The following is a 55587-nucleotide window of genomic DNA, read 5'->3' on the forward strand; positions in this document are numbered from 1 at the left end:
CCCTTCCGGACATATTGAGCTGCCCGTTTCCAAGCATCTTTCTTTCTTCTTCCGCCGCATAAAGCGGAATCTTATATTTTTCTCTTAGAGCGGGAACGGCAAGAATATGATCAAAATGCCCATGGGTAAGAAGGATAGCCTGCGGATGCAGTTCCTCTTCTTCCAGGAAGGAGAGAATCCGTTCCGCTTCCGCTCCGGGATCAATTATGACCGCATCCCTGCTCTTCTTATCATAGACGATATAGCAATTGGTTCCGACAATGCCTACCACTATGCTTTTTACCTGCAGCATTATCCCTTCCCCCTTTCTATCTCGTAAACGCCCTGGATTTTCCTTAATTTTCCGATGATCCCGTTTAAAACCTCCTTGTTCGGTACCTCGAAAGAAAGAAGAATCGTTACCTTCCCGTTCTTTGAGGAGTGCGTGTTCATTCCTTGAATCGCAATGTTATCGTCTGATAAAACCTTGGAAATATCCACAATCAGGCCCACACGGTTATTGGTGAAAATCTGCAACTCCGTAGCATAACTCTCTCCGTTTCCGGGATTGCTTTCCCACTCTACCTCGATTCGTCTTGCCTTCTCATCTTCCGACAAATCCATGATGTTAATGCAATCGGTTCGATGTACCGTAATACCGCGACCTCTCGTCACAAAACCGACCACCTCATCCCCCGGCACCGGATTACAACATCTGGCATAGCGCACCGCAAGGTCGTGGATTCCTTTCACAATAATACCGGACTTGGACTTCCGAATGACTTCCGGCTTCCTCGTCAAATCTTCAATATTCTTTAATACGGTCTTATCATCAATATTCTTGTCTTCCGCCTTGTGCTTCGCATCCAGAAGTTTAGCAATGACTTGGGACTCTTTGATTCCCCCTCTTCCTACCGCGGCAAGAACACTGTCCCAATCTCTATAGCTATAGCGACGGAGAACCGCCTCAATATATTCCGGCTTCGTAAGCTCGGGAAGGGAAATCCCTTTGGCCTTCACATACTTATCAAGAAGATCCTTCCCCCTGTCCAGATTCTCATCCTTCTGCTCATGACGGAACCACTGGTTAATCTTATTCTTGGCCTGCGTGGACTTGACAATCTTCAGCCAGTCCCGAGAAGGTCCCCTGGAGTTTTGGCTCGTAATGATGTCTACACGATCTCCATTTTGTAATTGATACTCTATCGGAACGAGCTTATCGTTGACCTTCGCCCCGACCATCTTATTTCCCACGGCAGAGTGAATCGAGTAGGCAAAGTCAATCGGCGTGGAACCCTGCGGAAGGTTTTTAACATCTCCTGTAGGGGTAAAGCAATATACATTGACATTAAAGAGAGAGAGGTCGGACTTGACCATATTCATAAATTCCTTGGAATCCGACTCATCCTTCTGCCATTCCAGAATTTCATGCAGCCACTTCATTTTGGACATCTCCGTCTCCGTGGCCTTCTTGTCGGAGCCTCCCTGCTCCTTATACTTCCAGTGTGCGGCAATACCGAATTCTGCCGTTCTGTGCATCTCAAAGGTTCGAATCTGAATCTCAAAAGGCACGCCGTCTCTTCCGATAACCGTAGTGTGCAGTGACTGGTACATATTGGGCTTCGGCATCGCAATATAGTCTTTAAAACGCCCCGGAATCGGTCTGTACATCTTGTGAATGACGCCCAACACCGCATAGCAATCCCGCACGGACTCTACAATAATCCGAATGGCAAAGAGATCGTAAATCTGGTCAATGGTCTTATTCTGGTTGACCATCTTTTTATAGATGGAGAAAAAGTGCTTAATCCTCCCCTTGATATTTGCCTCGATTCCGCTTTCCTCGATATGCTCCCGCACCTCTTCCACGATAGCATTGATACGGTCTTCTCTCGCCTCTCTCTTAAAATGGACCTTATCCGCAAGATCGTAGTAAACCTCCGGCTCCAAATACTTTAAAGAGAGATCATCCATTTCAATCTTAATTTTGCTGATACCGAGACGGTCCGCAAGAGGAGAATAAATCTCTAAAGACTCTCTGGCTTTCTCCTTCCGTTTTTCCGGGCTTTGGTATTCCAGAGTCCTTAAGTTATGCAGTCGATCGGCAAGCTTTATAATAATAACTCGAATATCCTTGGCCATGGAGACAAACATTTTTCGGAGGTTCTCCGCCTGCATCTCCACCTTATCCGAATTCAGATTCAATTTTGTCAGTTTGGTTACGCCGTCTACCAGGGTAGCCACATCCGGATTAAACTCCTTCTCTACCTCCTCCAGGGTCATGCCCGTATCTTCCACCACATCATGAAGAAGCCCTGCCGCAATGGTTTCTTTGTCCATCTCCAAATCGGCAAGAATAATCGCAACGCAAAGCGGATGTATAATATAGGGTTCCCCTGACTTTCTCTTCTGCTCCTTATGTTGCTCCTTCGCCACTTCGTAAGCCTTCGTAATCATGGAAAGGTCTTCCGAAGGATGATAGGAACGCACATCTTTAAGAAGCATCTCTAACAGCTCTTCAGGAGGCGTATTGTCTTTCGGTCTCTCCAGAGCCCTGTCTTCCTTCTTATCTATCAGCATAATGACTCCCATTCCTACAATATACGGCTATTTTACCCTGTTCCTTAAGCCTTGTCAAAATGCCTCTCTATTCTCTATTCTGATTACTCTATTCTCTATTCTTTATCAACTGACAAAATCTTTACTCTATTCTCTATTCTGCTGAAAAAAAAATTTTTTTCAGCGAGATGCTCTCGTATATTTCTATTTTTATTAAGGACAAAGACACAATTCCGTCATATCTTTCCGCTAAAATTTCCTTCAGGAAGCCGGAGTGAGAACGTGCCTTATCGAGAAACCGAGTGAATCGTGAAAAAGCAATGATTTCCTTGTATTGCTTCAATTTTTTTAGAAAAACAGTCGATATAGTAAAGGCAAACAAGAAAGTGAGAGGTTGTGCTTTTATGAATATTTTATTTTTCATGACCCCGAAGTGTGATGTAGCTTATGTGGAAGAAGAAGATAGCTTGCGAAACACCTTGGAAAAGATGGAATTTCATCGTTATTCTTCTATCCCGGTACTGACAAAGGATGGAAAATTTGCAGGGACCCTGACCGAAGGGGACCTCTTATGGGAAATCAAAAATCAATTGAAACTGGACTTACGGGAATCCGAAAAAGTTCTGGTAAAGGACATCCCTATGCGAAAGCATTTTGAGGCGGTTGGCATCAACAGCTCTATGGAGAGCCTGGTGCACAAGGCCGTTACACAGAATTTTGTGCCGGTCGTTGATGATGTAGGGCACTTTATCGGGATTGTAAAGCGCAGAGAGATTATGAATTATCTCTACCGCCATGCCGACTTCCATCATCTGGACGCGGAGGCCCTTAATGCTATTCCTTTAGACAGAGTCAGTTCGGGCTAAAAAAAGAGAGCATCTAAAACTTTCGGATGCTCTCTTCTTCTTTTTCTCCCGTTTTTTCTATTTTTCGAATCTCCACGGAATACGAAATCCCGTTTTCCGGTAGAACTTCAACTCTCTGGCCGAGTTTCTTTCCGATAATCGCCTTCCCCAAAGGGGAGATGTTGGAGATTTTCCCTTCCAGGGACTGTCCGCGGATGGAAGTCACGATGCGGTAGACCTCCTCTTCTTCCTCTTCCGGAAAATAGAGGGTCACCGTATCATTCATTCCCACCTCATCCGCCTTGCTTTCTGTGGAAATCACTTTGGCAAACTTCAAAATTCTTTCCAGATAACGGATACGGGACTCATTCTGATTTTTCTCTCTCTTTGCGGCATAGTACTCAAAGTTTTCCGACAAGTCTCCCTGCGCTCTGGCTTCCTTCACCGCTTCAATCAGATTCGGACGAAGCTCCAGCTTTCTTTTCAGAATCTCCGCCTCAATCTTTCGGACATCCTCTTTCGTTAATTCTTCAGACATGACAGATTATTTTCCTTCATAACAAATAAGCGATTCCAGTTCGTAACCGGCAAGCTTCTTTCTTCCTTCCAGTCCGGCAAGCTCCATGACCACGGAAATCTTGACTACTTCTCCCCCCAGCTTTTCCACGAGCTTACAAGCCGCTTCCAAGGTCCCTCCGGTGGCAATCAAATCATCCACAATCACTACCTTCATCCCTTTTTGAATGGCATCTTTATGAATTTCCACCTCCGCCTTACCGTATTCCAGATCATAGGCTACGGAAACCGTTTCTCTGGGGAGTTTCCCCTTCTTTCTCACCGGCACAAATCCTTTATGCATCTCATAGGCAATTGCCGTTCCGAAAATAAAGCCTCGGCTTTCCAAACCGATTACCAAATCAAAGTCAATTCCCTTAAGAGAATGAATGAGTCCGTCTACGGAATCCTTCAGTCCGTCCGGGTCTTGAATCAAAGAAGTAATATCTCTGAAGATGATACCTTTCTCGGGAAAATCCGGAATGGATAAAACATAATCTGCCAAATGCTCTTTTTTCATACTCTCCTCATTTCTTTACTCGCCTTTCCTCAATCGGCGAATAAATCCCCCTAAAACTTGATACCGCACGCTTTACGCACGTTACTTGTTATGAACGGAATATTGCGCTTATGCACTATTCTCGTCCTCCATAACTACTGCTTCTCTTTTTGCAGCTTTACCGCATAACTCTGTATCGCCGCCACGGTTTTCCCGTCCGTCAGCTTCCCGGCAAAAATCAACTCCTGCAGGTCGGAAAGTTCCCATTCCTCCAGGAAAATCTCCTCATCCACGTCAAAATGCTGCTCTCCCTTTTGCAAGTCTTTTGCCACATAGATGCCTATTTTTTCATCTAAAAAGGCCACCGTAGTATTCACAAAGAGTAAGAACTCCCAGTTTGCACTGCTGAAGCCCGTTTCCTCCTGCAATTCCCGCTTCGCGCAAAGAAGAAAATCCTCGTCCTCGCTGTCTCTCTTCCCGGCAGGAATTTCCAAGGTATAACGGTTCAGCGCATGACGAAACTGTTTCACCATCAGAATCTTTCCATTGGCAAGCACCGGAAGTACGGCAGCCGCCCCCATGTGGTGAATAAAGTCCCAGTGGGTCTTATGCCCTCCCACATCGACATAGTCATCATAGACCTCTAAAACGGAACCCTTGTACTTTAAAGTTCTTTCCAGAAGCGTTACCGGTTTTTTTACCTCCGCATCTTCCTTCTGAAAGTCTTTCGTCTCTTCTTTCATTTTTATTACTCCATATCCACATGAGAAACGCCATAGCCCGCCTTATTCACCCACTCTCGAATTTCCAGCTCACTATGTGCTTCCTTCATGCGAACTTCCGCGGTGTTCTTCTTCAGGTCTACGATTCCCCAGACTCCATCAACGGAATTCAGGGCATTTTCCACCTTATTCTTACAGTTTTCACAGTGCATATCTTCCACATTCAGTACAGCCTTGAACGGATAATGCTGAGGATTGTCGTCTTTCACTCCGACTTTTCGAACGGAACACTCTCCTCCGCCGCAACAACCGCTCTTCCCTCTTTTAATCATACTCCGTACTGCAAAAAACACAATCACTGCAATTAAAGCACCAATCACATAATTTCCCATTTTTCTGCCTCCTTATCTTTGTAGACGAGATATTCTTTCCTCAAAAGTAAACTGAATTAGCTAAATCTAACTCCATTTTTCAGGCTTTTCAAGGGAAAATTTTCTTAAAAAAGAATTCCTGTATCAGTCTTCCTCTTCTTTTTTCTCCTCCGACTCGATTAAGCGCACTACCGTCTTTCCGATTCTGTGCCCCTTAATCTCCGCTACATCAATGCTTAAATTATCCGTATCCAGGTGGAAAGTGCTTCCGTCCTCCGGTACCTTACCGAGAATCCCCATGATGTATCCGCCGAAGGTGTCTGCCGCTTCCGGATCCAGATGAATCTTTAATTCTTCGTTGACGTCTTCCAAATCTGCAGTACCGAGAATGATCCATTCCTTTTCTCCTACCGCCTCAATCGGCTCCGGCTCGGGAATCTCATCTTCTTCCTGCAGGTCTCCCACCAGGGCTTCAATCAGGTCATGCAAGGTAACAATCCCCGTCATCCCTCCATACTCATCGAGCACCACGCCGTAGTATTTTCTCTCCTTCTTCATGGTTTCAAAAAGATCGGACACCTTCATATTCTGTGAAATAAAGAAAGGGCGGTCTACCGCATTTTTCATCACATTCTGACGACTCAGATCATTCAGACGGAAATAGTCCTTGGTGTTCAAAATACCGATGATGTCGTCATCGTCTTTTCCGCAAATCGGATAGCAGGCGAAGCGATGCTCATGAATGGTCTTTCTCCACTGCCTGTCCGTATCTTCAATATAAAGCATTGCCACATCGGTTCTGTGGGTGCAGACATCCTCCACCGTCAAATCATTAAATTCGAAAACATTCTGAATAAACTCATTTTCCGAAGACTCTATGGTTCCCTTTTCCAGGCCTTCATCCACCATCATCAGGATGTCTTCCTCGGAAATGTGAGAAGGGTCTTCATCCGGATCGATGCCGATTAAACGAAGAATGGCATTGGTGGATGCGGAAAGAAGAAAAACGAGAGGCGTTGCCAATACGGAAACAAGGACAAGAATCGAAGCAATATTCAAAGCAATGGCCTCGGTATGCACCTGTGCAAGCCTCTTCGGAACAAGTTCTCCGAAAACAATACTGATGTAGGATAAAATAAGTGTAATCAGCACAATGGAAATGGGATGAATCACCTCTACCCTTAAGCCCGGAATAAAACGCATGACCGAACTGTCCAATAGCCCCGCAAAGCCCTCGGCCGCAAAAGCACTGGAAAGAAAGCCGGCAAGAGTAATCGCTACCTGTATCGTTGACAAAAAGCGAGAAGGTTCCTCCGTGAATTTTAAAAGCTTCTTTGCCTTCTTGTTTCCTTCCTCACTCAATTTCCTTATCTTTGCTTCCCCTACCTGTAAAACGGCGATTTCCGCACAGGAAAAAAATCCGTTTACCAAAATCAATATAAATAAGAGTATAACTCTTCCCACCATAGCGGTCCTTTATTCCTCCTTAAACTTCAACTTACTTCTGAAAACACCCTGAAACAACGTTTTTTTACAAGCAGAAAAAGGCATAGCAGAATTCCACTATACCTTCTTTTCTATCCTTTAAACATGATTGTAATACTTAGAGTAGGGGTTTCTGTATTCCCGTCTCCGTCGTCCATGACTGTTCCTTTCCCAAGTTGTCTTTGATTAATAACGGGATTATACGGAAACTTCTCTGCTTTGTCAAATTTCCCGTCTTATAACTCTTCGGCTTATTCCTTCCGGCTATAAGAAAGGAGGAAATTGTCCCTCCGGGCAGCTCCTTCTTAGCCTATTACATCATTATAGCGGGAAGTCACATCTGAACCGCACTTTATCAAACGCTCCAAGGATCCTTCCGTTGTGCTGAGAGTTAATTTCTCCGCTTCAGAGTACGCTCTCTGCTCATCCACACGGGAAAGTAAGGCCTGCGTCTGTACCTTGAACTCTGTAATGGCATTGTTAAAGAAACTGAGCTGTCCGCTCTTATAGCTTTCAAAGCCTTCCTTTTCCAGCTCCGCTTCATCCTTGAAGTTCACTGCAAATTCGGCAAGTACTGCGGCCATTTCCTCGTATTTCGGACGAATCTCCGTCACATCCAGAGAAAGGACATTTTCATCCGAGATATCCTCCTGCTTGTAAATGGCATTCATGATTTCAGACTTTAACATCGTGAGCTTCAGCATCTGATAGCGAACCGTATAGCCTTCCTTTTCGAAACGCTCCAGGTCTCTCGCCTGCTGTTCCTGTAAAATCGCTCTTAAGCTGTTTAAGTAGGGAAGTCTCTCATCGTCATAAGCATTGACTGCCGGAACAAAACGACTGTGAATTTCCTGTCCCTTGGCATAATTGTCATCCAGATAGCCCTTCTGATTTCCGTAGTTTCCGGCTTCATCCAAAACCTCCATTAAGGCTCTTAAGGTCGGAATCAGGGTAAGCGCATGCTCATCTATTTCCTTATAGCTTGTGCCCAAATCCGCTTGCGATTCCACCTCATCCAGGAATTCATAATCCTGATTGCTGAAGGTTGTCGTGATATAAGATCCCCCCTCAATAGGAGAAAAGTCTCCCGATGCGGCTACACCGTTAAAATATCGATCCAGAGATTCTTCCACATCTCCGGTCATAAAGTTACTTAAATCAACATAGTTGTTATAGGCTTCCAAGTCGCTTGCCGGAGGAAGGTCTTCATAGGAGTCTTTATCTCCCTGAAGGGCTCCCATCAGATTGTTCAGTGCCTCATTCTTTCCGTTATCGGTATTCCCCTTTTCATTCTGAAAGGCATTCTGTGCATCCTTCAATTCTTTGCAGGCGGAAAGACTGCAGATTAATACAAGTACCGTTAGTCCCAGACTGATTTTTTTCACTTTTTCTCTCCCTTTTTTACTAGGCTGTTCTAAACATATTTAATCGACAAAACGAAATTCCTTTAATTTTAAATAAATATAGTTAAAATTAATATCATCGTTTTTCTTCGTACGTTTTGTATTCTACCATCCTTAAAAAGGTCGGTCAAATGGAATCACAGCTCCATTTCAGAAATCTGCCGTCGCATCTCTTCCAGGATGCCGTAAAATTCTCGTGAAGAATAACGGCTGACCCCTTTTCCGGAAAAAGCCTGCACCTGCACCGCCTGATCCGAGGTCACAATGCTGACAGCTCTTCCCTTTTCCGAGAATTCCTTCGCCATTTTGGTCAAGGTAAAATCGGCACTTTCTCCTTCCTTTGTAAAAATCAGCTCCAGATTTTTCCCGAACCGCTGTTTCGTTCCGGGGTTTCCCTTTACATGATACGCATCAAAGATAAGATAAACCTCCGTATCGTAAAATACCGCATATTCGGACAAATACTGAATGACCTTCTCCCGCCCCGCCATAAGATCCTCTTTTGCAAGTTCCTTTAGAGCATCTTTTGCAAACATAAAATTATAGCCGTCCACAAGGAGCAATTTTTTCTTCGAAACCGTGCTCTTCTTTTCATACTGCTCCCTTGCCGCTCTCTGCTTCTCTTCTTTTTCTCTGGATAAAATAAGCTTTTGTTCGGAGAGCAGGGCTTCCTTTCCCCTGTTCCGTACAGGGCCGAAGGTTCTTAAAAAGATTTCCTCGAGTTCGATATCCTGAATATAGGCTCCGGTTTTTTCTTTTTTCTTTTTGCCTTCCTTAGTCTTCGCTTCTCTTGGCACGCTATGCCCTTCCGAAGCCTCCTCTTCCTCCGGGAAGAAGTCCTGTGCGGATTCATCCGCTCCAAAAAGAAGTTTATCCGTTTGTTCCGAATCACCGGTACGTTCCAAAAGGATTTCACTTTCTTTTTCTTCCGTAAGCTTCTCAAAAGAAGAAAAGCGATAGCCGACCTCCGCCTGAAGCCTCTGTAAATCCCCCAGCAGGGAGGGAAGGTTCTCTCCGGACAGCCTCCCCTTAAGAATGACTCTTTCTCCTTCTTGTAAGAGCTCCTCCTGACGTCCCTTTGCTCTTTCTATCGTTTGCATGACTGCCCCAAGTTCAGTCTGCTTCACAGCGACGGAATAGGAAAAGCAGGGCTGAAAAAGGTGAAGTCCGGCACTTTTCTCCGCCATAAAAAGAGCCTCCGAAACCGCCGCTTTCAAATCCGTAAAATAGGAACTGCTCTCCCGATAGTCCGCCTCTATAATTTCAATTCCGTAGTGCGTATACGGCCCGCCGAGGCAAGGCCCCTTTATCTCCACTGCCTGCCACTCCGTCTCTAAACGGCTCATCCAATCCTTTCGCAAGTTCAGATTCTCTGCAAAGCCGATTCTCCCGGGTTTCTCTTCTTCCGCCTTTTCCGTATTTCCGCTACTCTTCTGTCCTTCTTCAGAGGGAAAAAGGCGCAGGCTTAAAGCAAAATAATGCCCCGGACTCTCTATTACCGCTCTTCCGTAAGCTTCCTTCCTCGGCCCCTCCCCGTAAATCAATTCTATGGGAGAAAATACCACAGTCTGTCCTGTCCTCTTCCGGAAAAGATCCTCCAGAAGTTCTCGCTGCAAGGCTCCAAGCGAACGAATACGGACTTTTTTCCCCTCTTCCGCGATATGCATATCCCACTCCGGGAATTCTTCGGAGAGATCTCGAATCTCTTCCGCATAGCGCAAAATATCTCCCTCTTGAATCGAAAGCTCCACTTGAATAAGGCTTCCTTCTTGCATTTCTTTTTCCTTCTCAAACGGGAAGGCACCCGGACTGATTCTTTCCGAAACCGGTGCAGTAAAGAGACTCCCCGCTTGAACCTCACTCAGTTCCGTATATTTTTCACCTTCTTCCAGTCTGATTTCCGTCAGTTTTTCCCCGGGAAGCCACTCTTCCCGTAAAGTTAAGCGTCCCGTGAAAAGTCTGGCCTTCGCCACTCTTCTGCCCTTTTCATCCCGGGTAATTTTATAAATATAGCCTCTCTTCTCCTCTTGCTGGGCTTCCGCTTTCGGATTGATGCAAAGGACGGTAAGCGCCTCTAAAAAGGGACCAATCCCCTCCTGCTTTAAAGCCGATCCGAAAAATACGGGGATAAGAGTCGCTTTTCGTATCAAACTGCGTACACGTTCCGGACTTACATTTCCGCTCTCCAGATATTCCTCCGTACTCTCCAAAGAGGAGAGGGCTATGGATTCCATCAGTTCTCTCTCCTCTTTACTTAACGAATCGCTTTCCGTTTCTTTGTTCGCTGCCCCTCCGTCTCCCTCTTTCATCCGAAGTGCCATACCCGTAAAGGCGGTAAAATCGAGGACATTCTGCTTTGGAAAATGGATTTTAAGCTCCTCTATAATACGCTCCCTTTCCCCTTGAAATAAGTCCATTTTATTCACAAAAATAAAGAGAGGAAGCCTTTCCCTTTCGATAAGGTCCCGCAATTCTTCTTCCCGTTTTCCGATTCCTTCTCTGGCATCCAAAATAAGAACTCCGTAGTCCAGTACCTTTAAGGCTCTTTCCATCTCTCCGGAGAACTCTCTGTGTCCCGGTGTATCCAAAAGAAAAAAGCGCTTATTTTCCCTCGTAAAATAAACACTCTTTGCATAAATCGTTATTCCTTTTTTCCGCTCCAAGTCATCATGGTCCAGCACACTGTCTCCATGATCCACACGGCCTTTTTTCCGAATCTCCCCGCTTTCAAAAATCAAACTTTCCGAAAGACTGGTTTTTCCTCTGTCAACATGGGCCAAAAAGCCCAGAACGATATTTTCCATCTTTTACTGCCTGTTCTCCGTTTCCGACTCTTTTGCATCATGATCCGTAAGGAATATCCGCGTGCTCTCTTATATCGAAAAAAACGCTCTTATTCTGCACTGTCCAGATACTGCATTATCTTCTGCACGCAAGCCCCGGAAGACAGGCCACGCTCTTCCAGTGTATATTCCGCATATTTCCGATAAAGTGCCGTCCTCTCCTCATACAAGTCCTTCAAGGTAAAGCCTTCCGGAATCGCCACGCCGCGTTTTACCGGATCACCGATTCTCTTCAGCATTTCTTCATAGGGAATATCCAGGAAAATCACTCTCGAAATCTTTTGCAGATGTCGCATCGCTTTTTCTCCGTAGCAGATGGAACCGCCCGGTGCAATCACCGTATTCTCCACCGAAAGAGAGGCTCCGGTTTCCTCTTCCAAACGTAGAAACCCCTCCCTGCCTTCTTCTGCAATGATTTCCCGAAGCAGCTTCCCGGTATTTTTTTGAATCAGAGTATCCAAATCCAGGAAAGTCATTTTTCTTCTTTTAGCCAGCATCTTTCCCAGAACGCTCTTTCCGCTGGAAGGCATGCCGATTAGACATATATTCATTCGTATTTCCTCTTTTTGCTTTCCTTTTCCATCTTCCTCCCCGCGGGGGGTATCCTTGCTGTTCCTTACTGAACCGCAGTTCTCCAAGCCATCGTTCCTCCCCGCGGGAGTTATCCGGCTCTCCTTACAGCTGCTCCGCAAAAAGGGAAAGCGGCGGAATCAACTGCTTCTTACGGGATACCATTCCCGGAATCCGCAGGGAATAGCCCTCCACGTTCTCCTTATCCAATTGAAACTGCAGCTTCTCCGGTTCATTGGAAAAGGCCATATGCATCAATTCCCCGGAATGAGATCCCACGGCAAGGAGTACCGTATCCTGCTCCAAGATATTCGTGAGCATGACAAAAACCATGCCGAGATTTTCCACTTCCAAAGCCGTCTTTGCAAAATGCAGCAATCTCTTCTGCAGCGCAGTAAGCTCTTCTTCATTTAAGGAAGTAATCTGGCTCACACCGAAACGAATCTTTCCGGCGGAAAAAATCTTGAAATCCTGATAGAAAATCTCCTTATCAGTCTTTTTCTTTAAATTGGAGGTGGTCGCAAACATTTCCATTGCGTACTTTTCAATGTCTACACCGGCGATTTCCGCAAGTTCCCTTGCCGCCTTCTCATCCACAGGAGTGCAGGTCGGAGAACGGAACAGGAGCGTATCCGAAATGATGGCGGACATCAAAAGTCCCGCTGTCTTCTTATCTACGGAAACCCCATTTTCCTTGTAAATCTGGTAAATAATGGTGCTGCAACAGCCCAGCGGCTGGTTTCTGAAGCTCACCGGAGAGAGTGTTTGTATGGTGCCCAGCCGGTGATGATCAATAATTTCCAGAATTTCGGCATTTTCCATCCCTTCCAGAGCCTGCCCAAGCTCATTGTGATCGACCATGATGACTTGCTTCCCGTGTGCGCCGAGCAAATTTCTGCGGGAAATCATCCCCAGATATTTTCCTTCCTTATTTAAAACAGGAAAATCTCTGTGTCGCTTGTTCGCCATAACCTCTTTAATATCATCGATATAGTCGTCTTCCTCAAAGCTGAGAATTCCTTCCTTGGTCATGAAAAAATCAATCGGAATGGACTGGTTAATGAGGCGTGCTGCCGTATAGGCATCATAGGAGGTCACCATAATAATCATGCCGTTATGTTCCGCAAGGTCCCGAATCGTCGGGGAAACATTGGCACCCTCACAGATGATGATGCAATCCGCCCCGTTATCCAGAGCAGAGAGCTGACTCTCCGCACGATTTCCCAGAATCACGATGTCATGCGGCTCAATATAGTAGTTCATCATTTCGGGATTCGCTGCCGCAATCACAACCTTTCCTTTTTCACAAAAGCGCTCAATATCTCCCGTAACACGGGTCGCTTCCAGTGTTTCCAAAATATTCTTAAATTGTGTTTTGGCTGTAGAGATCACGGCGGAGTCATAGACATTCATATAAGACTTTGCAATATCCGAAATGGTGATGAGTCCCTCCAGAATCCCTTCCTCCGTGACTGCCGGAAGTGTCACGACATGGCTGTCCCGCATAATCTGATATGCCTGCTTTAACGACATATTTTTAGGAACTCCCAGCGTCTTTCGATAAGCCACATCCGAAACCTGCGTTTTTACACTCTCCAGTAAGCGCGGCTTCTCCTCCTTAAAATAGTCTAATACGAAACTTGTCTCTGTATTGGGATTTCCCGCCCGACAGGGAATGTAGCGATTGGTATGGTTGATTATATTTTTTAAACGCGCGTAAGCAATGGCTGCACAGATGGAATCGGTGTCCGGGTTCCGATGTCCGGTCACGAGTATATCTCTTTCCATGTTATGAGAAAGCTGTTCCTCTACTATCGACATATCTTTTTCCTTTCTTTTACTCTATTGGAAAAAATCTTATTGCAAGTACTGTTCCGTGTCAAGGATAGCTTGACATTCCCTTATTCCAGTAAGTATAATTTCCATGTAGTTTTAAGAACTACATTGTATGCAATTTTATTAGAAATCAGATTTCCTGATGCAGAAAGAGGCTACGCTATGTCCTATCAAATCATCGCAGACAGCTGTGGAGACTTTACAGAGGAGATGAAACGAAATCCTGTTTTTAAGACTGTACCGCTCACTCTGGAAATTGGCTCCTATTCCATTTTGGATGATGAGCATTTTGACCAGTTGGATTTTATTCAGAGGGTAAATGCTTCTCCTGTAGGCCCCAAGACCGCCTGTCCTTCCCCGGAAGCTTTCCAAAAAGCCATTGAGGAGTCGGATGCCGACGAAGTCTATATCGTCACGATTTCCGATTCTCTGTCCGGCACTTTTCAGGCTGCCAAAATCGGCCAAAGCTTATATGAAGAGAATGGCAAGAAAGGGGAGAAGAAGATTCACATCTTCAATTCTCTATCCGCAAGTGCAGGAGAATGCAAGCTTTGTCTGGATATTCAGGAATTAAAAGAAGCCGGTAAACCGTTCGAGGAAGTGGTTGATACCATTGAGAAAGCCTGCTCCGATATCAACACCCTCTTTGTTCTGGAAAGTCTGGATACCTTGCGGAAAAACGGACGTCTTACCGGGATAAAATCTTTCTTGGCAAGTGCCTTAAACATTAAGCCCGTCATGGGTGCAGTGGACGGCACCATCGTCCAGCTCGGCCAGCAAAGAGGCATGCAAAAGGCCCTTCGAAAAATGGTGGAGCTCGCAGTAGAAAGAGCCGGCGGACCCGAAGCCACAAAAAGGAAACGACTGGTGATTACCCATGTCAATGCGCCGGAAAGAGCCGAGCAGGTGAAAGCCGACTTCGAGAAGCTGGCAAGTTTTAAAGAAATTATCATCACCAATGCCATGGGTGTCGCAACAATTTATGCCAATGACAAGGGAATTGTAGTTGCCCTGTAAAAAAAAGTGGAGCAAGCTTTATTGCTCCACTTTTACATATTTTAATGGACTTTAGCCAGTATCAGAGCTGACATTTGAAAAATGTTAGCTCTGATACAAAAAACCACCCGCTATGCGGGTGGGAAACACTTGTTATACAAAAATCACCTTTCCTAATACAATAAAGTTGTTCAAGCTATATTGCAGAAAAGGAAGGTGATTTATGGCGAAGAAAGAATATGCATTGGCACATACCAAATGGATGTGTAAATATCATATTGTCTTCACACCGAAGTATAGGCGAAAAATAATATATTATCAATACAAGGCGGATATACGGGATATAATAGCGCAGTTGTGTAGATATAAAGGTGTAGAGATAATAGAGGGACATTTAATGCCTGATCATATACATATTTTGGTTAGTATTCCACCTAAGATTAGTATCTCATCATTTATGGGCTATTTAAAGGGAAAGAGTGCGTTAATGATATTTGATAAACACGCAAACCTTAAATATAAGTTTGGGAACAGGCATTTCTGGGCCGAAGGCTATTATGTCAGTACAGTTGGACTAAATGAAGCCACAATAAAAAAGTATATACAAGATCAAGAAAAACATGATATAGCCATGGATAAACTTAGTGTTAAAGAATATGAAGACCCTTTTAAGGGTTAAAGTGAAGTAGTAACCATACCCCTTTATGGGGTAGCGACGAGTCAAAAGCAATAAGGCTTGAATGGGGCTGTGGGAAGTAGGCGAAAGCAAACTTACCATAGCCAAAAATGAAAGCCAGCGCCTTTAGACGCTGGCCCAGTAACAGGGGCTTATAGCCCCCGAGCAAACCACCCGTTTGACGGGTGGTTATGATTCCTGATAAACCGAAAAAAAGAAATCCGCGGTGCTCCCCTCTCCTTCCTTCAAATCAATCTCTTTCCAAAAAGGCTCGCGAAAACGCACAATATGTTCTTTCTGATAAGCGTCGTAGCTTTCATTAAAGCGCAGAACCCGGATAGAATTCTCCAGGCGTTCCTTCCTGTCCCTTGTTGCCTCCTCATCGTAGGAATTGATGCAATGCAGGATGTAATACTTTCCATTTTCCGAAATAATGTCCGAAATCTCGTTATTCTGTAAAGAAAAGGCAACTTCATAATATTGATCTTCCTTTTCTCCAAAAGAAAGTTGCTTCAGAATCTCCGGATCCTCTGAATATTGTCTGGCATAGTAGCTGAAATTAGCGCCCTGCGCCCTCACCTTTTCCAGAAGGTCTTTCGCCGTATCTTCATTGCTCAGAACAATTTGCTCTATGCTGATTACCTTGGACTCAGCCGCACTCAGCTCCGTATCCACGGAAGAAAGGAGGGACTCAGCCGTTTTTTCTGCCGTGAAATAGGCTACATACATATCCACTACATCTTTTTCCGTACAGTCACCGAAGAAGCTCTTGTCCTCCGGCGTTAGTGCTCCGTAAAACTTCGTCGCCGCCTTCCGAATGCTGTCCATCTCGGTCGAGTTCGGAAGTATGCCTTTTTCCTCCGCAAGAAGGTTCAAAGTGCGGATATCCTGCAGAAATTCCTTATTTTTTTCTATAAAATACGCTCCATAGGTCTTTTGAATCTGTCCGCTGATCGGCAAATTCCATATTTCTTTTCCCAGAATATTCTGATAGCGGTTTCTTTCCGACCCCAGTACCAGCATAGCCTGCTGCTTCGTATAGCCCGGAACATTCTCCGTCTTTCCGCTTATCGCAATTCCCTTACAGGAAACCAGGATAAACGAGAAAAGAAGAATCAGAATAACGCAAAAAGACCTTTTCTGTTTCAGAAAAAATTCTCCCTTAACTCCCAAGCCAAAGCACTCCTTCATCTTCCCTTACTTCTCCTCTTCGCTTTTTCCGCTCTCCTTCTTTTACTTAAAGCAGACTGTATAAGCAAATGTCTTATCTCTTTTCAACACCCGTGTCAAATCATAATAAGACCGTAGACATAGGCCATAATCACCGCAATAAGAATGCCGAGAATAGCTCCCATCAAGACTTGAAATGGGCTGTGTCCGACATACTCCTTCAGTTTCTTCTCAAACTCTTTTCCCGTCCAGGAAAAGGGATTATCCAAAAGCAAACGATTTAAAATGACAGCCTGCTTTCCGGTCTCCCTGCGAACACCTGTCGCATCATACATTACGACAATGGCAAAAATCAGAGCTATCGCAAAAAGGGTACTATCCACTCCATAGGATATTCCGGTTGCAATAGCCAGAGATACTACCGTTGAAGAGTGGCTGGAGGGCATACCGCCCGACCCCGTCATTCTTTCCCAATTAATGCCCTTATTAAAATAAGCGTCTATTGCCGTTTTAATGACCTGGGCAACAAACCAGGCCAAGACTGCCGACATGAGCGGATAATTGGACAAAAGCTGTTCCATAAAAAAATGCATCCTAGTTCCTTTCCACCAGCCAATCATAGAGCTCCTGATATTGCAGGGCTGAGCTCTTCCAGGAAAAATCTTTCTTCATGGCCCGATTGATAATTCCTCTCCAGGAACGTTTATCATCATAGTAAATTCTCTCTGCATAACGAACGCTTGCCATCATCTCATGTGCGTTATAGTTTGCAAAGGAAAATCCTGTTCCCTTTTTCTCATATTCATTATAAGGCTCTACCGTATCCCGCAAGCCGCCTGTTTCCCGGACAATGGGAATCGTACCGTAACGGAGTGAAATCAACTGAGACAGACCGCAGGGCTCAAACAAGGAAGGCATCAGGAAAGCATCACTTCCCGCATAGATGCGGTGACTGATTTCTTCCGAATAATAAATTTGTGCGGAAACTCTATCCGGGTATTTCCAAGCAAAATAGCGGAAGAGATTTTCATAACGATCCTCTCCTGTTCCCAAAATAACAAACTGTACGGCGTCCTGACAAAGTTCATCAAAGACTCGCTCGATCAAATCCAGCCCCTTCTGGTCTGTCAACCTGGATATGATGGAAATCAACATCGTGTCCTCCGAAACGGAGAGGCCCAGACTCTCCTGTAAGGCGGTCTTATTCTTTGCCTTTTCTTTATGGACACTGACCTTATCATAAGGGTATGGCAAATAGGGATCTCTCTTTGGATTCCAGATATCGTAGTCAATGCCGTTTACGATGCCGCGCAAATCTCTGTCTCGTGCCTGCAGAAGCCCTTCCAGACCTTCTCCGTAGAACTCCGTCTGAATCTCTTTGGCATAGGTCTTACTCACCGTCGTAATGGCGTCCGCATAGACAAGGCCTCCCTTTAGGAGGTTTCCGTCCTTCTTGTATTCCAACTTATCCGGCGTAAAATAATAGTCGGAAAGCTCTGTAAAGCGTTGTATCGTCTTTCTGTCCCAGGTCCCCTGGAAGCGAAGATTATGAATGGTAAACACGGAACGAATCGAACGGAAAAACTCCCCCCCTGCAAAACGGTCCTTTAAAAGAACCGGCACGAGACCGGTCTGCCAGTCATGACAATGAATCACATCCGGATGAAAGTCAAGGAGCGGTAAGGCGGAAAGTGCCGCATAGGAGAAAAAGCAGAACTTTTCCAGATCCCAATACCAGTTTCCGTAAGGTCTGTTTCCGGAGAAATAGTATTCATTGTCAATAAAATAATAGAGAATTCCATCCACTTCTTTTTTCAGTACTCCTACATAACGGGACTGTCCGAGATAATCCATATAGAAATGAGTGACATACTCTAAATTATAACGATCCTCTTCCCGCATACACATGTACTTGGGAATCATAATTCTAGCATCAAAATAAGCCTTGTCAATGCTTCTGGGAAGTGACCCCACAACGTCCGCCAAGCCTCCCGTTTTAATAAAAGGTACCGCTTCCGATGCTAAAAATAAAATATTTTTCATCCTCTTCTCCTTACCCTTTTTCTGTCTGCATTTCTGACGAAAAATCACTTCTTTTCTTTCGCCTTGGCCTTCAAGCTCCTTGCATTCTGTAGTGCCGCCTCCGTAAGCTCTTCTCCGCCAAGGAGTCTTGCGAGTTCCTTTACCGACGCCTCCTCATTAAGCGTATGAATCTCGGTCTTGGTTTTCCCTTCCTGCACATTCTTCTCTATAAGAAAATGTCTGTCCGCCTTCGCAGCAATTTGGGGGAGGTGCGTAATTAAGATCACCTGATGGTTCTTTGCAATTTTCTCCAGCTTCTCTCCCACCTTCTCCGCCGTTCTCCCGGAAATTCCCGTATCAATTTCATCGAAAATCAAGGTAGGAATGGCATCCGTATCAGCCAATACCGTCTTTATGGACAGCATAATGCGAGAAAGCTCACCGCCTGATCCCACCTCTCGCAAAGGGCGCAAGGGTTCTCCCGGATTTAAGCTGACATAAGACTCCACCTCGTCCAAACCCTTCTCCGAAATCTCCTTTTTCTTTTCAAAGCGAAATGTAAAACGGGTATCGAGGAAGCCCAGCTCCTGCATCTCCTGCTGAATGCGCTCCTCCAGTTCCTTCGCCGTTTTTTGTCTTTCTAAGGAGAGCTTTTCCGCCTTCTCCCTAAGCTCCTCCTCGCTCCGGGCCAAAGCCTCCTCCATAAGTGCTTTCTCTTTTTCATAATCCGTCAAGAAACGCAGCCTCTCTTCCTTTTTGGAAAGTGCTTCCAAGGCCTTTTCTTCCGTTCCCCCGTATTTCATCATGAGGCTTCGAATGGTATCCAGTCTTTCTCCCAAAAGGAAGAATTTCTCCTCATCCATTTCGCTGTGATCCAAATAATGCTCTACCGCTCTTAAGCAATCTTCGCCGACAGCCTCCAGTTCATAAGCCGTATCCAGAACATTCTTTAAGCTTTCGTCAAAAGTCACAGCCTCTTCCAGATTCTTCACCGGACCGTGAAAATCCCGATCCGCCAACTCTTCCTGTACCCTTAAGAGAAGAGACTTTAAGCGATCCCTGTTTTCATAGACAGCATAGTCCTTACTTAACTGCTCCTCTTCCCCCGGTTTCAAGTTGGCAGAGGAAAGTTCTTCCAGTTCAAACTGCAAAAAATCCAACTCTCTCTTTCTTTCCTCTTCCGGAAGAGAGTAGGCTTCCAGCTTTTTCTTCTTCTCTCGGTAATTTTCATAAGCCTCTTTTACTTCCGAAAGAATCCGTCCTCCTCTTCTTGTCATAAAGCTGTCCAAAATCGCAAGATGTGCCCCTTCTTTCAGAAGGCTGTGATGCTCATGCTGCCCATGCAAATCCAGAAGTTCTCCGCTGATTTCCCGAAGCTTTGCAAGCGTTACGGACAAATCATTTACACGATTTTCCGATTTTTTCTCGGAAATCTTCCTGCGGATAATCAGACTCCCTTCTTCTATTTCCAGATCTTCCTCCAGCTCTTTCAGTTCAGCTTCTTTCTCTTCTCCCAAAGAAAAGGAAAGTTCGATCAGCGCCTGCTCGCTTCCGTGGCGAATCATATCCTTGTTGGCTTTTTGCCCCAGGGCAAGCTGAATGGAGCCGAGCAGTATGGACTTTCCGGCTCCTGTTTCACCTGTCAATATATTCAGACCGGGTCCAAATTCGACAACAGACTTTTCAATCAGTGCCAAATCTTTTACCATCAGTCGATCAAGCATGGCTTTCCTTTCTATACGCTCTTAGACTAAGGACATCTTCTCCCGAAGCGTATGCAAAAAACTCTCTCTTGAAAACTTAACCAGTACCGTTTCCTCTTCCGCCTTTTCAATAATCACTTTATCTCCGGAAAGCAGCTCAAAGGGTTCCTCCCCGTCAAATGAGAGAACCTGGTCTCCCTTCTCCATTACAATCTCCAACACTCTCCGATCATCCAAAACCACGGCTCTGGCGTTCAAGCTGTGCGCACAAATCGGATTCATGATATAGACCTTTGCCTCCGGAGAAATGATGGGCCCCCCCGCAGAAAGATTGTAGGCCGTAGAACCGGTGGGTGTGGAAATAATGATGCCGTCCGAGGAATAATGAACCATTTCCATTCCGTCACAAAAAACTTGAAAATGATGAATGCTAACCCCCCTTACCCTGGAAATGAGCAGCTCGTTTAACGCCAGTCTGGAAAAAATTTCCCTGCCTCCCCGTATCACCCTCCCGAGAAGCATGGACCGGCGATCCTCAACATAATCTCCGGCTAAAAGTCTTTTTAAAGCCTCATCAATTTCTCTTCTCTTCCGAATCTCTGTAAGATAGCCGAGGTGTCCTGCATTAATCCCCAAAATAGGCACCTTCATTCCGCGAAGTACTCCGGCGGTATGCAGAATCGTGCCGTCTCCCCCCAGGGTGATGATACAATCTATTTCGTTAAAATCGTTTCTTTGAAAATCTTTATTCAAAAACAATTGCGGATGAACGCCCAAGTCTTCCAGTTTTTCAACAATTACCTTTTGAAAACTCTCCGCATCCTCTTTACTTTGATTCACAATGAGCGCCAGATTCATCTGATAAAACCTCTTTAAGTATAGCATTCTTCGGATAAAAAACCATTTACAATACATTCCCTATTCTACACGAGAAATTGTCTCTTGCCTATACTCCTTAATCGGATATGCTTTAATCCTTAATCGGATATGCTTTAATCCGGAGCTTAAAAAAGTCGCTCCTTCATTCTGCATCCCTTACGCTCTTTCGAGCATGCATAATCAAAAAGCGACTTCTTTTCTCTTCCCGATTCTTTCTCTCCTTAAACAGCCTATTTTCAAGCTGTCCTGAACCAAGAAGCGGAAAAAGCTTTATTTTTCTTTTTTTCTCGAATCCTTCGTGCCTGTAGCTTTGCCTCCTGCGTAACGCACTCGATATAGCCAGAGAATCACATTTCCCGTTGCCAAAGCTGTGGACATTGCATAAAGAGCCATACTGCTGCCTTCCCCCTTTAGCTTTCTTCTTGCAATTCTAAGATACATGGCAGACTTGTTTAAAAATGCATTCAAAGGTTTTCCTTCGTCGCCCTCTCCTCTTTTTGCCATTCGGTTAAAGACTCCCTTCCGTGCATCTGTTTGTGCAGGCTTTTGCGGGAGAAAATTGACTTTTCCACTCTCCTCTTTCTGATAAGAATTCACAAAGGAAAGCTCCGTCGCTTTCTCTTCTTCTCCTGTTTTCTTTCCGGTAACGACTGCATATAAATAAGGATGGACCACATTTCCGTAGCGGTCAATATTCGCCCTCAAAACTTCTATTTCCAAATCATACTCCGTATCGTCATAAGAAAAACCTTCTTGGTTTTGTTTCTCCTGCTTAATACAATAACGATACACGCCTTCTTTTGAAAACTTCATCTTATGAAAATAAAATTTTTCTCTTCCCGCCCCCTTGTGAATATCCAAATAAAACGGCTCGGGAAGAGGATTATTGGGGCTTTCCACATCTCTTTCCAGATAGACTCTGAAATCGGATTCCGGAACATTCCTCCCGAGGACCTCCAGGCTAAAGGAGATTTCCACCGTAACGGAATTTCCGCAGCCAAAGCTTCCATCCTGTGCCTCAACTGTCGATAAAAAATTTCCGCTCCTCACAAACATCAGTATCACAAGAAAGAGTACCGCACCGATTCCCTTTATCAGGAATCTGCAAAAATCTTTTCTTTTCCTTTTTTTCACCGTGCAAAACATGATCTTACCCTTCCTTTAACACCCTTTTTTATACTCCTCTATGAATTATTAAAAATAATATCATATTTGTATATCGTCTTCAATTTTTAATTTATAAGAATAGGGATAAGAATTTTTTAATTCATGATAAGGGTCATACACGGAGACCTTATTCTATTGTATAATGGATTTGTTTTTGATTGAAAGCAACATCCGATTGAAAGCACCATCTGATTGAAAGCACCATCTGATTGGAAACAGCACATGATTGGAAACAGCATCTGATTGGAAACAGCACATGATTGGAAACAACATCTGATTGTAAGCGGTAGCCCGGGGAAAACCGCAATCTGCATTCTATGCATGCAAGCCCCCTATAAAGGAGTTATATGAACATTATCCAAAAAATAGCCGAGGATTTATCTCTTAAAAAAATGCAGGTGGAAGCGGCAGTACAGCTTCTGGACGAGGGAAATACCGTTCCCTTTATTGCGCGTTACCGTAAGGAAGCGACACACGGTTTAAATGACGAGGAACTCCGCAGCCTTGAGGAAAAGCTGCAATATCTTCGGAATCTCGAGGAGCGGCGCGAAAGCATTTTAAACAGTATTGCCGAACAGGGAAAGCTGACCGACGAATTAAAGGCGCAGATTGAAGCGGCAGACACCGCAGTACGTCTGGAAGATCTCTATCTTCCCTATAAGAAGAAAAGAAGAACCAGAGGCATGATTGCCAGAGAAAAGGGCTTAGAGGGACTTGCAAAAGCGATACTTACTCCCGGCATAAATCCTGTAAAGGAAGCGGAAAACTATCTTTCCGAAGAAAAAGAGGTGCACAGCGTAGAAGAAGCCTTGAATTACGCTAAGGACATTCTTGCGGAAGAATTTTCCGAAAATGCCTCCTACAGGGAATGGATTCGCAATAAGACCATGGAACTCGGCAGTATTTCCTCCTCCAAAAAGGATGCGGAGGAGAATCCCGATGCAAAGACCTATGAGATGTATTTTGACTATGAGGAAAAGGTGAAAACCATTCCTGGCTACCGTACGCTTGCCATAAACCGCGGAGAAAAAGAAAAAGTGCTTAGCGTGAAACTGAATTTCCCGCAGGAAGAGATTATAGCTTATCTGGAAAAGCAGGCAGGAAAGGATTTACAGGGAGAGAATCTCAGGCTATTACAGGAAGCTGTGCTGGACAGCTTCAAGAGACTCATTTCTCCCTCTATCGAAACCGAAATCCGAAATATCTTAACCGAAAAGGCGGAGGATGGTGCCATCGCCATTTTCGCAGATAATTTAAAGCAGCTTCTCATGCAGGCGCCCATTGTCGGGAAGGTCGTGCTCGGCTGGGATCCGGGCTTCCGTACCGGCTGTAAAATCGCCGTGGTCGATCCGACCGGAAAGGTACTGGACACGACGGTCATTTACCCTACTCCGCCTAAAAATCAGGTGAAAGAAGCCATGGCGGTCATTCATAAGCTGATTGAAAAACATAAGGTGGATATCATTGCCCTGGGAAACGGCACAGCCTCCCGTGAATCGGAAAAGGTCATCAGCGACTATATTCATGAAACAAAGAGTAAAGTACAGTATGTGATTGTCAATGAAGCCGGCGCCTCCGTCTACTCTGCAAGTAAGCTTGCAACAGAGGAGTTCCCGAACTTTGACACGGGAGAAAGAAGTTCAACCTCCATGGCAAGACGGCTTCAGGATCCGCTTGCCGAGCTTGTAAAGATTGAGCCGAAGGCAATCGGTGTCGGGCAGTACCAGCATGACATGAATCAGAACAAGCTGGAGGAACAGCTGAACAATACCGTGGAAGACTGCGTGAACCACGTCGGTGTAGACCTAAATACCGCGTCCGCAGCCCTCCTTTCCTATATTTCCGGTATCAACAAGACACTCGCGAAAAATATCGTAGTGTATAGAGAAGAAAATGGGGCTTTTAAGAGTAGAAAAGAACTGTTAAAGGTGGCCAAGCTCGGTCCAAAGGCCTTTGAACAAAGTGCCGGCTTCCTCCGCATCCGAGAGGGTAAGGAAGTGCTGGACAGAACCTCCGTGCACCCCGAGTCCTATCAGAAAACAAAGGAGCTTCTCGCCCTTCTAAACTTAAATGAAAAAGACATTGCCGAAGGAAAGGGAAAGGATATTGCAAAAATGATTTCCGCCCTTCCCGGCGGCATGAAGGCGATAGAGGAAAAGCTCGAAATCGGAAGCTTTACCTTAAAAGATATTGTGGAGGCTCTTGCAAAGCCGGGGAGAGATCCCCGCGAAGATGTACCCGCGCCCGTTTTACGGAGCGATGTTTTAGAGCTTTCCGATTTAAAAGAGGGGATGATTCTCGAGGGTACAGTCCGAAATGTCCTAGACTTCGGTGCCTTTGTCGATATCGGCGTGCACCAGGACGGTTTGGTACACATCTCCGCCCTTTCCAAAAAGTTTGTAAAACACCCCCTCGATGTCGTAAAGCTGGGAGATATCGTGAAAGTAAAAATCCTCTCCGTGGATATGGAGAGGAAGAAGATTTCACTCAGTATGAAAGATGCGGAGTAGGAGGGATATTGCAAAGATAAAACAAGCTTTTATGCAGTACAGGTCTGAAATTGGGGCACGCTCTCGCTAACCTCGCCCTGACTGAGCATGGGCTCGGTAGCCCATTGCTCACTTTGCTTTGCAAAGCAACTTCCTTCGGAAGTTGGTCTGCTACAGGACGACTTTTCTGATGAAAAGTTTGTCCTTGCGGATACTAAGCGAAAAACTGCAGTTCCTTTGTTTTTCGCAAGTACCGGCGGGCTCAGATTACCCCCCTTTCAGACCTGTACTGCATAAAACTGCCCCCAGTATTTTTACAATATCTGTTCTAGCTCCAAAGAGCTCTCCTCCCAGATGGCGTATTGTTCTTCCAATTCTTTATCTATTGCTTCCTGCTCTCTATGGATTTCCATGAGGCGCCCGACATCGGATCCGACTTCTTCCATGGAGGCAGTGAGCTCTTCTTTTCGCTCTTCCAGCTTGGCAATTTTTTCCTCCGCCTTTTGCAGGGCATTCTGCCACTTTCTTCTCTTTGCGGAGAGCTCCTTCTGGTTTTCCCAGTCGAGCCTCTTGCTCTCCTTTTCTTCCAATCTTTGTGTTTCTTCCGGATCTATCGCTTCCAAAGGCATCTTATCCTTTTGCAGTGAATCTCCGTAGGCACGAACATCTTCCTTCTTTTCAATATAATAATCGTAATTTCCGATGTAATTATCGAAGCGATTGGAGAAGAGCTCTATAATTCTCGTTGCCGTCTTATTGATAAAATAACGATCATGGGAAACATAAAGGACGGTTCCCTCATAGTTTCGAATCGCCTCCTCCAGAACTTCCTTCCCCTGAATATCCAAGTGGTTCGTCGGCTCATCCAAAATCAGGAAATTTGCATCGGAAAGCATAAGCTTCGCAAGACTTACCCTGCCCTGTTCTCCTCCGGAAAGATCCTGAATCCGCTTATACACATCGTCTCCCGTGAAGAGAAAAGCCGCAAGAACATTTCTAACCTTCGTGTTGTTCATCTCCGGATAGGTATCCTGAATTTCCTCAAAGAGCGTTTTCTCCATGTGGAGCACGGCATGCTCCTGGTCATAGTAAGCAATCTTCACCTTCGAGCCCAGTCGGAACTCTCCCTCATCCGCCTGGATAAGTCCGTTCAAAATCTTCAGTAAGGTCGTCTTTCCGGTCCCGTTGTCCCCGATAAGCGCCACATGTTCCCCTCTTTGCAAAGAAAAAGTCCCGTGGGAAAAAAGTCTCCTTCCGTCATAGCTTTTTCCCAGCTCCTTTGCCATTAAAACATCGTTTCCGGAACTTTCCCTCGGGGAGAATAGAAGCTTCATCTCATTCTCGAGTTCTTCCGGCTTTTCCAGTCTTTCCACCTTCGAAAGCATCTTCTCTCGGGATTCCGCACGCTTAATGCTCTTCTCCCGGTTAAATTGCTTCAGCTTTTCAATAACGGCTTCCTGATGCTTAATCTCCGCCTGCTGGTTCTGAAACGCCTTCCACTCGGCTTCCCGGATCTGTCTCTTCTTTTCCGCATAGGCACTGTAATTTCCCTGGTACATCCTTACTTTGCCTCTCTCCAGGTCAATCACCTTCGTCACAATTTTATCCAAAAAATAACGGTCGTGGGAAACAAGAAGCACTGCTCCGTCATAGCGCTTTAAGACTTTTTCCAGCCACTGAATAGAGCCGATATCCAAGTGGTTTGTCGGCTCGTCCAAAATCAGAAGATCGGGCTTCTCCTGTAAAATCTCCTCCAAGCGTTTTCTTGTCTTCTGCCCTCCGGAAAGGGTGTCGTAGTCCTCATTTTCCGCTTCTATATCGGCATGTTGCTGTGCCAGGTAGTCCATTTTCTTCTCTTTGGAAAATGCGATGCTCCCCTCATCTGCCTCCTCAATTCCCAGAATACATCGGAGCAAAGTTGTTTTGCCTGAACCGTTAATTCCGACAATGGCCGCTTTTTCCTTATCTTCCAGATGAAACGATACATCCTTCAGCACAGTCTTTCCTACATATGCTTTACTTAGCATGGATACATTTAAAATCATGCTCTAAGTATACTGGATAGGCCAAGCACAAGCTATTATTTTTTTTGAACATGCCTATTTCTTGTCAATGCAAAGAAAATGCATTAGAATGAAAGGAACTTTACTGGGAGGTAAAGTCATTTGGTCTATTTATTATTTAAGGAGGAACGAATATGGCACACGTAGTTAGTGATGAGTGCGTAAGCTGTGGTGCTTGCGCAGCAGTATGTCCTGTAGAAGCTATCTCTGAAGGTCCAACAAAGTATGTTGTTGATCCGGATACTTGCATCGATTGCGGCGCTTGTGAAGAGCCCTGCCCCACCGGTGCTATCGCTGCAGAATAAGCATAATACGGTAAAAAAAAAGCTGCCCTAAAGGGGCAGCTTTTTTAATGCCTGTTTTGCATTATGTGTGTTAGGGGCTTATAGGACAAAATGTGTTGATGGTCAATCCCGGGGTCAAGAACAAATTCCTCTATTCCCCACTAAGTCTTCTTGCGATAATTCTCTCCATCTTTTTGTAAAAAACAGCCTTCTTCCTCCTTCTCTGCCACTCCTTCTCAATCTCATACAGGAAGAAGAGAGAGGTCAGCACAAGTGCAAAACTGATGTATCGTATCTCCGGAAGAATAGACAGGATACCGAATAAAGAAAATACCAGGATAGAGGTAACAAATATTTCAAAAGTTCTCAAATTCATTCTCATAATTCACTCCTTTATGTAAACGCCTGTTTGCTTTTACACAAAGGATAATAACACAGAACAATTGTTTTGTAAAGTGTTTTTCAGAATATATGTTTTGATAAATAAATTATTTTTTCCCTGTCTATCTCTGCAAAAAATCTGCAGAATATCTTTTTATACTACAAATGGCCTTCTGTAAAACGGCATCCTGTCCTTTATCGCATCTTCCGCAGTCTTCGACCTGTTGGACATTACCGCAAAGGGGATACCCCCGGAAAAATCATTGCCCACAGTGGTAATATTGGCAAAACTGGGCTGAATGCTGCCCTTATGACTGACAATGCACAGATTAAAGCTCTTCCCATCCTGCTTTGCCCCTAAAAGGTAGGCAGCCATGACGTTCAGATCATCCCGCATATATTCGCTAAGTGCTTCTTCAAGCTCCTTCGCATCTCCCAAAGGCTCTGTAAATTCCAAATCCTCTCCCGGTCTTACAGGGACTTCACCCATGAGTTCAGCCTGTTCCACATGGATACAATTTGCAATAAACTTCCTCCAGAGAATAAAGTTTTCGCTGTTCATATCAATGACAAATCCGGAAATCCTCGGATCATCGAGCGCCATCAAAGCCAACTGGTGAAAGCTGAGAACAGCACTGCCTTCCGTACTGTTAGGCCACTTTTTTACCTTCTCCTGTGAAGTAAACAGAGCATAAAAATGATTTTTATCCTTATCCTCCACTACAGCAAAAACCGGCTTCTTCTCTTCGCCTTCTCCCACTGTACGCATAGGCACATAAAACTCGGCATGATGAATCAGGGCATCGATTAATCTTTCTTCCCAATTCGCACCGCCCTCATTTTGTATTCCATGAATCGCCATAATCAGACGAGCATTTTTCTTTTCTCTAAAATCGTTCATGAACTCCTCCTTCCGCGCTATTTTAACATAGCTTAGAACGAGACACAAGAAAAGCTACTGCACCCACTGTCCCTGTTCATTGATACGGAAGCTATCTATAGTCGTATTCTTTGCCATAGAACCATTGTTGTGGAAATAGTAATAAACCTGTTTTCCGTTAATTGTCAAAGCCACCCAACCGGTGCGCATCGCGCCTGCAGCATCGAAATAATAGCTTTCCTGTCCGATTTTGAAAATGCCGTTAGAAAGCATCATGCACTGACGGTCTCCGCTGTCCGGTAAGAAATAATACCATACGTTGTCAATAAGCTGCCAACCGGTCTTTGCATCGCCGTTAACCTTATCCAAATAGAACCAGTTTCCATATGCATTCTTAAACCAGCCGGTTTCCATTTCGCCCTGTCCGTTAAAATGATACCATCTGCCATTCCAATCTATCCAGGTATTGATTGCCGGCTGACTGTTCGGATAACGGAAATACCACTTTCCGTTAATCTGACTCCATCCGATTGTGGCAGGAATTGTCGTATTGTTTTCCGCCTTGTGCTGTCCGAAAATCTGCGTTTCGCTATACTTTCCCTGCCCGTTTGAGCGGTTTGTTTCACTGATACTTAAAATATCGGACTCCACTTCGTCAGAAGATTTCCCTGCCTTCTTTTGTACCTCTGTGTAGGGAATGGTCTTTACGGAGAAAGTATAGGGTCCTTCTTCCGTCATCCAGGGGTAAAGGTTCAGGCTTAATGCATCGGTTGTAATCTTTACAAGCTGTTTTCCATCTCTAAAAAGCTTTACTTCATAATACCCCGATGTATTGTTTTCCGCAGTCCAGCTTGCTCTTCCAAGACTGTTATTGGACCAAGTCAAATTATCCGGTGAATCATAAGTTCCCGTAATGGGCTTTAATTGGATGATTACTTCCAGTTCCGTGGAGCTGATTCGTCTTGCACTCACAAAAGTTCCGTTTGTCACTCTCACATTGTTTGCCGTATAGGCCCCGAAGAACTGATAATTCAATGTATCTCCGTTATTTTTCTCTTTACTGTCTGCAACAAGGTAGAGTTTTACCTTCGGTTCACTTCCCACTTGTAAATTGTCCGCATTTCCGCTGTTGACCCAGTCTACGGACTCTACATGATATCGGTCTGTAGAGCCTGTTGTAAAATCGGACTCACTGATATTTCCCAAAGATGATCCGACTTCCTGGTTCCTTAAGTTTTGATCCACTTTGATGCTTACGGTAAGGATATTACTGATACTGTCTTTTGCCATGGCCGGTACAGCAAAAAGAAGTATCATAAAAATCGATAAGATAAATGCCAGTTTTTTTCTTAACATATGCTCCTCCATTCTTAATCTATGCCAAGTATATAGTACTTTTCCGTTCTGAATCAACTTGCTTTTCTCTTACAATCAAATAGCTTATTTGTAACACATAAAATTGTAGCACATAAAAGAAGCTGCGGAAAACCGCAGCTCTTTTTGCAATCTGTTCATTCGTTTTTTTACAAGTAACTCTGTACTTGTCGGAGCTCTTTATACTAACTCTAAAAGAACTTCCATAGCAGCATCTCCCTTACGAAGACCTACTTTAACAATTCTGGTATATCCACCCTTGCGGTCAACATACTTCGGTGCAATTTCATCGAAAAGCTTCTTAGCGATGTCTACCTTCTTGGTATTCTTCTTTCTGCCTGCCACTGCAGCCGGTCTTTCGGTCGGAACATAGGTTGCCGCCAAAATCTGACGACGAGCCTGCAGACGAGAGGGCTTATCCTTCTGGATGGACTTCTCTACTTCATCGTAAACGGTAACTTTCTTACCGTCTACAACTTCCTTCACTCTCTTTCCGTCAGCATCCTTCTTAGCTACCTTTGCTTTCACGGCAACCATCTCGTAGTTATCCTTCTCTCTAACTGCAAGGGCGATCAGCTTTTCTACCTGCTTACGAACTTCCTTGGCTCTTGCCTCAGTGGTAAATACCTTTCCATAGCGAAGAACATCGGTTGTCAAAGATCTAAGCATAGCCTTTCTCGGTGCTGTAGCTTTTCCTAATTTTCTATACATTGCCATTTTACTTTCTCCTTATCCGTGCTTTTTAGTCTTATCGGGTAAAATTCCGGGTCCGGATCTATTCTTCCGGAGTGGAAAGTCCTAAGTTCAATTCACGAAGCTTTGCAAGCACTTCTTCCAGTGACTTTCTTCCCAGGTTACGAACCTTCATCATGTCCTCCGGTGTCTTGGAAGTTAATTCCGACACGGTATTAATCCCCGCTCTTTTCAAGCAGTTATAAGAACGGACACTCAGCTCCAGTTCATCAATATTCATTTCTAATACTTTGCCCTTATCATCCTCTTCTTTCTCCACCATGAGCTGTGTTTCAGCCCCTTCGGAAGAAAGATTTACGAAGAGATCCAAATGCTGGAAGAGCATCTTAGCCGCAGCGGATACTGCATCCTGAGGAAGCATTCCGCCATCGGTATATACATCCAAAGTCAATTTGTCATAATCTGTCATATTTCCCACACGGGTATTTTCCACAGTCATATTGACTCTGTCTACAGGTGTATATAATGCATCTAAAAGTGTATATCCCTTCGGATACTGTGATGCCTTTTCCTTTACTGTCCCTACATAGCCCTGTCCCTTGGTGATAACTACACCGATGGAGAGCTTTGCTCCCTTTTCCAGAGTAGCAATATGTAAATCGGGATTGATAAGAACAAATTCCGACTCTGCTTTAAAATCCGAAGCCTTCGCTTCCTCTTTTTCACTGACTTCCAAATGTGCTTCCAACTGCTCCACACCATCCGGAAGGGAAACCACTAGAGACTTTAAGTTGGTTAAAACCTCACTATAACTTTCCTTTACTCCGGAAATCGTATCTCCTGAAAGTCCTTGAATCTTAATTGCAGAAACCGCAGCCCCGGGCAGAGAGGACAGCATCATTCTCCGCAAAGAATTTCCCAGGGTCGCACCGTAACCTCTTTCCAAAGGTTCACAAACAAAACGACCGAAGCGCTTATCCTCTGAAATTTCAAGAATTTCAATGTTTGGTTTTTCAAAATCAAACATGCCGCCTCCTTTTTTAGGCTATCTTTACTTAGAGTACAACTCGACGATTAACATCTCGTTTACCGGAACATCGATTTCTTCTCTGTGCGGTAAATTCTTAATGGTTGCGCTCAGCTTCTCCTCATCCACTTCCAACCAAGCCGGTACCATTCTGCCGCCGGTTACTTCCGTGATGTCCTTATATCTCTGTGCAGTCTTCATGGACTCTTTAATAGCCACAACGTCTCCTGCAGATACAAGGTAAGAAGGAATATTTACAATCTTACCGTTTACGGTAACGTGACGGTGACCCACTACCTGTCTTGCCTCACGTCTTGTTCTAGCCATTCCCATACGGAAAATGACATTGTCCAGTCTACTCTCCAAAAGAACCATCAAGTTCTCACCGGTCTGACCGGGAAGTCTCTCTGCCTTTGCATAGTAGTTACGGAAAGGCTTCTCCAAAACACCGTAGATGAACTTTGCCTTCTGCTTTTCACGAAGCTGAAGACCGTACTCACTCATCTTTCTTCTGGCATTTCTAGCCTGTCTGTTTGATTTCTTGTCGACTCCCAAGAATACAGGGTCAAGTCCAAGTGACCTGCATCTTTTAAGCACAGGAACCTTATCTACTGCCATATTATCCTCCTAAATATCAAGTTCTGTCACTTTAAAAGTAACATCTCCAAAATTTGATACGCCCTTTACACCGTCGGCTTCTTCGGGCTGACCAAATGGTCATACTGTTTTCGTATAATGCTCACTTCGCTATCGCATACTTTTCTCTTATCAAAATATGCCATATGCAGAATAAGAAGCAAAACAATTATACTCTTCTGCGCTTCGGCGGGCGGCATCCGTTGTGGGGAACCGGTGTGACGTCCTTAATGGATGTTACTTCGAGTCCGTTTGCCTGTAAGGCACGGATAGCTGCTTCTCTTCCGGAACCCGGTCCTTTAACCATTACATCCACATACTTTAAGCCATGTACCAAAGCTGCCTTTACAGCAGTTTCAGCAGCCATCTGAGCTGCATATGGAGTAGATTTTCTTGAACCTCTAAATCCCAGACCGCCGGCACTTGCCCATGAAAGAGCATTTCCCTGTGCATCTGTCAAAGTAACGATTGTGTTATTGAAAGATGATTGGATATGTGCCTGTCCGCGTTCAACGTTTTTCTTTACGCGCTTTTTTGTCACTCTCTTACCAGTTGACTTAGCCATAGTTAAACTAACCTACTTTCCTTTTTCATTTCTTCCTGTAATTAAAACATGAAGATCCTCTTAGTTACTTTTTAGACCTTACTTCTTCTTGTTAGCAACGGTCTTTCTTGGTCCCTTACGGGTTCTTGCATTGGTCTTGGTCTTCTGACCTCTTACCGGAAGTCCCTTTCTGTGACGGATTCCTCTGTAGCAACCAATTTCCTGCAAACGCTTGATGTTCAGAGCGATTTCTCTACGAAGGTCACCCTCTACCATCTGGTGGTCTGCAATATAGTTGGCAAGATTCTTCACTTCATCGTCTGTTAAGTCCTTCACTCTGGTATCCGGGTTCACTCCGGTAGCCTGAAGAATCTTATCAGCGGATGATCTTCCGATTCCATAGATGTAAGTCAAACCGATTTCGATTCGCTTCTCTCTAGGTAAATCCACACCTGCAATACGAGCCATCTTTGTTTCCTCCTGTTAATTAACCTTGTCTCTGCTTATGCTTAGGGTTTTCACAGATAATTCTGATGGAGCCCTTTCGCTTGATTACTTTGCATTTTTCGCAGATCGGTTTTACTGATGATCTTACTTTCATAAGTAAAATTCCCCTTTCCTTTACGAATTTGAACAGAGTTGCCGTATAATTCTAGCAAAACAGTCTTTAAATGTAAAGCGAAACCTTTACTTATCTCTCCAGATTATTCTGCCCTTGGAAAGGTCATAGGGAGAAAGTTCTATGGTTACCTTATCTCCGGGAAGAATACGAATATAATTCATGCGAAGCTTTCCCGAGATATGGGCAAGCACCTGATGTCCGTTTTCCAGTTCTACCTGGAACATGGCATTCGGTAACTTTTCCAGTACTTTTCCTGTAATTTCGATTACATCTGATTTCGACATACTCTGCTTATCCTTTCATTAGACTCAGGATTTCCGGTCCGTTGTCTGTGATTAAAATTGTATTTTCATAGTGTGCAGTCAGCCTTCCGTCCAGAGGAACCACCGTCCAGTCATTGGAAAGCACTCTTACCTCGGGATTTCCCTCTGTAATCATGGGTTCAATCGCGAGCGTCATGCCTGCCTGCAGTTTAGGTCCTTTTCGCTTCATGCGGTAATTCGGCACTTCCGGATCCATATGCACTTCATGGCCTATGCCATGGCCCACATAATCTCTGACTACTCCGTAGCCTCTGCTCTCCACAAAATCTCCTATGGTTCCACAGATATCATTCAAATGGTTTTCCGGAACGGCCTGTTCAATTCCTCTGAAAAAAGCTTCCTTTGCTGTTTCAACCAGCCGCTTGGCTTCCGAAGAAATCTCTCCAACGGCCCAGGTTCGCGCGGCATCGGAATGATACCCTTTATAATTTGTGCCGATATCGAAGGAAACGATATCTCCCTCTTTCAAAATTCTGTCCTTTGTCGGGATCCCGTGAATGAGTTCTTCATTCACAGAGACGCAACATGCTGCGGGAAAGTCATATAAATGTAGAAAGCTGGGTGTACAGCCGGCCTTTCGGATCAGTCTCTCCGCATAATCGTTCAGCTCTAAAGTACTTTTTCCGGGAGCAACCGCTTCTCCAACTTTTTCATGAACCTCAGCGAGTACCTTTCCCGCGTCCCGCATGAGTTCAATTTCTCGTTTAGACTTAATTTCAATCATGCTTAAACCTTTCCTACCTTATGATCTCTGTCGGATAATCGTCTTTACTTTTTCAAAGACTTTATCCAAGTCTTCCGCCCCGTCAATTTCCTCCAGAATTCCTTCCTTTTTATAATAGGAAATAAGCGGTTCCGTAATTTCATGATAAATTTTCAATCGGTTCTTCACAGTCTCTTCGTTATCGTCTTTTCGCTGGATTAAATCCGCTCCGCAACGATCGCATTTTCCCTCCTCCTTCGGAGGCAATGTCACAATGTGATAAATTGCACCGCAGGTGGGACAGGTTCTTCTTCCGGCCATCCTTTTGATAATGAGTTCATCTGTCGCCTCTACGTCCAAGGCCAAATCGATTTTCTCATTCTTTTTTGCAAGAGCCTCTTTCAACGCTTCCGCCTGTGGAATGGTTCTGGGAAATCCGTCCAGAATGTAGCCGTTTTTACAATCCTCCTTATGGATTCGTTCCAGGAGCATGGCAATGGTAATGTCATCCGGCACGAGCTCTCCCTTATCCATGAAGCTCTTCGCCTTTTTCCCCAGCTCTGTCTCTTCTTTCAGATTGGCTCTGAAAATATCTCCTGTGGAAATATGCGGCAGCTGATATTCCGTTGCGATTCGACTCGCCTGGCTTCCTTTTCCGGCACCGGGAGCACCTAACATAATAATCTTCATCTACAGCCTCTTCCCCTGTGTGAAAAACCACTATGAGCCCCCTTAACTTACAGCTATTCTATAAAGTCTGCAGCTAAGGAGGCTGATAGATTAATTGTCTAAAAATCCCTTATAATTACGAATGACCATCTGCGAGTCAATTGCCTTCAAGGTCTCCAGAACTACACCTACAATAATGATGAGAGAGGTTCCCGAGAAAGAAATACGGCTCACATTGAACACGCCGGAAATCACAATGGGAACCAGTGCTACAATAGCAAGTCCCGTTGCTCCGATAAAAATGATATATCGGAGAATTCCGTTTAAATAATCGCTTGTGGGCTTACCCGGACGAATTCCCGGTATGAACCCTCCCTGCTTCTTCATGTTATTCGCCACTTCCAACGGATTAAAAGAAATGGAAGTGTAGAAATAAGCGAAGAAATACAGTAAAGCAATATAAAGCACCAGTCCCAAAGAATAAATCGGTGCATTCGGATTCATCCAAGAGCCGGAATTCAGTGCCATGATAATCTTTCCGATGATTGTTCCGTTATTGACATGAAGAATCTGTCCGAGTACTACCGGCATCGTCATAAGGGACGAAGCAAAGATAACCGGCATAACGTTTGCCGTATTGACCTTCAGGGGAATCTGGGACTGCTGTCCGCCAACCATTCCCCTTCCCTGTACGCGCCTGCTGTACTGTACCGGAATTCTTCTTTCCGCATCTTGCAAAACTACCGTAAAGCAAACCATACAGAAAATTGCCGCTGCGATGATAATGCCTGCAACAACCATGGTTGCCACATTATGATTCATTATGAATCGTTCATATAAGGTAATAAAATCCTGCGGTATCGAAGAAAGGATATTGAATAAGAGCACCAGGGAAATACCGTTTCCCACTCCCTTATCCGTCATTCTCTCACCAATCCACATCAGAAGCGCCGATCCTGCAGTCATCGCTACCACGCAGATAACAATGCCTGCCATTTTACGAAGAACACTTCCTTCCGCATATCCGATCAAAAGTCCGGAACCGCCAAAACCTACCGCCATCGCCGTGGACTCTAAAAGAGCAAGGCCGATAGTCACATATCTGGTGTATTCCGTGAGCTTTCTTCTTCCCTCTTCCCCATCCTTCTGCATCTCTTCCAAGGCGGGAATCGCCACGGTCAACAGCTGAATGATGATGGAGGAAGTGATGTAGGGGGTAATGGATAATGCAAAAATGCTGAGCTGCTCGAAGGAACCTCCGGTCATGGTATTAAACCAGCCAAAAGCATCGTTTCCGGCCATACTCTTAAATAAATCTCCAAAATATCCCGGATTTACACCCGGGATAGGAAGATTTGAGCCAAAACGAATTACCACAAGCATCAGGAATACGAAAATCAATCGATCTCGTAGATCCTTCACCTTAAATGCATTCCGTATTGTTTGAAGCATTAAATCACCTCACAGGTTCCGCCACAAGCCTCAATCTTTTCTTTTGCACTCTGAGAAAATGCATTTACTTTCACGGTCAGCTTCTTGGTTAACTCTCCGTTTCCAAGAATCTTTACGCCGTCATTTACTTTACGAACAATTTTCTTCTCCAGTAAGCTCTCCAGAGTAACCTCGTCTCCTGCATTGTAACGATCTTCCAATACGGAAACGTTGATTCCGGTAATTACCTTAGAGTTGGGATCCGTAAATCCTCTCTTCGGAATACGACGGAAGAGTGGCATCTGACCACCTTCGAATCCAAGTCTCGGTGCCCCGGAACGAGCCTTCTGTCCCTTATGTCCCTTACCTGCCGTCTTACCATTTCCTGAACCGTGGCCTCTGCCGCGACGGAAATTCTGGGAGTGCTTAGAGCCCTCTGCAGGGGATAACTTTGCTAACTCCATATTTCGCCTCCTTAAATCTCTTCCACTTTAACCAAGTGATTGACCTTCTGAATCATTCCCTTGGTAGCGCCGTTGTTGGGAAGCTCAACGGATTGACGAATCTTCTTTAATCCAAGAGCTTGCACAGTTGCCTTCTGCTTAGGGATGGCACCGATTGGAGACTTTACTAAAGTAATTCTTAATTTATCTGCCATGATAACCCTCCCTTAACCTGTAATCTCTGCTACGGTCTTACCGCGAAGAATTGCGAACTGCTCCGGTGTCTTCATGGAAGTAAGACCCTGTAAAGTAGCATAAACCACATTTGTCTTATTATTGGATCCTAAGGATTTTGTACGGATATTCTTAATTCCTGCGAGCTCGCAGACCATACGTGCCGGACCGCCGGCGATGATTCCGGTTCCTTCCGGAGCCTTCTTCAGAAGAACGGTGGAAGCACCGAACTTTCCGATATAATCATGCGGAACGGACTTATCCTCATTTACAGGTACAGTAACCATATTTCTTACTGCAGCCTCTTTTGCCTTACGGATTGCTTCAGGAACCTCAGTTGCCTTACCGGTTCCGCAACCCACATGGCCGTTTCCGTCTCCTACTACAACAAGAGCGGAGAATCTCATGGTACGACCACCCTTAACAGTCTTCGCTACACGCTTGATAGCTACAACACTGTCGTTTAATTCTAACTGATTTGCGTCAATTTTTTCGCGCTTCATCTTAGTGATTTCTCCTCTCGATTAGAATACAAGTCCGGCTTCTCTTGCAGCGTCTGCAAGGGCCTGAACCTTACCATGGTACAGGAATCCGGCTCTGTCAAAAACAACTTCCTTGATTCCCTTTGCTATAGCCTTCTCGGCAATAGCCTTACCAACAAACTGAGCTGCCTCAAGGTTATCGGTAAACTGCAAATTTGCATTCTTATCTAAGGTTGAAGCTGCACATAAAGTGTTTCCTGCAACATCATCAATAAGCTGTGCATACATGTGCTTGTTGGAACGAAAAACTGCAAGACGAGGTCTTTCAGGAGTTCCGGACAAACGGTTTCTGATTCTTGCGTGCTTTTTTTGACGAAGCTCGGCTTTATTTTTCTTACTAACCATTCTACTTTCCTCCTATTATTTCTTACCTGTCTTACCGACTTTACGACGGATAACTTCGGTAGAGTACTTGATTCCCTTGCCCTTGTAGGGTTCCGGAGCTCTCTTACCGCGAATCTCTGCAGCGTACTGTCCAACCTTTTCCTTATCGATTCCTCTTACGAAAATAGTATTGGTTCCTTCCAGTACAGTCTCCAGACCTTCCGGATCTTCCATAGTTACAGGGTGAGAATATCCCAATGTCAAAGTCAAGGTCTTGCCCTGCTTTGCTGCTCTGTATCCTACACCGTTGATTTCCAGCTTCTTCTCGTAACCGTTACTTACACCTTCAACCATGTTGAACAGTAAAGCTCTGGTTAATCCGTGAAGAGACTTCTCTTTCTTATTGTCATTCGGACGAGTAACCACTAAGTGGCCATCCTCTTCCTTAATTGTGATTTCTTTTGCAAAGGTTCTTTCTAAGGTTCCCTTTGGTCCCTTTACCTTTACTACATTGTCCTTAATCTCAACAGTAACACCTGCCGGGATCGCGACCGGTAACTTTCCGATACGTGACATAGTATACTCCTCTCTTAAATTCTCAGTAAAATACTGTTTTCAGAAAATATATTCCGACAGATTACCATACAAAGGCAAGGACTTCTCCACCTACACCCTTTTGTCTTGCTTCCTTGTCGGTGATTACACCCTGGTTTGTGGAAATGATTGCAGTACCAAGTCCGCCAAGAACTCTCGGCATATTCTCTTTGCCGGCATAAACTCGAAGACCCGGCTTGGAAATCTTGCGAATTCCGGAGATAATCTTGTCGTTCTTTGTAGCTCCATACTTTAAGCCGATTTTAATGTCCTGGAACTTTCCGTTCTCTACGATTTCACAGCTTGCGATGTATCCTTCCTTGAGAAGAATTTCAGCAATAGCTTTCTTCATCTTTGATGCCGGAATTAATACTGAATCATGCTTTGCAGTGTTTGCATTACGAATTCTGGTAAGCATATCTGCGATTGGATCACTCATACTCATGTTTACGGATATCCTTTCTTCTTATCTATTGGGATGCGCCCTATGCACTATCCCTCTATGTAAACGAAATATCGAATGCTTATGCAGTCGATATTCGTTTTACAAACATTTTACCAAGATGCCTTACGAACACCGGGGATTTCGCCCTTATATGCGAGCTCACGGAAGCATACACGGCAGATTCCGTACTTACGAAGTACGGAATGCGGACGTCCGCAAATCTTACATCTTGTGTATTCTCTTGTGGAGAATTTTGCAGGTCTTTGCTGCTTTAATTTCATTGATAATTTTGCCATTTTTTCCTCCGATTATTTCGCAAAAGGCATATTGAACAGGGTAAGAAGTTCTCTGGATTCTTCATCGGTCTTCGCTGTTGTTACAAAGATGATGTCCATTCCTCTAACCTTGTCTACCTTATCGAACTCGATTTCAGGGAAAATAATCTGCTCTTTGATTCCAAGGGCATAGTTTCCTCTGCCATCGAAGGCATTCGGGTTCACACCACGGAAGTCTCTTACTCGAGGAAGAGCCAGGTTGATGAGGCGATCAGCAAACTCATACATCTTCTCTCCGCGAAGCGTAACCTTACAACCGATAGCCTGTCCCTCTCTGATCTTGAAGTTTGCAACAGACTTTCTAGCCTTGGTGGTTACTGCGTGCTGTCCGGTAATGATCTCTAAATCACGAACCGCACTGTCGAGAACCTTGGAATTTTCTTTTGCTTCACCAACACCCATGTTGATGACGATTTTTTCAAGCTTTGGAATTTCGTTAACATTTTTATAGTTAAACTTCTTCTGCATAGCTTCTTTGATTTCGCTATTGTAAATATCCTTTAATCTAGCCATCCTTCATTCCTCCTTTCTCTTAGTCAATAACCTTGCCGGTCTTCTTCGCTACACGTACCTTCTTGCCGTCCTCTACCTTAAATCCGACTCTGGTTGCCTGTCCGTCTACTACCAGCATAACGTTGGATGCGTCCAAAGCAGCTTCCTTCTTCAAGAGTCCACCCTGCGGGTTAGCCTGGCTCGGCTTCTGGTGCTTGGTTACCATATTACAGCCTTCTACCACTACCTTATTGGTCTTCGGATCGAAGGATAAAACCTTACCCTCTTTTCCCTTATCTTTACCGGTAATGATTCTTACCATATCGTCTTTCTTAATTCTACGCATACGGCTCCCCTCCTTATAATACTTCCGGGGCAAGGGATACGATCTTCATGTAACCATGATCTCTCAACTCTCTTGCTACCGGTCCAAAGATACGGGTGCCCTTCGGAGTGTTATCCTCCTTGAGGATTACCGCTGCGTTTTCATCGAAACGGATATAGCTTCCGTCTTTTCTTCTTGTCTCGTCAACAGTACGAACCACAACAGCCTTTACAACATCACCCTTTTTAACCTGTCCGCCTGGAATAGCATCCTTTACGGAAGCCACAATGGTATCTCCAATAGCGGCATATCTTCTGGTTGAGCCACCCATAACGCGGATGCAAAGAAGCTCTCTTGCACCTGTGTTATCAGCAACTCTCAGTCTTGTTTCCTGCTGAATCATATATGCTCCTTCCTTGCTCCTGTATTACTTCGCCTTCTCAATGATGGAAACGAGTCTCCATCTCTTGGTCTTGGACAAAGGTCTGGTTGCCATTACCTTTACTGTATCTCCCTCACCGGCCTCATTGTTTTCATCATGCGCGTAAATCTTAACGGTACGCTGTACAATCTTTCCAATAAGAGGGTGCTTCACGTGATCTTCAATAGCGATAACGATGGTCTTGTCCATCTTTGCACTAACCACCTTACCGGTACGGGTTTTTCTCAGATTTCTTTCCATTCTTCTGTTCTCCCTTCTCACGCTTTCGCTTTCTCAGTGATAACAGTCTGAATCCGAGCGATGTTTTTCCGAACCTCGGTAATGCGGGCTGTATTATCCAACTGATTGGTTGCATTCTGGAATCGCAGATTGAAAAGTTCTTTCTTTGCGGAAACCAGCTCTTCATTCAGCTGCTCAGCTGACTTCGCCTTCAGCTCTTCTAAATAAGTATTCTTTTTCATTAGTTATCACCGCCTTCCAGATCTGCTTTTGCGACGATCTTGCAGTTACAGGGAAGCTTGTGAGAAGCAAGTCTTAATGCCTCTCTGGCTACTTCTTCCGGTACACCGGCAATCTCGAATAAAACGCGGCCCGGCTTAATAACGGCTACCCAGTAATCGGTAGCACCCTTTCCGGATCCCATACGTACTCCTAACGGCTTAGCAGAAACGGGCTTATCCGGGAAAATATCGATCCAAACCTTACCGCCACGCTTAATGTATCTTGTAAGGGCAACTCTGGCTGCCTCGATCTGATTGGATCTGATCCAACAAGGTTCCATGGAAACAATACCGAACTCTCCGTGGCTAATGGTATTTCCTCTGGTAGCCTTACCGGTCATTCTGCCACGCATCTGCTTACGGAATTTCGTTCTCTTAGGCATTAACATAGTTATTTCTCGCTCCCTTCCTTATTTTTCTTGGCAGGAAGAACCTCGCCCTTATAAATCCAAACCTTTACTCCTAATTTTCCATAGGTAGTATCGGCCTCAGCAAATCCATAATCGATGTCTGCACGAAGAGTCTGAAGAGGAATGGTTCCCTCGCTGTAGAATTCTCTTCTTGCAATATCAGCACCGCCAAGACGTCCGCCTACGGAAGCTTTGATTCCGAGTGCGCCAGCCTTCATGGTTCTGGACATCGCCTGCTTCAATGCTCTACGGAAAGAAACACGGTTCTCCAGAGACAGTGCGATGCTCTCCGCTACAAGCTGTGCATCTCTATCCGGTCTCTTGATTTCCTTAATATCAATGAAGATATTCTTATCGGTGAACTTCTGTACTTCTTTCTTTAACTTTTCGATTTCAGCACCGCCCTTACCGATTACATAACCCGGCTTAGCAGTATAAATTGTTACGCGAACCTTATCCTCAGCTGCTCTTTCGATTTCAATCTTAGAGACATTTGCGGAATACAGTTTTTTCTTTAAAAACTCTCTGATCTTATGATCTTCGATAAGTGTATCAGCAAAGTTTTTCTTGTCTGCGTACCATTTGGAATTCCAGTCCTTAATGATACCGACTCTCATACCGTGCGGATTGACTTTCTGTCCCATTCCTTGCCTCCTTTTACTTTCTTTCGTCCAAAATAACAGTGATGTGAGAGCTTCTCTTGAAGATTCTGTAAGCTCTTCCCTGTGCTCTGGGATGAATTCTCTTTAATGTCGGTGCGCTGTTTGCGAAGCACTCTGCAACATAAAGTGTATCCCTGTTCATATTGTTATTGTTCTCTGCATTTGCAGCTGCGGACTCAAGAAGTTTCTTAACCAATGTAGAAGCATATCTTGGGTTGTAAGTTACAATTCCTAAGGCCTCTTCCAATCCCTTGCCACGAATAGCATCTAAAACAAAGCAAGCTTTCTGTACAGATACTCTAGCATAAGAAAGCTTAGCGGAAGGTCTTTTATCGCTGTTTGCATTTCTCTCTCTTTTAATCTGAGATCTATGACCCTTTGACATTTTTCATGTCCTCCTTTCAATTATGCAGATTATCCTCTTCTCTCGTCGCCGTTACCGTGATGTCCGCGGTAGGTTCTTGTTGCAACGAATTCGCCTAACTTATGTCCAACCATGTCCTCTGTAACATATACAGGAACATGCTTTCTTCCGTCATGAACCGCAATGGTGTGTCCAACAAATGACGGGAAGATTGTGGAACGACGAGACCAGGTTTTTACTACTGTCTTTTGATTCTGTGCATTCAGTGCATCTACTGCCTTTAAAAGACTCTGATCTGCAAATGGTCCTTTTTTAATAGAACGTGCCATTATTCTTTCTCCTCCTCAATTATTTGATGGCTCTACCATCACGTCTTCTTACGATAAGCTTATTGGAAAGCTTCTTCTTGTTTCTGGTCTTCAAACCAAGTGCAGGCTTGCCCCAAGGTGTGCAGGGACCCGGACGTCCGATTGGCGCTCTACCTTCTCCACCTCCGTGCGGGTGGTCGTTCGGGTTCATAACGGAACCGCGGACTGTCGGACGGATGCCCATGTGACGCTTTCTTCCCGCCTTACCGAGATTGATGAGGTTGTGGTCTCCGTTACCTACTACACCGATGGTTGCGCGGCACTCGATAGGAACCATTCTCATTTCTCCGGAAGGAAGTCTCAAAGTAGCGTACTTTCCTTCTCTTGCCATAAGCTGTGCGGCATTTCCTGCGGAACGAACCAACTGTGCTCCCTTACCGGGCTTTAACTCAATCGCATGAATCTCGGAACCGACCGGAATGATGGAAAGCGGTAAGCAGTTTCCCACTCTTGCCTCGGCATTCTCACCGGACATAACCTTCATGCCGTCGGTTAAACCGTTTGGTGCAAGAATGTACGCCTTGCTTCCGTCCTCGTAAGAAAGAAGTGCGATGTTCGCGGAACGATTCGGATCATACTCAATTCCGATAACTGTAGCAACTACGCCGTCCTTTGCATTTCTCTTAAAGTCGATGATTCTATATTTCTGTCTGTTTCCACCGCCGTGATGACGAACCGTAATCTTGCCCTGATTGTTTCTTCCGGCAGTCTTCTTGTTCTTCGCCAAAAGGGACTTTTCCGGAGTCTTCTTTGTGATTTCAGAGAAGTCGGAACCGGTCATATTTCTTCTGGACGGTGTATAAGCTTTATATGTCTTAATACCCATGAATACTTTTCTCCTTTTTCTCCCTGCGTATAATTGAGAAATTTTTTCACGCAGGTCTTTTCTTAATTACAGAGCGCTGAAAATCTCAATTTCCTTGGAATCAGCAGCCAGTGTAACGATTGCTTTCTTTCTCTTTGCTGTCTTTCCGATAACCATGCCTCTTCTCTTCTTCTTACCTTCCAGGTTCATGGTGTTTACAGCCTTTACCTTTGCGCCCTCGAACATCTTTTCTACAGCTTCTTTAATCTGAACCTTGTTTGCTTCAGGATGAACCAAGAAGGTATATTTCTTCTCAGCCATGTCAGCCATAGACTTCTCTGTTACTACAGGACGAAGGATTACATCAAAATATTGTAAGCTAGCCATTATGCGTATACCTCCTCAACCTTTAAAAGAGCCGCCTTCGTAGCTAATACTGTGCCGTATCTCAGAACATCATAAACATTTAATTCGTTTACCTGAGCCGTCTTTACATCCTGAATGTTTCTTGCGGAAAGCACGGTATTCTTATCATTTTCATCCAAAAGAACGAAAGCCTTCTGTACATGGAGAGCATTCAGCATGTTCTGGAAATTCTTGGTCTTGATTTCATCGAAACGAATCTCATCCACAACAATCAGCTTATTTTCTGCCACTGCATTGGACAGTGCCGCTTTTAAAGCCGCTCTCTTCTCTTTCTTGTTCATGGTAGTGGTGTAATCTCTCGGTGTCGGAGCAAATACAACTCCACCGCCCTTCCACTGCGGAGCACGAATGGAACCCTGTCTTGCATGACCTGTTCCCTTCTGTCTCCAGGGCTTTCTTCCTCCTCCGGAAACTTCCGAACGAGTTAAGGCCTTCCTGTGTGCCTTGGCGTTTATTGGCAAGTTGTGCCACAACTGCAAGGTGTAATAAGTGCTCATGAACCGGTGCTGCGAAAATCGCATCATTCAGATCCATCTTGCCAACTTCCTTACCCTGCATATTAAATACAGATACGTTAGCCATTACTATGTTCCTCCTTCCTTTCGTCTTAGGACTTTACAGCTTCTTTGATGGTAACAAGAGCCTTCTTCGGTCCGGGAACCGCACCCTTTACAAGGATGAGTCCTTTTTCTGCATCAACACGTACCACAGTAAGATTCTGTGTCGTCACCTTCACCGCACCCATGTGAGAAGGCATTGCCTTACCCGGAAGTACTCTGGACGGTGTTGCAGATGTACCGTTAGATCCCTGATGACGATGGAACTTGGAACCGTGAGTCATCGGTCCTCTGTGCTGTCCATATTTCTTAATAGCAGATGCAAATCCCTTACCCTTGGAAGTAGCGCTTACGTCTACCTTATCTCCCTCTGCAAAGATGTCTGCCTTAATCTCGTCTTTTACCTTGTACTCTTCTGCATTTTCAAAACGGAACTCTCTTAAGAATCTCTTGCAGGAAACGCCGGCCTTGTCGAACTGTCCCTTAAGGGGCTTGTTTACCAGCTTTTCTCTCTTCTCTAAAAATCCCACCTGAACTGCCTTGTAACCGTCGTTCTCAAGGGTCTTTACCTGAGTAACCACACAGGGGCCTGCCTGAAGTACAGTTACTGGAATCAACACGCCGTTTTCATCCCAAACCTGTGTCATTCCTACTTTTGTTGCCAAAATAGCTTTCTTCATTTGTTCTCCTTTCTACAGCGGAACCTCATCGGTTCATACTAGAATTATTTGTTTTTCATCTTGATGTCTACGAATACACCTGCAGGCATTTCCAGTCTCTGCAGACTGTCCATGGTCTTTTGGTTCGGATTGATGACATCAATCAATCTCTTGTGTGTTCTCTGCTCGAACTGCTCACGAGAGTCCTTGTACTTGTGTACCGCACGAAGGATGGTTACTACTTCCTTCTTCGTGGGAAGTGGTACAGGGCCGGAAACCTGAGAACCGGTTTTCTTGCAGTTCTCTACGATTTTTGCGGCTGATTCGTCCACAAGGCTATGCTCATAAGCCTTTAAGGTGATTCTCATTACTTGACTTGCCATAAAAAAAGTCGCCTCCTATCGGGTTATTGACGATAAGTTGGTGACTGTACACGTTTCCGCGCGTATCTTATACAAATACACACGCCGCACCCGCTGCTTGGTGCTTAAATTGTAGTACAGTGACCTGCCGTCAGTTTCTAAACTTGACATTCGCTCCGGAAAGTTCTCTGCAGAAACTTATGCCTTTCGGTTTTCGTCTCTCCAGCAATCTTTTCCTTCATTGCTATCATGCCACAGCCGTACAAGGATAACATAAAGTCCACAGTCTGACAAGAGATTTTTCTCGAGTTTTGTATTAAACGAGATACCGCACGCTTTGCGCACGATACTCGTTATGAATTAAAAACAACAAAAGAACTTCTCTTTCTCATTTCCACGCCTCCGAGCGTGTCATAATACTATACTAAAATAGAGGCCTTGTAAAGCCCCTATTTACAGTCTCTCCGGATAACAATGCAGACTGCCGTTCCGATACTCTCCCAAATAAAGCTCTTATCCCGGTCTATGCTCATTATTCTTATTCCGGATTATGCGTATTTTGTTATTCCGCATCGATTCGATTCAGAAAATGCTCCGTATACGCCATACTGTGATCCGGCTCCACCCACATCGCATCAATTTCCAGCGAATCCTCTTTCCGTATTTTTTCCAGCAGGCTTTTCCCGTCTTCTACGGAAAGAATAAACAATGCCGTCGAAAGGGTATCCGCAAGGGCGGAGTCCTTGGTAAGAATCGTCACGGAACGGTGTCTATTCGCAGGATACCTTGTCTCCGGATCCACAATATGCGCATAACGAACGCCATCCACAGTAAAATAGCGTTCATAATCGCCGCTTGTCACTAAAGAAATTTCCGCGATTTCACCGGACACGGCGTAGGGATTATCCTCTTCTCCATCTATATAGAAGGGGTTTTGTACCGGGCAAATCCACTTTGTGCCGTCTCCTTTCTTTCCGATGGCACGAAGATTTCCTCCAATATTTAAAAGATACGACTTGGCACCTTCTTTTTCCAGAAGTTCCGCCACTCTTTCCACTGCCCAACCCTTTGCAATCCCGCCGACATCCAGTCGAAGATCCGGATCTCGAAAATACACGGTCATCTTCTCTTCGTCCAGAATGAGATCTTCTATATTACAGTGCTTTGCAGCCTCTTCCAAATCCTTTTCTTCCGGAAGACTTGCTTTTTCCGGATTGGCAATTCCTTCTTCCCTCTTGTCATGCCAAAGAGAAAGCACCGCCCCATACGCAATATTCACCTTCCCGTTCGTCCGGACGTCCATTTCCTTCCCGAACTTGAGCAGTGCCATGATATCCGGGTCCACCTTTACCGGTGCTTTCCCGGCCTCTTCATTTACCCTCTTTAAATTTTCAACCCCGGGATAATCTGTATAAACATCAAAGAGTCTATGATAGTGTAAGAGGCTTTCGTGTATTTGTTCCGCCTTCTTCTGAAAAGCTTCTTCGGATTCTTCATAACCGATAACCATGGAAGCCGTATTAAAAACATCCGTAAACTGATCCTGATAACGCTCTCTTTTCCCGCAGGCAGCTAAGGATAAACAAAGAAGAACCAGAAACACCAGGCTCCCGAAGTGCTGCCTTTCCTTTTTCCAAAATTGACTTTTCATCTATTTCCTTCTATGAATTCACACCGTTGTTATAAAATATTTTTCATGATACAAGACATAGTTAGGAAAAGCTATAGGATTCTTTCGAAAAAATTCAAGAAATTATTTCCATTATTTTATATGATGGTTTACGGGATTTCTCTTCCCCTCGTTCATTCCTCGCGTTAATCTTTTTTTCTTTTCCACCGATAAAGATAAGGAAACAATCTCTACTATTTTATATATAACGAGCATCGTGCGTAAGAGCACGGCATCTCGTTTCGGTGAGGACTATGATACGAACAGAAAAACGCTTGCTTCTCCTTCTTCTCCTCCTCTTGTTTCTTATTCCCGGAAAAACAGCTTTTGCGGAAAAGGGAAGGTGGGTGCAGCTTGGAAAAGAATGGACCTATGCGGATGAATTCGGTAAGGTCATTCCCGGATGGGTGGAGTATCAGGGAAACTGGTATTACATCGCTCCCGGCCGAGAGCGCATGGCCACAGGCTGGATTTTCGATAACGAAAAATGGTATTTTCTAAGCACAAATCAAAAAGACCTTGGAAAAATGATTCGCTTTTGGGCAACCATCGACGGCTATGCTTATTATTTTGATGAGAGCGGTGCTATGGCAGAAAAAACCGTTGTTCAGGGAAAGTACAAGGTAAATGATCAAGGGCAGTACCTGGGAGAGGACGGTAAGCCGAAGCAATATGGCAGAAGCGGTTTCCGCACAAAGCCCGCTACCGTCATGGATGAGCTTATGGCAAAGGCAAAAAAAGAAATGGAAACGGTTACGAAACCGCAAATTTCCGGTCTGGGAAATCCCACCTTTACAGCCCGCTACGGCCTAAATCCCAATGGAGTCTTCGACCCCGGTCCGCAAAATCCTTGGGCGGAAAAAGACAATATCAATATGCAACAATATGATATGAAAGAAGAGTACACCGAAGACAATACGGACAGTGAGGATGACGGTGCAGACGAAGAAGCCCCTTACGAAGAGGAGAAAGACGAAGAGGAAGAATAGCCGCTAAAGCGGAGCAAGATTCAAAAGGGAAGAGGAATTGCTGAAGGAAATGGAATGCAATGACATCCATCTATGCAGAAAAGTCAAGGAGGACAAACTTTGAAAAGCAGATTTTCCAAAAAACAGATTGCCGGAACCGTCATGGCGGTATTTTTATCCCTAAGTTCCACTGTCTCGGGCCTGGCCCAAGACTCCGGTTGGCATAAGGATGAGGGAACAAAGCGCTGGTGGTATTCCCTACCCGACGGAACTTTTTATAAGTCTTCCTGGCAATGGATTGACGGAAACGGAGACGGTCTTGCAGAGTGCTATTCTTTTGATTCTGACGGATACCTGTATACCGATTGGATAACCCCCGACGGTTTTACGGTCAATGCGGATGGCGCATGGACCGTAGACAACATCGTACAGCAGCGCAAGGTACAAGAACTTAACGTTGAGCAGTCCAAAGTTTCCACAACGCCTGTTTTGGGAATCAACGATACTTCTCAGGAAGAGTTTCTCAGTAACAAGGAGGCATACCGGGATGAGGTTTTGCGCTTAGTAAACCGCTATAGAAAAAAACTCGGAAAGCCTGCCCTGGAAAAGGACGAGAACTTACAAAACCTGGCACAAATCCGGGCGGAGGAAATTTCCGAATTATATTCTCATACTCGTCCAGGCACCGGGGAACCCTTACATTGGCAAGACGGCGTAAACGGCGAAGTCATCATGCGACTGGTAAAAATCCCCGATGGAGCCTTTAGCGCATGGACCCATAGCAAGGGGCATGACAAGTTACTCAAAGAAAAATCCTATAAAAGGGCCGGCGTGGGATATTATGTTACGGAAGACGGAAAGCAATACTGGGTGATGCTCTTTGCTATTTAGCTTTCATGCCTTCATGAATCTTATCCGCCATATACTGAAGCATTTCTTTCGTCATGCCCGGATAGACACCGATCCAGAAGCTATGTTCCATAATATAATCGGTATTCTTCAACTCTCCCACCACGCGATACGCATCCGTTCCGCGGATTTGATCAAAGCAGGGGTGCTTGATCAGATTTCCGGAGAAAAGCAGTCTGGTCTGGATATTTGCCTTTTCAAGAAAAGCCGTCAGGTCATTTCGTTTTACACCGGACTCCTCCTTCACGGAAAGCAGGAAACCGAACCAGGAAGGATCCGCATTTTTAGCCGCTTCCGGAAGAATTAGGCCTTCTATATCGGAAAGCGCTTCCTTCAAAAAGGCCCAGTTCGCCTTCCTCTTCTCGATAAAGCTCGGGAATTTCTTTAACTGCTCCACGCCGACAGCCGCCTGCATATCGGTCACCTTCAAATTGTAGCCGAAGTGACTGTAGGTGTACTTGTGGTCATAGCCCTTCGGAAGCTGTCCATACTGTCCCGAAAAACGATGTCCGCAGAAGTTGTCGTGACCGGACGGGCAGATACAGTCTCTTCCCCAATCCCGGAAAGACAGAATCAGCCGACTGAGCTTCGGATTATTCGTGTACACTGCGCCGCCCTCGCCCATCGTCATATGATGCGGCGGATAGAAGGAGCTGGTGCCGATATCGCCCCAGGTTCCCGTAAAGCGGGTCTCTCCGTCTATCGTATAGCGGGAGCCCAGAGCGTCACAGTTATCTTCGATCAGCCAGAGACCATGCTTGTCACAGAATTTCTTGATTACTTCCAGGTTAAAGGGATTGCCCAGGGTATGTGCAATCATCACCGCCTTCGTTTTCTCGGAAAGCGCTTCCTCCAAACGGCTTACATCGATATTGTACTCCGGAACCGTGACATCGAGGAAAACGGGAACCGCCCCATACTGGAGCATGGGAGTCACCGTAGTCGGAAAACCGCAGGCCACCGTGATAACCTCATCTCCTCTTTTAATCTGTCTTTCTCCAAGCTCAGGTGCCGTAAGCGTCATAAACGCAAGGAGATTCGCAGAAGATCCGGAATTTACCAGATAGGCGTGCTTTACGCCAATCCACTCCGCAAACTTCTTCTCAAACTCGTCTGCAAAACGTCCCGTTGTGAGCCAAAAATCCAAAGTAGCATCGGTCAAGGACAGCATTTCCTTCTCGTCAAATACGCGGGAAGCGTAGCTTACTCTGTCTCCCGGCTCAAAAGCTTTCTTCTTCTCTTTAAAGCTGTGGTAATACTCCGCTACCAAATTCTTGATTTCTTCGCGTGCTTCCGCTTCGCTCTTCCATTTTCCCATAAATCCTCTTCTCCTTTACTGCCCCATTCTCTCACACCAGTTGGTATCCACATCATAGCCATAGGCATAAATCCTTCTGTAAGCCGACTCCTGCCAGCTTTCCCGGAAAGTTCCGTCTTCACTGATAAAGAAGTCCGCATTCATATAACGAATAATGATGTAGCCGGAATCCTTCTGGTCAAAACCGTTTCCGCGGGAAAAATCGATTCCGTTCCCCGTATTCCTGCGCATGGCCGCCTCGAGTACCGGAAGAGTGACTTCATTGATAGGCAGTTTCATGTCCGGCATATCGATGAAAAACCCGCCCTTTTCCTTTAGATAAACACAAAGATAGCCGAGGGTTCCGTTGCTGACGCACTTACAACGCTTAATGGCATGAAGGGGAATCTGATGCTTTGCTCCGATAATCATACCGTCCTTCAAAGTAATATCCTTTTCTCCCAAAGTAAAACCGAGGTCGGTTTCCAGACTGTCCAGATTGTTCGGAAAAGCGCTCCCTAATTTACTCGCGGAAAGCGCCACAAGCAGTGCTTTCGTTTCTTTAATATTGTGTCCGTTATTCCAAGCCCGGGTATCCAGTTCAAACTCGGGAATCTCCTTACTGTCTTTCAAGTAGCAACGCACGTCGTAACTCTGATTGGAATTACAATAGTTGGTAATGAGGGTTCTTTTAATCGCTGAAAAAGGAAAGGAAAACGCCTTCTTTCCATTTTCACTCTGATAAGAAAAACCGTCCTTGGAAACCGTTAAGCTGTGTCCGCCTCCCAGCATCCCTTTCGCTTCAAAATGAAATGTCTCCGTGTCGAAAATTGTACGCATCTCTATCTCCTCTTCCTTTTATAATACTTGTTATGAACTAAAAAAGAATGCGCTGTGCTGCGCATTCTTTTTCCGAAAGCAAAACGCAAGGATATTGTAGTATTGCAAGACAAAAATCGCAATACCCTTCTCCTATTCCTATCAGTGGACAAAAACTGTAGCCTATTCCTACTGCTTCGCCTGTTCCAAAGCCTTCTGCACCGCATGGGCAATGCCCTCACTACTGGTAGTCGCTCCTGCCACCGCATCCACATCGGTGCTTTGCTTTTCCAGAATTTCCGGAATCACCTTCTTCTGTGCGTCAAAGAAATATTCCTCATCGTCCTTGGTTTTCACAATGTCGATGGCAGTAATCTTTCCGCCGGAAATAGTGACCTTCACCTCCACATTGCCATTGTAGGCGGAAGCCTTTCCAAGGTATTCTCCGTCTTTATAGGCTCCGGATGCACTGTTGGCATCCGCTTTAGAATCGGAAGAACCATTCGAAGAATTCTCAGAGGCTTTATCTCCGGCAGCTTCCGTTGCTTTTTCGGAGGCGTCGCTTTTATCCTCCCCACTTCCGGTGCTTTCCGCACTTCCTTTCTTTTCCGCTTCCGTTTCCGCGCTTCCCTTGCTTTCCGCTACGGTTTCCTGCGCTCTGATTTTATCTACATTTGCCTCCAGTGCGGCGCGGTATTTCCCGGCACTGTAAAAGCCGCTTAGAAAAAGACAGACAATGGGCAAAATCCCCGCAATACGAAGCAGGGGGAATGCCTTTTTCTCCTTGCTTTCCTTTTGCATTCTATACTGCCTAATCCGTAAGAATCCGTAAAATCCGAAAAGGAAGCTGTAAAGCATCAGGGTAAAGAAATACTCTCCCTTTCCCCGAATCAGCGCCCCTTGATAAATAAAGAAAATGTGCAGGTACAAAAGCAGGTAAAAAAGATAGGACCAGTTTTGTAGCTTCTTCCAGGACTTTCCCTGCATTTTCCGCCGAACGGTCTGAAAGGAAGTAATAGTTAGCGGAATTAACAAAAGTATCATAAGGCAAGACACGATAGCCGCATGAAGCTCCATCAGACTGATATGCCCCTGTCCAAGGAATAAGGCGCCAAAGTATTTTCCGCCAAAGGCCAGGTTATGGGCCAAAGTAATCAAAGAGGCACAGATAGCCATTTCCCCTCGAAGAAGATAGATGGTCTTTCTTCCGGAAAAGCTCCTCGGGAGCACCGGTGCCAGCATCACCCAGATAAAGAGAGAGCCTGCGAGAACCCCCCTTTGCATGATTTTCTTAAAAAAGAAGTCCAAAAAGGGAAGTCCTCCCTCCCTTGGATAAAAAATACTTACCAAGGAAAGGAGGATACAGATTCCATACAATACTGCCGGCTTCTTCTTTAATGCTTTTCCAAAGAAATGGAAAAAGGCTAAACTGCATAGTAAAGTAAGAATCACAATCATTGTACGACTACCTCGAATTTCACTTCAGGATATCCGTCTGCCTTGATGGTTACAGGATAGGTTCCGGGGCCGTCAAAGTACTTTACTTCCGCATCATCCTTCTTATAGGTAGCCTCGGTATTTACGCTGCCGTCATCATTGAAAATGTTCTTTCCGAATCTTCTTCCGGCACCGCCCTTAAACTCCTGCTCTCCAATGCTTGCAGAGCTTGTAGAAGCAATGTAGTTTGCAATAGTCAGCTGATCTGCGTTTTCTGCAAGGCTTAACTTGTTATTTTCAAAATGGAAGTCCTCCGCCTTTAAGCCGGATTCCACCAAAACAGTGAAGGATACGTCGGAAAGCTTGTCGTTTGAGAATACCAGCTGATACTTTCCGGGAGTCATCTCCTTAGGAAGTACCAAAACGCCGGCGGTGTCTGTATTAACCTCTCCCTTTACTTCACTCTTCCTACTGAGAACCTTGCCAAGGCTGTAGCTGTCTTCTCCGGTGGAAAGCTGATAATTCACCTTAGTGCCTTCCGGGCTGTATCCAACCTTCTCATCTCCGCTAACCTTATACTCCGAAGGCGCAATCTTCTTCACATGAAGATTTACGGGAAGCTCCACATCATCCTCATCCATTAAGAAGTAGGTAATCTTTACAATGTCCTTGTCCTGCATGTCTTCAAAACGCTTAAATTCCTTCTGAGCTTTATGGCCGGTATCCTCGAAGGCCACAGCGGAAAATGCCAGTTCCTCCGGCTTTAGCCAGATATTGTCCTCCTGCTTTAAGCCGTACTTTGCACCGTCCTTGGTTTCCAGAATCGCTCCCTGTACGATTTCGGAGTCGATATCCAAACCGTCCACATCAATCTCATAATTCCCATAGGAAGAGGTCGTCGTGATATCCGCTTTTACATCCTTCGCCTCATTTGTGGTCCCCTGCGTCTTGGAAAGGGTTCCGTCGGAGTTTAATACCTTATACTCCTTCGGTTCCGTGCCGACTTCACTTTCAATCGCTCCCATCAGGGTGAGAAGCGCATTCTTGCTTTCCTTCTTCTCCTCCAATGCCTTCTTGGCATCCTCATAGAGAGACTTCGGAATCGCAACGTTCACGTGCTTAATTCCCTTATAGACAGAGCCTTCTCCCTCTACAGCACCGTCCGCCATCACAAACTTCTCCACCTTTTCCTTCGTGGGAGAACTTACACTGTCATACATTCCGGTTTCACGAAAGCCGTCCTTCGCTACCTTGTCTTCCGCATCGAGCTCTGCCTTTAAGTCCTTTCCCTCTTCCGGAGCAATATCCTTTAATTCTCCGTAGTAAAAGTCCGCATAGGGAACAGTCATCTTCACAAAGACATAGTCTTTCTTTTCCTCTGCAGCTGCAGTAGTTTCCGCAGCTTTCTCTGTGCCTGCAGCGGTAGTCGCAACCTCTTCCTTCTTTCCGCAAGCCATTACGGAGGATGCTAAAATAATGGCGGACGCGCCAAGAATCCAATATTTTCTCATAATACCCCTTTCTCTTCCAACAAGCTGTCTAGCATAACCGATTCCATGCGTAACAGCCTGAACGAAATATCGCACGCTTTTCGCACGATACTCGTTATGAAAAAAAGCACCTACCTATTATGAATAGGCAGATGCTTTTTGTAAATGCCATGTGCCCAAAGGATAGCGTATACAAACTTAAAGTTAGTTAACACTATCTTTTTCAGGCTGTATTATGGCAGAATTGAGAAATCTTGTCAATTATCTTCTATAAAAACTTTCCATTTTTCTCCATTTTTACTCTCTCCAACCGAAGCTGTGCAAGGCGGTTATCGGGGATCCGTTTCTCTTCGGATTCAAGCTGTTGTTCATATAAGGCCATCCGCCCCTATAGGTGATTCGATAATACTTTAATCCTACTTCCGGATCCTCTCCCGTCTCATCTTGGTCGTCGGAGTCCGTAACATAAATTCCCACGAGTTTGCCTCTTTCATCAAAATCCGCTCCCCAAAGGCTGACGACATGGGAATAGGATTTAGAGGGCTTATAGGAAATGCAAAGGGCGTGTCCTGCTGCAAGATGATATTTTACGTCCTCCGAAAAGCTTCCTCTAAAGCTTCTCGTGACATCCGTTTGGAGTTCCTCCCTTAAAAGCCCATACAGGAAGCCGCCTCTTTCGTCCATTGTTTCAAAATCTTCTTTCACATTTGCCGGTTTTTTCGGAGTATAGCCGTTTAAGAACAAATCTACCAAGGGCCCGGTGTAAAATCCTTTATCACTGTGCCCGTAAATCAACTTAAAATAGTCAAAAATTGTACTGTTCCACTGATTCGGATCGGACTGGTTCAGGAAGTCTTGAAGCGAATAGTTTTCCTGTCCCACACGACGAACCTCGTCTCCATGCAGATCAATATAAGCCTGTATCTTCTCTCTATTTTCCTGCAAATACCAATGCAAGACATTGGAGGCGGTTGTCGCAAAACAAAGATTTCGATCCACATCTTTGTTCTCGCCGTTTCTTGCCTTGTTGGTATCATAATAGCCCTGTCCGCGCACAAATTTTGCCATACGAGTAAAGTAACCGGAGTCTTCTCTTTCGATAAAATCTCCGCCCTCTTCCGTACTCTTCAGGTTGGGAATATGCACTCCCTGCACAAAAAAGGCGGTGTATATTTCTCCGTTTGCAGCAGTGTACTGTGCCGTATTCTGATTCTTTCCTTCCTGTAGTTCTCTTTCTACTTGATTCGCATCACGCTGATGCTCTTCTTCCGTCTTTACTTCTATCTCTTCTGCTGTCGTTTCCGCTTCCG

64 protein-coding genes and 1 pseudogene (2 of these 65 only partly in view) are annotated in these 55587 nt (G+C 45.0%); 7 read left to right on the forward strand and 58 right to left on the reverse strand.

The features are described 5' to 3' along the window. Nucleotides 1-292: the start of an MBL fold metallo-hydrolase gene (locus HMPREF9624_RS08725; protein ID WP_009537439.1), read on the reverse strand. 350 nt of this gene lie to the left of the window's left edge; the window shows 292 of its 642 coding nt (coding positions 1-292); its start codon is at nt 290-292; its stop codon lies beyond the left edge, outside the window. After that, nucleotides 292-2559, reverse strand: a complete 2268-nt coding sequence (locus HMPREF9624_RS08730) for a RelA/SpoT family protein (RefSeq protein ID WP_009429649.1) — start codon at nt 2557-2559, stop codon at nt 292-294. The genes HMPREF9624_RS08725 and HMPREF9624_RS08730 overlap by 1 nt, the downstream gene beginning before the upstream one ends. A 383-nt stretch (nt 2560-2942) precedes the next feature. On the opposite strand from HMPREF9624_RS08730, the gene HMPREF9624_RS08735 reads away from it, so the two are divergent. Then, nucleotides 2943-3404: a CBS domain-containing protein gene (locus HMPREF9624_RS08735; RefSeq protein ID WP_009537440.1), complete on the forward strand. Its 462-nt coding sequence runs from the start codon at nt 2943-2945 to the stop codon at nt 3402-3404. Between the two features lie 13 nt (nt 3405-3417). Here HMPREF9624_RS08735 and greA read toward each other — a convergent pair whose 3' ends face one another. The 9 genes from greA to HMPREF9624_RS08780 all read right to left on the reverse strand — a co-directional run bounded on the left by greA (nt 3418) and on the right by HMPREF9624_RS08780 (nt 13652). After that, a complete protein-coding gene (greA, locus tag HMPREF9624_RS08740; RefSeq protein ID WP_009429650.1) occupies nt 3418-3921 on the reverse strand; it encodes a transcription elongation factor GreA in 504 nt (167 codons plus the stop codon). Nucleotides 3922-3927: 6 nt separating this feature from the next. Further along, nucleotides 3928-4458, reverse strand: a complete 531-nt coding sequence (locus tag HMPREF9624_RS08745; protein ID WP_009537441.1) for an adenine phosphoribosyltransferase — start codon at nt 4456-4458, stop codon at nt 3928-3930. Between the two features lie 134 nt (nt 4459-4592). Continuing rightward, nucleotides 4593-5180, reverse strand: coding sequence for an NUDIX domain-containing protein (locus HMPREF9624_RS08750; protein ID WP_009428288.1), 588 nt, complete (start codon nt 5178-5180; stop codon nt 4593-4595). Between the two features lie 5 nt (nt 5181-5185). Then, nucleotides 5186-5551: a FeoB-associated Cys-rich membrane protein gene (locus HMPREF9624_RS08755; RefSeq protein WP_009537442.1), complete on the reverse strand. Its 366-nt coding sequence runs from the start codon at nt 5549-5551 to the stop codon at nt 5186-5188. 123 nt (nt 5552-5674) lie between these two features. Further along, complete coding sequence (locus tag HMPREF9624_RS08760; protein ID WP_009537443.1) at nt 5675-6997, reverse strand: hemolysin family protein; 1323 nt, start codon at nt 6995-6997, stop codon at nt 5675-5677. 323 nt (nt 6998-7320) lie between these two features. Beyond that, nucleotides 7321-8400, reverse strand: coding sequence for a DUF3829 domain-containing protein (locus HMPREF9624_RS08765; RefSeq protein WP_009537444.1), 1080 nt, complete (start codon nt 8398-8400; stop codon nt 7321-7323). A 155-nt stretch (nt 8401-8555) separates the two neighbouring features. Beyond that, nucleotides 8556-11222 (reverse strand): NYN domain-containing protein, encoded by a 2667-nt coding sequence (locus HMPREF9624_RS08770; protein ID WP_009537445.1) that lies wholly within the window; start codon nt 11220-11222, stop codon nt 8556-8558. A gap of 89 nt (nt 11223-11311) precedes the next feature. After that, a complete protein-coding gene (locus HMPREF9624_RS08775; protein WP_009537446.1) occupies nt 11312-11812 on the reverse strand; it encodes a shikimate kinase in 501 nt (166 codons plus the stop codon). Nucleotides 11813-11936: 124 nt separating this feature from the next. Then, complete coding sequence (locus HMPREF9624_RS08780; protein WP_009537447.1) at nt 11937-13652, reverse strand: putative manganese-dependent inorganic diphosphatase; 1716 nt, start codon at nt 13650-13652, stop codon at nt 11937-11939. Nucleotides 13653-13829: 177 nt separating this feature from the next. Here HMPREF9624_RS08780 and HMPREF9624_RS08785 point away from each other — a divergent pair, with 177 nt between their 5' ends. Beyond that, nucleotides 13830-14684, forward strand: coding sequence for a DegV family protein (locus HMPREF9624_RS08785; protein ID WP_009537448.1), 855 nt, complete (start codon nt 13830-13832; stop codon nt 14682-14684). A gap of 202 nt (nt 14685-14886) precedes the next feature. Then, entirely contained in the window at nt 14887-15342 is a 456-nt protein-coding gene (gene tnpA / locus HMPREF9624_RS08790; protein ID WP_009537449.1) for an IS200/IS605 family transposase, read from the forward strand. Nucleotides 15343-15528: 186 nt separating this feature from the next. Here tnpA and HMPREF9624_RS08795 read toward each other — a convergent pair whose 3' ends face one another. The 6 genes from HMPREF9624_RS08795 to HMPREF9624_RS08820 all read right to left on the reverse strand — a co-directional run bounded on the left by HMPREF9624_RS08795 (nt 15529) and on the right by HMPREF9624_RS08820 (nt 22259). Then, nucleotides 15529-16530 (reverse strand): peptidylprolyl isomerase, encoded by a 1002-nt coding sequence (locus tag HMPREF9624_RS08795; RefSeq protein ID WP_009537450.1) that lies wholly within the window; start codon nt 16528-16530, stop codon nt 15529-15531. A 95-nt stretch (nt 16531-16625) separates the two neighbouring features. Continuing rightward, a complete protein-coding gene (locus HMPREF9624_RS08800) occupies nt 16626-17090 on the reverse strand; it encodes a divergent PAP2 family protein (RefSeq protein WP_009428245.1) in 465 nt (154 codons plus the stop codon). 13 nt (nt 17091-17103) lie between these two features. After that, the gene (gene glgA / locus HMPREF9624_RS08805) at nt 17104-18552 is read right to left on the reverse strand and encodes a glycogen synthase GlgA (RefSeq protein WP_009537452.1); all 1449 of its coding nucleotides are present in this window, start codon (nt 18550-18552) and stop codon (nt 17104-17106) included. A 44-nt stretch (nt 18553-18596) separates the two neighbouring features. Then, on the reverse strand, nt 18597-20255 hold the full coding sequence (gene recN, locus HMPREF9624_RS08810; RefSeq protein WP_009537453.1) for a DNA repair protein RecN: 1659 nt from the start codon (nt 20253-20255) through the stop codon (nt 18597-18599). 21 nt (nt 20256-20276) lie between these two features. Next, nucleotides 20277-21092, reverse strand: coding sequence for an NAD(+)/NADH kinase (locus HMPREF9624_RS08815; RefSeq protein WP_009537454.1), 816 nt, complete (start codon nt 21090-21092; stop codon nt 20277-20279). Nucleotides 21093-21383: 291 nt separating this feature from the next. Further along, nucleotides 21384-22259, reverse strand: coding sequence for a Spy0128 family protein (locus tag HMPREF9624_RS08820; RefSeq protein WP_009537455.1), 876 nt, complete (start codon nt 22257-22259; stop codon nt 21384-21386). A 368-nt stretch (nt 22260-22627) separates the two neighbouring features. On the opposite strand from HMPREF9624_RS08820, the gene HMPREF9624_RS08825 reads away from it, so the two are divergent. Further along, nucleotides 22628-24790: a Tex family protein gene (locus HMPREF9624_RS08825; RefSeq protein ID WP_009537456.1), complete on the forward strand. Its 2163-nt coding sequence runs from the start codon at nt 22628-22630 to the stop codon at nt 24788-24790. Nucleotides 24791-25083: 293 nt separating this feature from the next. Here HMPREF9624_RS08825 and HMPREF9624_RS08830 read toward each other — a convergent pair whose 3' ends face one another. After that, nucleotides 25084-26814 carry an ABC-F family ATP-binding cassette domain-containing protein gene (locus tag HMPREF9624_RS08830; RefSeq protein ID WP_036595050.1) on the reverse strand — a complete coding sequence of 577 codons (1731 nt, stop codon included), beginning with the start codon at nt 26812-26814 and terminating at the stop codon, nt 25084-25086. A 152-nt stretch (nt 26815-26966) separates the two neighbouring features. Here HMPREF9624_RS08830 and HMPREF9624_RS08835 point away from each other — a divergent pair, with 152 nt between their 5' ends. Further along, the gene (locus tag HMPREF9624_RS08835) at nt 26967-27137 is read left to right on the forward strand and encodes a DUF362 domain-containing protein (protein WP_007156965.1); all 171 of its coding nucleotides are present in this window, start codon (nt 26967-26969) and stop codon (nt 27135-27137) included. 130 nt (nt 27138-27267) lie between these two features. On the opposite strand, the gene HMPREF9624_RS08840 is transcribed toward HMPREF9624_RS08835, so the two are convergent. From HMPREF9624_RS08840 to HMPREF9624_RS09005, 35 genes and pseudogenes are all read right to left on the reverse strand, one after another. Beyond that, a complete protein-coding gene (locus HMPREF9624_RS08840) occupies nt 27268-27498 on the reverse strand; it encodes a hypothetical protein (protein ID WP_009429860.1) in 231 nt (76 codons plus the stop codon). Nucleotides 27499-27651: 153 nt separating this feature from the next. Continuing rightward, complete coding sequence (locus HMPREF9624_RS08845) at nt 27652-28398, reverse strand: SseB family protein (RefSeq protein ID WP_009537458.1); 747 nt, start codon at nt 28396-28398, stop codon at nt 27652-27654. 54 nt (nt 28399-28452) lie between these two features. After that, nucleotides 28453-29733, reverse strand: a complete 1281-nt coding sequence (locus tag HMPREF9624_RS08850) for an N-acetylmuramoyl-L-alanine amidase family protein (RefSeq protein WP_009537459.1) — start codon at nt 29731-29733, stop codon at nt 28453-28455. 198 nt (nt 29734-29931) lie between these two features. Further along, nucleotides 29932-30468, reverse strand: a complete 537-nt coding sequence (locus HMPREF9624_RS08855; protein WP_009428214.1) for a bL17 family ribosomal protein — start codon at nt 30466-30468, stop codon at nt 29932-29934. Between the two features lie 58 nt (nt 30469-30526). Further along, nucleotides 30527-31471, reverse strand: a complete 945-nt coding sequence (locus tag HMPREF9624_RS08860) for a DNA-directed RNA polymerase subunit alpha (protein ID WP_009537460.1) — start codon at nt 31469-31471, stop codon at nt 30527-30529. Between the two features lie 24 nt (nt 31472-31495). Continuing rightward, entirely contained in the window at nt 31496-32089 is a 594-nt protein-coding gene (gene rpsD / locus HMPREF9624_RS08865) for a 30S ribosomal protein S4 (RefSeq protein WP_009428679.1), read from the reverse strand. A 187-nt stretch (nt 32090-32276) separates the two neighbouring features. Continuing rightward, the gene (gene rpsK, locus HMPREF9624_RS08870; RefSeq protein WP_009429169.1) at nt 32277-32672 is read right to left on the reverse strand and encodes a 30S ribosomal protein S11; all 396 of its coding nucleotides are present in this window, start codon (nt 32670-32672) and stop codon (nt 32277-32279) included. A 78-nt stretch (nt 32673-32750) separates the two neighbouring features. Then, nucleotides 32751-33119 (reverse strand): 30S ribosomal protein S13, encoded by a 369-nt coding sequence (gene rpsM, locus HMPREF9624_RS08875; protein ID WP_009427890.1) that lies wholly within the window; start codon nt 33117-33119, stop codon nt 32751-32753. Between the two features lie 19 nt (nt 33120-33138). After that, nucleotides 33139-33252: a 50S ribosomal protein L36 gene (gene rpmJ / locus HMPREF9624_RS11590; protein WP_003022746.1), complete on the reverse strand. Its 114-nt coding sequence runs from the start codon at nt 33250-33252 to the stop codon at nt 33139-33141. Between the two features lie 86 nt (nt 33253-33338). Further along, a complete protein-coding gene (gene infA / locus HMPREF9624_RS08880; RefSeq protein ID WP_009428414.1) occupies nt 33339-33557 on the reverse strand; it encodes a translation initiation factor IF-1 in 219 nt (72 codons plus the stop codon). A gap of 7 nt (nt 33558-33564) precedes the next feature. Next, a complete protein-coding gene (gene map, locus HMPREF9624_RS08885) occupies nt 33565-34320 on the reverse strand; it encodes a type I methionyl aminopeptidase (protein WP_009428979.1) in 756 nt (251 codons plus the stop codon). A gap of 18 nt (nt 34321-34338) precedes the next feature. Beyond that, the gene (locus HMPREF9624_RS08890; RefSeq protein WP_009537461.1) at nt 34339-34989 is read right to left on the reverse strand and encodes an adenylate kinase; all 651 of its coding nucleotides are present in this window, start codon (nt 34987-34989) and stop codon (nt 34339-34341) included. Nucleotides 34990-35079: 90 nt separating this feature from the next. Continuing rightward, entirely contained in the window at nt 35080-36420 is a 1341-nt protein-coding gene (gene secY / locus HMPREF9624_RS08895) for a preprotein translocase subunit SecY (protein ID WP_009429790.1), read from the reverse strand. Next, entirely contained in the window at nt 36420-36863 is a 444-nt protein-coding gene (rplO, locus tag HMPREF9624_RS08900) for a 50S ribosomal protein L15 (RefSeq protein WP_009428950.1), read from the reverse strand. Before rplO ends, secY begins: the two co-directional genes overlap by 1 nt. An 11-nt stretch (nt 36864-36874) precedes the next feature. After that, on the reverse strand, nt 36875-37057 hold the full coding sequence (rpmD, locus tag HMPREF9624_RS08905; RefSeq protein WP_009428035.1) for a 50S ribosomal protein L30: 183 nt from the start codon (nt 37055-37057) through the stop codon (nt 36875-36877). A gap of 12 nt (nt 37058-37069) precedes the next feature. After that, the gene (gene rpsE, locus HMPREF9624_RS08910; RefSeq protein WP_009429890.1) at nt 37070-37579 is read right to left on the reverse strand and encodes a 30S ribosomal protein S5; all 510 of its coding nucleotides are present in this window, start codon (nt 37577-37579) and stop codon (nt 37070-37072) included. A 21-nt stretch (nt 37580-37600) separates the two neighbouring features. Beyond that, nucleotides 37601-37963, reverse strand: a complete 363-nt coding sequence (rplR, locus tag HMPREF9624_RS08915; protein WP_009537462.1) for a 50S ribosomal protein L18 — start codon at nt 37961-37963, stop codon at nt 37601-37603. 15 nt (nt 37964-37978) lie between these two features. Then, complete coding sequence (gene rplF / locus HMPREF9624_RS08920; RefSeq protein WP_009428638.1) at nt 37979-38518, reverse strand: 50S ribosomal protein L6; 540 nt, start codon at nt 38516-38518, stop codon at nt 37979-37981. 61 nt (nt 38519-38579) lie between these two features. Continuing rightward, complete coding sequence (gene rpsH / locus HMPREF9624_RS08925) at nt 38580-38981, reverse strand: 30S ribosomal protein S8 (protein WP_009429951.1); 402 nt, start codon at nt 38979-38981, stop codon at nt 38580-38582. Between the two features lie 110 nt (nt 38982-39091). Beyond that, entirely contained in the window at nt 39092-39277 is a 186-nt protein-coding gene (locus HMPREF9624_RS08930; RefSeq protein WP_007157667.1) for a type Z 30S ribosomal protein S14, read from the reverse strand. A 12-nt stretch (nt 39278-39289) separates the two neighbouring features. Continuing rightward, entirely contained in the window at nt 39290-39829 is a 540-nt protein-coding gene (gene rplE, locus HMPREF9624_RS08935; RefSeq protein ID WP_009428901.1) for a 50S ribosomal protein L5, read from the reverse strand. Between the two features lie 19 nt (nt 39830-39848). Next, complete coding sequence (gene rplX, locus HMPREF9624_RS08940; protein ID WP_009428271.1) at nt 39849-40154, reverse strand: 50S ribosomal protein L24; 306 nt, start codon at nt 40152-40154, stop codon at nt 39849-39851. Nucleotides 40155-40167: 13 nt separating this feature from the next. Further along, the gene (gene rplN, locus HMPREF9624_RS08945; protein ID WP_009428822.1) at nt 40168-40536 is read right to left on the reverse strand and encodes a 50S ribosomal protein L14; all 369 of its coding nucleotides are present in this window, start codon (nt 40534-40536) and stop codon (nt 40168-40170) included. Nucleotides 40537-40560: 24 nt separating this feature from the next. After that, nucleotides 40561-40815 carry a 30S ribosomal protein S17 gene (gene rpsQ / locus HMPREF9624_RS08950; RefSeq protein WP_009428831.1) on the reverse strand — a complete coding sequence of 85 codons (255 nt, stop codon included), beginning with the start codon at nt 40813-40815 and terminating at the stop codon, nt 40561-40563. A 17-nt stretch (nt 40816-40832) separates the two neighbouring features. Continuing rightward, nucleotides 40833-41036: a 50S ribosomal protein L29 gene (rpmC, locus tag HMPREF9624_RS08955; RefSeq protein WP_009429537.1), complete on the reverse strand. Its 204-nt coding sequence runs from the start codon at nt 41034-41036 to the stop codon at nt 40833-40835. Next, on the reverse strand, nt 41036-41464 hold the full coding sequence (gene rplP, locus HMPREF9624_RS08960) for a 50S ribosomal protein L16 (protein WP_009428107.1): 429 nt from the start codon (nt 41462-41464) through the stop codon (nt 41036-41038). The genes rpmC and rplP overlap by 1 nt, the downstream gene beginning before the upstream one ends. 2 nt (nt 41465-41466) lie before the next feature. Beyond that, nucleotides 41467-42129, reverse strand: coding sequence for a 30S ribosomal protein S3 (gene rpsC, locus HMPREF9624_RS08965; RefSeq protein ID WP_009428769.1), 663 nt, complete (start codon nt 42127-42129; stop codon nt 41467-41469). 13 nt (nt 42130-42142) lie between these two features. Further along, nucleotides 42143-42532 (reverse strand): 50S ribosomal protein L22, encoded by a 390-nt coding sequence (gene rplV / locus HMPREF9624_RS08970; protein ID WP_009429205.1) that lies wholly within the window; start codon nt 42530-42532, stop codon nt 42143-42145. Nucleotides 42533-42561: 29 nt separating this feature from the next. Beyond that, nucleotides 42562-42840, reverse strand: coding sequence for a 30S ribosomal protein S19 (gene rpsS / locus HMPREF9624_RS08975; protein WP_007157676.1), 279 nt, complete (start codon nt 42838-42840; stop codon nt 42562-42564). A 19-nt stretch (nt 42841-42859) separates the two neighbouring features. Then, nucleotides 42860-43705 (reverse strand): 50S ribosomal protein L2, encoded by an 846-nt coding sequence (gene rplB / locus HMPREF9624_RS08980; RefSeq protein ID WP_009428381.1) that lies wholly within the window; start codon nt 43703-43705, stop codon nt 42860-42862. A gap of 66 nt (nt 43706-43771) precedes the next feature. After that, nucleotides 43772-44071 carry a 50S ribosomal protein L23 gene (gene rplW / locus HMPREF9624_RS08985; RefSeq protein WP_009428924.1) on the reverse strand — a complete coding sequence of 100 codons (300 nt, stop codon included), beginning with the start codon at nt 44069-44071 and terminating at the stop codon, nt 43772-43774. Beyond that, nucleotides 44071-44692, reverse strand: a pseudogene (rplD, locus tag HMPREF9624_RS08990) (50S ribosomal protein L4). Before rplD ends, rplW begins: the two are co-directional and overlap by 1 nt. A gap of 25 nt (nt 44693-44717) precedes the next feature. Beyond that, nucleotides 44718-45347 carry a 50S ribosomal protein L3 gene (gene rplC, locus HMPREF9624_RS08995; protein WP_009427877.1) on the reverse strand — a complete coding sequence of 210 codons (630 nt, stop codon included), beginning with the start codon at nt 45345-45347 and terminating at the stop codon, nt 44718-44720. 44 nt (nt 45348-45391) lie between these two features. Then, nucleotides 45392-45709, reverse strand: a complete 318-nt coding sequence (gene rpsJ / locus HMPREF9624_RS09000; protein WP_009429182.1) for a 30S ribosomal protein S10 — start codon at nt 45707-45709, stop codon at nt 45392-45394. Nucleotides 45710-46250: 541 nt separating this feature from the next. After that, entirely contained in the window at nt 46251-47339 is a 1089-nt protein-coding gene (locus HMPREF9624_RS09005; protein WP_009537464.1) for an FAD:protein FMN transferase, read from the reverse strand. Nucleotides 47340-47611: 272 nt separating this feature from the next. On the opposite strand from HMPREF9624_RS09005, the gene HMPREF9624_RS09010 reads away from it, so the two are divergent. Next, nucleotides 47612-48346, forward strand: coding sequence for an N-acetylmuramoyl-L-alanine amidase family protein (locus tag HMPREF9624_RS09010; RefSeq protein WP_009537465.1), 735 nt, complete (start codon nt 47612-47614; stop codon nt 48344-48346). A gap of 99 nt (nt 48347-48445) precedes the next feature. After that, nucleotides 48446-49216, forward strand: a complete 771-nt coding sequence (locus HMPREF9624_RS09015; protein ID WP_009537466.1) for a CAP domain-containing protein — start codon at nt 48446-48448, stop codon at nt 49214-49216. On the opposite strand, the gene rfbH is transcribed toward HMPREF9624_RS09015, so the two are convergent. The 5 genes from rfbH to HMPREF9624_RS09040 form a co-directional block, all read right to left on the reverse strand. Beyond that, a complete protein-coding gene (gene rfbH, locus HMPREF9624_RS09020; RefSeq protein WP_009537467.1) occupies nt 49209-50552 on the reverse strand; it encodes a lipopolysaccharide biosynthesis protein RfbH in 1344 nt (447 codons plus the stop codon). The genes HMPREF9624_RS09015 and rfbH overlap by 8 nt on opposite strands. Nucleotides 50553-50567: 15 nt before the next feature. Beyond that, nucleotides 50568-51371 (reverse strand): hypothetical protein, encoded by an 804-nt coding sequence (locus HMPREF9624_RS09025; protein WP_009537468.1) that lies wholly within the window; start codon nt 51369-51371, stop codon nt 50568-50570. A gap of 168 nt (nt 51372-51539) precedes the next feature. Beyond that, nucleotides 51540-52808 (reverse strand): FMN-binding protein, encoded by a 1269-nt coding sequence (locus HMPREF9624_RS09030; RefSeq protein ID WP_009537469.1) that lies wholly within the window; start codon nt 52806-52808, stop codon nt 51540-51542. After that, nucleotides 52805-54298, reverse strand: a complete 1494-nt coding sequence (locus tag HMPREF9624_RS09035) for a hypothetical protein (RefSeq protein WP_009537470.1) — start codon at nt 54296-54298, stop codon at nt 52805-52807. Before HMPREF9624_RS09035 ends, HMPREF9624_RS09030 begins: the two co-directional genes overlap by 4 nt. A 276-nt stretch (nt 54299-54574) precedes the next feature. Continuing rightward, a protein-coding gene (locus HMPREF9624_RS09040) for an IdeS/Mac family cysteine endopeptidase (protein ID WP_009537471.1) crosses the window boundary here: on the reverse strand, nt 54575-55587 show its 3' portion. 892 nt of this gene lie beyond the right edge of the window; the window shows 1013 of its 1905 coding nt (coding positions 893-1905); its start codon lies beyond the right edge, outside the window; it ends in the stop codon at nt 54575-54577.

It is taken from the genome of Oribacterium asaccharolyticum ACB7 (assembly GCF_000238075.1).
Lineage (GTDB): Bacteria > Bacillota > Clostridia > Lachnospirales > Lachnospiraceae > Oribacterium > Oribacterium asaccharolyticum.

Coding starts and splice junctions, on each gene's coding strand:
- HMPREF9624_RS08730 (WP_009429649.1), bottom strand. CDS start 2,559: ATGCTGATAGATAAGAAGGAAGACAGGGCTCTGGAGAGACCGAAAGAC.
- HMPREF9624_RS08735 (WP_009537440.1), top strand. CDS start 2,943: ATGAATATTTTATTTTTCATGACCCCGAAGTGTGATGTAGCTTATGTG.
- greA (WP_009429650.1), bottom strand. CDS start 3,921: ATGTCTGAAGAATTAACGAAAGAGGATGTCCGAAAGATTGAGGCGGAG.
- HMPREF9624_RS08745 (WP_009537441.1), bottom strand. CDS start 4,458: ATGAAAAAAGAGCATTTGGCAGATTATGTTTTATCCATTCCGGATTTT.
- HMPREF9624_RS08750 (WP_009428288.1), bottom strand. CDS start 5,180: ATGAAAGAAGAGACGAAAGACTTTCAGAAGGAAGATGCGGAGGTAAAA.
- HMPREF9624_RS08755 (WP_009537442.1), bottom strand. CDS start 5,551: ATGGGAAATTATGTGATTGGTGCTTTAATTGCAGTGATTGTGTTTTTT.
- HMPREF9624_RS08760 (WP_009537443.1), bottom strand. CDS start 6,997: ATGGTGGGAAGAGTTATACTCTTATTTATATTGATTTTGGTAAACGGA.
- HMPREF9624_RS08770 (WP_009537445.1), bottom strand. CDS start 11,222: ATGGAAAATATCGTTCTGGGCTTTTTGGCCCATGTTGACAGAGGAAAA.
- HMPREF9624_RS08775 (WP_009537446.1), bottom strand. CDS start 11,812: ATGAATATATGTCTAATCGGCATGCCTTCCAGCGGAAAGAGCGTTCTG.
- HMPREF9624_RS08780 (WP_009537447.1), bottom strand. CDS start 13,652: ATGTCGATAGTAGAGGAACAGCTTTCTCATAACATGGAAAGAGATATA.
- HMPREF9624_RS08785 (WP_009537448.1), top strand. CDS start 13,830: ATGTCCTATCAAATCATCGCAGACAGCTGTGGAGACTTTACAGAGGAG.
- tnpA (WP_009537449.1), top strand. CDS start 14,887: ATGGCGAAGAAAGAATATGCATTGGCACATACCAAATGGATGTGTAAA.
- HMPREF9624_RS08795 (WP_009537450.1), bottom strand. CDS start 16,530: ATGAAGGAGTGCTTTGGCTTGGGAGTTAAGGGAGAATTTTTTCTGAAA.
- HMPREF9624_RS08800 (WP_009428245.1), bottom strand. CDS start 17,090: ATGGAACAGCTTTTGTCCAATTATCCGCTCATGTCGGCAGTCTTGGCC.
- glgA (WP_009537452.1), bottom strand. CDS start 18,552: ATGAAAAATATTTTATTTTTAGCATCGGAAGCGGTACCTTTTATTAAA.
- recN (WP_009537453.1), bottom strand. CDS start 20,255: ATGCTTGATCGACTGATGGTAAAAGATTTGGCACTGATTGAAAAGTCT.
- HMPREF9624_RS08815 (WP_009537454.1), bottom strand. CDS start 21,092: ATGAATCTGGCGCTCATTGTGAATCAAAGTAAAGAGGATGCGGAGAGT.
- HMPREF9624_RS08820 (WP_009537455.1), bottom strand. CDS start 22,259: ATGTTTTGCACGGTGAAAAAAAGGAAAAGAAAAGATTTTTGCAGATTC.
- HMPREF9624_RS08825 (WP_009537456.1), top strand. CDS start 22,628: ATGAACATTATCCAAAAAATAGCCGAGGATTTATCTCTTAAAAAAATG.
- HMPREF9624_RS08830 (WP_036595050.1), bottom strand. CDS start 26,814: ATGATTTTAAATGTATCCATGCTAAGTAAAGCATATGTAGGAAAGACT.
- HMPREF9624_RS08835 (WP_007156965.1), top strand. CDS start 26,967: ATGGCACACGTAGTTAGTGATGAGTGCGTAAGCTGTGGTGCTTGCGCA.
- HMPREF9624_RS08840 (WP_009429860.1), bottom strand. CDS start 27,498: ATGAGAATGAATTTGAGAACTTTTGAAATATTTGTTACCTCTATCCTG.
- HMPREF9624_RS08845 (WP_009537458.1), bottom strand. CDS start 28,398: ATGAACGATTTTAGAGAAAAGAAAAATGCTCGTCTGATTATGGCGATT.
- HMPREF9624_RS08850 (WP_009537459.1), bottom strand. CDS start 29,733: ATGTTAAGAAAAAAACTGGCATTTATCTTATCGATTTTTATGATACTT.
- HMPREF9624_RS08855 (WP_009428214.1), bottom strand. CDS start 30,468: ATGGCAATGTATAGAAAATTAGGAAAAGCTACAGCACCGAGAAAGGCT.
- HMPREF9624_RS08860 (WP_009537460.1), bottom strand. CDS start 31,471: ATGTTTGATTTTGAAAAACCAAACATTGAAATTCTTGAAATTTCAGAG.
- rpsD (WP_009428679.1), bottom strand. CDS start 32,089: ATGGCAGTAGATAAGGTTCCTGTGCTTAAAAGATGCAGGTCACTTGGA.
- rpsK (WP_009429169.1), bottom strand. CDS start 32,672: ATGGCTAAGTCAACTGGTAAGAGAGTGACAAAAAAGCGCGTAAAGAAA.
- rpsM (WP_009427890.1), bottom strand. CDS start 33,119: ATGGCTCGTATTGCAGGTGTGGATTTACCTAGAGAGAAGCGAATCGAA.
- rpmJ (WP_003022746.1), bottom strand. CDS start 33,252: ATGAAAGTAAGATCATCAGTAAAACCGATCTGCGAAAAATGCAAAGTA.
- infA (WP_009428414.1), bottom strand. CDS start 33,557: ATGTCGAAATCAGATGTAATCGAAATTACAGGAAAAGTACTGGAAAAG.
- map (WP_009428979.1), bottom strand. CDS start 34,320: ATGATTGAAATTAAGTCTAAACGAGAAATTGAACTCATGCGGGACGCG.
- HMPREF9624_RS08890 (WP_009537461.1), bottom strand. CDS start 34,989: ATGAAGATTATTATGTTAGGTGCTCCCGGTGCCGGAAAAGGAAGCCAG.
- secY (WP_009429790.1), bottom strand. CDS start 36,420: ATGCTTCAAACAATACGGAATGCATTTAAGGTGAAGGATCTACGAGAT.
- rplO (WP_009428950.1), bottom strand. CDS start 36,863: ATGGAGTTAGCAAAGTTATCCCCTGCAGAGGGCTCTAAGCACTCCCAG.
- rpmD (WP_009428035.1), bottom strand. CDS start 37,057: ATGGCAGATAAATTAAGAATTACTTTAGTAAAGTCTCCAATCGGTGCC.
- rpsE (WP_009429890.1), bottom strand. CDS start 37,579: ATGAAGCGCGAAAAAATTGACGCAAATCAGTTAGAATTAAACGACAGT.
- rplR (WP_009537462.1), bottom strand. CDS start 37,963: ATGGTTAGTAAGAAAAATAAAGCCGAGCTTCGTCAAAAAAAGCACGCA.
- rplF (WP_009428638.1), bottom strand. CDS start 38,518: ATGTCACGTATCGGAAAGTTACCGGTCGCGATCCCGGCAGGTGTTACT.
- rpsH (WP_009429951.1), bottom strand. CDS start 38,981: ATGAGTATGAGTGATCCAATCGCAGATATGCTTACCAGAATTCGTAAT.
- HMPREF9624_RS08930 (WP_007157667.1), bottom strand. CDS start 39,277: ATGGCAAAATTATCAATGAAATTAAAGCAGCAAAGACCTGCAAAATTC.
- rplE (WP_009428901.1), bottom strand. CDS start 39,829: ATGGCTAGATTAAAGGATATTTACAATAGCGAAATCAAAGAAGCTATG.
- rplX (WP_009428271.1), bottom strand. CDS start 40,154: ATGCGTAGAATTAAGAAAGACGATATGGTAAGAATCATTACCGGTAAA.
- rplN (WP_009428822.1), bottom strand. CDS start 40,536: ATGATTCAGCAGGAAACAAGACTGAGAGTTGCTGATAACACAGGTGCA.
- rpsQ (WP_009428831.1), bottom strand. CDS start 40,815: ATGGAAAGAAATCTGAGAAAAACCCGTACCGGTAAGGTGGTTAGTGCA.
- rpmC (WP_009429537.1), bottom strand. CDS start 41,036: ATGAAAAAGAATACTTATTTAGAAGAGCTGAAGGCGAAGTCAGCTGAG.
- rplP (WP_009428107.1), bottom strand. CDS start 41,464: ATGTTAATGCCTAAGAGAACGAAATTCCGTAAGCAGATGCGTGGCAGA.
- rpsC (WP_009428769.1), bottom strand. CDS start 42,129: ATGGGACAGAAAGTCAATCCGCACGGTATGAGAGTCGGTATCATTAAG.
- rplV (WP_009429205.1), bottom strand. CDS start 42,532: ATGTCAAAGGGTCATAGATCTCAGATTAAAAGAGAGAGAAATGCAAAC.
- rpsS (WP_007157676.1), bottom strand. CDS start 42,840: ATGGCACGTTCTATTAAAAAAGGACCATTTGCAGATCAGAGTCTTTTA.
- rplB (WP_009428381.1), bottom strand. CDS start 43,705: ATGGGTATTAAGACATATAAAGCTTATACACCGTCCAGAAGAAATATG.
- rplW (WP_009428924.1), bottom strand. CDS start 44,071: ATGGCTAGCTTACAATATTTTGATGTAATCCTTCGTCCTGTAGTAACA.
- rplC (WP_009427877.1), bottom strand. CDS start 45,347: ATGAAGAAAGCTATTTTGGCAACAAAAGTAGGAATGACACAGGTTTGG.
- rpsJ (WP_009429182.1), bottom strand. CDS start 45,709: ATGGCAAGTCAAGTAATGAGAATCACCTTAAAGGCTTATGAGCATAGC.
- HMPREF9624_RS09005 (WP_009537464.1), bottom strand. CDS start 47,339: ATGAAAAGTCAATTTTGGAAAAAGGAAAGGCAGCACTTCGGGAGCCTG.
- HMPREF9624_RS09010 (WP_009537465.1), top strand. CDS start 47,612: ATGATACGAACAGAAAAACGCTTGCTTCTCCTTCTTCTCCTCCTCTTG.
- rfbH (WP_009537467.1), bottom strand. CDS start 50,552: ATGGGAAAATGGAAGAGCGAAGCGGAAGCACGCGAAGAAATCAAGAAT.
- HMPREF9624_RS09025 (WP_009537468.1), bottom strand. CDS start 51,371: ATGCGTACAATTTTCGACACGGAGACATTTCATTTTGAAGCGAAAGGG.
- HMPREF9624_RS09030 (WP_009537469.1), bottom strand. CDS start 52,808: ATGATTGTGATTCTTACTTTACTATGCAGTTTAGCCTTTTTCCATTTC.
- HMPREF9624_RS09035 (WP_009537470.1), bottom strand. CDS start 54,298: ATGAGAAAATATTGGATTCTTGGCGCGTCCGCCATTATTTTAGCATCC.